We start from the raw sequence: 56561 nt of genomic DNA, 5'->3' as shown, positions 1-56561 counted from the left end.
TGCGAGATTCGGCCGGGGGTGAGGGTGTGGTGCGGACCTGGGGTCCGGTGGCGCTGGCCGCCGCCGCCCTCCTCGCCGTCGGCCTGGCCGCCGGTACGGCAGGCGGCGTCGAGGGCCGCTTCGACCCCGCCGGGCTGAGCTGGGAGCGTCCCACCGGGCTGCCGACGATGCCGCCGCAGACGGCGACGGCCGGGCCGCTGGGCGAGCTGCCGCCGGTCACCGCCGCGCCCTGGGCCTCGGCGGCCGGGTCGGGGCTGCTGGCGCTCTTCGGGCTGCTCCTGCTGGTCCTGGCGGGGTTCGCGCTCCGGGCGCTGCTCTCGCGGCTGCGCCGGCCCTCGTGGGGGCCGGTGGCGGGGCGGGGGCCCGCCGTACGGGACGAGGCCGGGGAGCAGGCGCGGGCCGCGGTCCGGGCCGGGCTGGCCGAACTCGACGCCGAGGGCGATCCCCGGCGGGCGGTGATCGCCTGCTGGCTGCGCCTGGAGCGGGCCGCCGCCGAGGCCGGCGTGCCCCGCCTGGCCACCGACACCCCCGGCGACCTGGTGACCCGCCTCCTGGCCGGCCTGCCCAGCAGCGCAGGCGTGGATGGCGCGGCGCTGGAGCGCCTGTATGACGCCTACCGGCAGGCCCGTTACGCCCCGCACGAGGTGCCCGAGGCCCTGCGCACCACCGCCCGCGCCGCCCTGGCCCAGGTGATGACCCGATGAGAGCCGTCCTGCTGCTGACGGCGGGTGGCGTCACCGCCTGGCTGGGCGGCCCGCCCCTGGCCGCGCTGATCGGCTTCCGGCTGCCCGCCTGGCACGCCGCCCTCCTGGTGGTCGCCGCCCTGGCCGTCACGCTCCTGACCCGCGGCCTGCCCCGTCCCCCGGAAACCGGCCCCGTCCCCGCCGGCCGGGTCCGCCGCGAACCCTCCCCCCGCACCCCGGGCGGCGTGAGCACCTGGGAACGCCGGCTCCGCGCCGGCGCCAAGGACGCCGCCCGCTTCGAACTGACCGTCCGCGACCACCTGCGCCCCCTGGTCGAGTCCAGGCTGCGCCGCCATCGCGAACTCACCCTGGAGCACGCCCGCGACGTGCTCGGCACCGAACTGCACACCCTGCTGACCCGACCGGTCACCGCCGTCCCCGACGAGGCGGCGCTGGCCCGGATGATCACGCGCATCGAGGAGATCTAGATGGAGCTGCCGGAGGTCGGCCGCCTGGCGCGAGCCGTACTCGACCAGGTCGAGACGGTCGTGGTCGGCAAGCGGGAGGCCCTGGAGACAGTCCTCACCGGCGTGCTGGCCGGGGGCCACGTGCTGCTGGAGGACTTCCCGGGGCTGGCCAAGACGCTGACCGCGCGCAGCCTGGCGCAGAGCCTCGGGCTCGGCTTCCGCCGCCTGCAGTTCACCCCCGACCTGCTGCCCGCCGACGTGACCGGCTCCTACCTGTACAACCAGCGCAGCGGTGAGTTCGAGTTCCGGCCCGGACCGGTCTTCACCGAGCTGCTGCTGGCCGACGAGATCAACCGCACCCCGCCCAAGACGCAGGCGGCCCTGCTGGAGGCCATGCAGGAGCGGCAGGTCAGCGTCGAGGGCGTCACGCACCCGCTGGGCTCGCCCTTCCACGTGCTGGCCACCGCCAACCCGGTCGAGTACGAGGGGACCTATCCGCTGCCGGAGGCCCAGCTCGACCGCTTCCTGCTGCGGGTGTCGTTCGGCTACCCGACGCCCGAGCAGGAGTGGGAGGTGCTGAGCCGGCGCATGGCGCGCCGCCGCGAGGACAGCACCCTGGAGCCGGTGGTGGACGCCGCGACCCTGGGGCGGATGCAGCGGGCCCTGGAGGAGGTCGCGGTGGACGACTCGGTCGGGCACTACATGGTCGCCTTGACCGCCGCCACCCGTACGCACCCGCAGCTCCAGATGGGCGCCTCGCCGCGTGGCTCGCTGGCCTTGCTCCTCGCCTCGCGGGCGCGGGCCGTCCTCCAGGGGCGCGACTACGTCATCCCCGAGGACGTCAAGCACCTGGCGGTGGCGGCGCTGGCGCACCGCGTCAGCCTCCGGCCGGAGGTCTGGCTGCGCAAGGTGGACCCGGCCACGGTCATCACCGAGATCTGCGCCCAGGTCCCCGCCCCCGGCTCGGCCCAACTCCCCACCTACAGCGCCCGATGAACGACCTCTGGCAGCCTTTCCACCCACTGCGCGCGATGAGCGGGTCCGGCGGCTTCCCCATCCGCGGTGCGCGATGAGCGGGCTCTGGCGGCCCACGCGGGCACTGCGGCGGGCGCTTGTGCTCGTGGCCGTGGCGCCGCTGGCCGCGCTCCTGCTCGGCCGGCCCGGGCTGCTCGTGCTCGCCGCGCCCTTCGCCCTCGGCACGGTCCTGGCCCTCGCCCGCCGCCCCGCCGGCCCACCGGAGGCGGCCCTGGAGCTGGCCGCGGCCTCCGTCCCCGAGGGCGAGCACGCCGAGGCCACCGTCCGCCTGGCCCTCCCCACCGTGACACCCGCAGGACCGTCCGCCGAGGCGGCCGTCGTCTGCCTGGTCACCCCGCGCGCCACAAGCGCCCTGGAGCCCGCGTACGGCTCGCGCCACCACCTGGTCCAGGTAGGCCCCGGCCGGGCCGTCACCGTCGCCTTCGGCTACACCGCGACCGTCTGGGGCGCCCACGAGGTAGGCCCGGTCGAGGTGGCGGTCTCCGCCAGTGACGGCCTCCTGGAGCACCCGCCCCTCCGCCTCCCGGTGCAGCGCGTGGTGGCCCTGCCCGACGCCGGCGCGTTCACCTCCCGCGCCCAGCTCCCCCACGCCGACGGCCTGTCCGGCGCCCACCGCTCCCGGCGTCCAGGCGAGGGCGGCGAACTGGCCGGGGTGCGGCGCTTCCAGAGCGGCGACCGGTTGCGCCGCATCGACTGGCGCACCACCCTGCGCACCGGCGAGACGCACGTCAACGCCACCTACTCCGAACGCGACGCCGAGGTGCTCATCCTCGTCGACGTCCTGCACGAGGGACCCCTCGACACCGCCGTCCGGGCCGCGGCGGCCCTGGCCGGGCACTACACCAGCCGGGGCGACCGGGTGAGCATCGCCGAGTACGGCTCGCTGCGGCACCGGCTGCGGCCCGGCACCGGGCGGCGCCACTACCTGGCCGCCCTGGAGTGGCTGGCCGCGGTCCGCGTCAACGGCGGCGCCGGGGACGAGCTCGGCCGGCGCCTCCTGGCACCCACGCTGGCCGGGGGTCGGGGGCTGGTGTTCATGCTCACCCCGCTGCTGGACGAGCGCAGTGCCGACGGGCTGGCCCGGCTGGCCCGCTCCCGCCGGCCGCTCGTCGCGGTCGACACCCTGCCCGACCGGCCGGGCACCGGGGTGGCCGAGCGGCTGTGGTGGCTCGACCGCGAGAACCTCATCGGTTCCCTGCGCGAAGCCGGCGTCCCGGTCGAGCCCTGGCGAGGCTCGGGCAGCCTGGACGTCGTCCTGCGCGACGTCACCCGCCTGGAGCACACCCGATGACCACCCCCGCTTCTGGCCCCGACTCCACTCCTGGCTCCGGCCCCACCTCCGGCGCTGGCCCCACCCCGGCTCCGGCCCGAGCCCTGGCCCCCGGTCAGCCGGGCGTGCCTGGGTCGCCGTTCTCCGGGCTGCGTCGGCGGATTTGGTGGGGGCGGCCGGGGGTCGGGTGGGCGCGGGTCTCGGGTGGGGCGTTGCTGGTGCGGGTGCTTGTGGCGGCGACGGGGGTGGCGGCGTTGCTGGTCGCCCTGCCTGCCGGTCTGCTGGCCGTACCGGTCTGGCCGGTGGGGGCGGTCCTGGTGGGGCTGTGTGCGGCGGTCCTGCCGGGGTCGGCGGCGCCCGGTGTGACGGTGGCCGCCGGAGCCGTGGCGTGGACGTTCGGCGGGGGCGGGCTGGGCAGCGCTCTGGCCGTGGGCACGCTCCTGTACCTCCATCACACCAGCGCCGCCCTCGCCGCCCTCACCCCCGTGTCGAGCGCGCTGTCCACGAGCCTCGTCCGGGGCTGGGCGGCCAGGACCGCGCTCGTGCTCGCCGCCTCCGCCCTGCTGAGCGTGGTGATCGGCACGGTGCCGCCGCTCCTGCGTGACCTGCCGGCCGCCGCACTGCTCACCCTGGGCGCCGCCGCGGCCGTCGCCCTGGTGGCGCTGGTCCGCCGCCTCCTGCGCACCGACCAGCCGCCCCCGGCCCCTTAGACCGGCCCGCCGGTCCGCTAGGCCCCGGTCTGGCCCTTCTCCAGGCGTTGCCTGGCCAGGCGTTCCTCTCGGCGGGCGACGTCGAGGCGTTGGCGGGCCTCGGTCTCGCGGCGGCGGGCCTTCTCCAGCTTCTTGGTCAGCCGCGCCACCTTGTCGGCCCGCTCCTGGTGCTCCTGCGCCGCCTGGGCCAGGAGGTCGCGCCACTCGGTGTAGGCCGCCTCGGCCTCCTCCCGCTCGCGGGCCTTCTTGGCCTCGGCCTCCCGCACCTCGTCCTCGGACGCCTCCTTGGGCTTGCGCCCCGGCCGCTCCCGGGGCACGGGCGCGGGGGCGAAGCCGGTGTAGCTGAGCGGCTTGGCCAGGTGGCCCCGCCGTACCTGCTCGGCCGCGTCGGCGTCCACCACCGCGGCGTCGAGCGTCTGGTCCACCTCGGCGGAGGCGGCGGCGGTGAGCCCGGCGAGCTCGCGCGCCTGGCGCGAGAGCCGCCCGGTGAGCCGGGAGCGGCGCTGGGTGAGCTCGGCGAGGGCGTCGGCGTCGTGCGCGCTCCAGGCGGCCCGCAGTTCCTCGCCGAGCGCGAGCAGCTCGCCCAGGGCATCGGGGTGCTCGTGGGCCAGCCGGTTCACCGCCCAGGCCGAGACCGTGGGCTTGCGCAGCGCGCCGATCTCGCGGGCGAGCGCGGCCTCGCCCGCGGCCCGCGCGGCCTGCACCTCCGCCTGGCGCGCGGCGGTGAACTCGGCGGGCGGCAGGGCGTAGAGGCGGCCGGCGACCTCATCAAGATCCACATAACAGGAATACCCCACTTGGCCGGTTTTCTAGCGCATAGTGGAGGCAGGGAGGCCGCCGTGTTTGAACGCTTCACCGACCGTGCCCGCCGGGTCGTGGTTCTCGCGCAGGAGGAGGCGCGGCTGCTGAACCACCCCTACATCGGCACCGAACATCTCCTGCTCGGCCTGATCCACGAGGGCGACGGGGTGGCCGCGACGGTGCTGCGGGGCAAGGAGATCGATCTGGCCTCCGTGCGGGAGCGAGTCGAGGAGATCATCGGCCAGGGCGACGCACCGTCCGAGGGGCACATCCCGTTCACGCCGCGGGCCAAGCGGGTGATGGAGCTGTCCTTCCGCGAGGCGCTGCAGCTCAGCCACAACTACATCGGCACCGAGCACATCCTGCTCGGGCTGATCCGCGAGGGTGAGGGCGTGGCGGCCCAGGTGCTGGTCGCGCAGGGGCTGAGCCTCGCCCGGCTGCGCGAGGCGGTGATCGCCACGCTGCGCGGGCAGACGCGGGCGGCGGAGGAGGACCGGCTGCACGAGCTGCTGCGGCGCGGCGGGCCGCCGCCGGGCGGGTACGAGCTGACCGAGCGGCTGCATCGCATCCAGGAGAGCCTCGACCGGATCGAGAGCCGGCTGCACGAGCTCGACCCCGGCGAACGGGACCCGGGCAAGGGCGAGCGCGACCACGGCTAGGCCCATACCGGGAGCTGCCGCTCAGGCGGGTGCGAGGGCCGCGACGGCCAGGCGGGCCTCGATCACCCCGGGGTCCTCGGTGTAGCCGAGGGTGGCGCCGAGCCGTACCAGCAGCCCGCGCATGCGCGCGTTGTCCGACAACATGCTCGCCCGCACCTCGGCGTAACCCAGGTCGCGGGCCAGCTCGACCAGCATCCGCGCCAGCGCGGTGCCCAGCCCGCGGCCCTGCCAGCGGTCCTCGACCAGGAAGGCCATCTCGGCCGTGCCCGGCTCGGCGCCGAACATCAGGTTGGCCATCGCCACGACCTGCCCGTCGAAGCAGGCCACCAGCGACTGGCCGCGGTCGCGGTCCACCAGGCGCTCGAACACGCGCGGCGGCAGCGCGGGCATGCTGGTGAAGTAGCGGAAGCGGCGGCTCTCCGGCGAGCAGCGGTCGTGCAGGTCGCGCACGGCCTCCCGGTAGATCGCGGTGAGCGGCCGCACGTCCAGCTCGGCGCCGTCGGCGAGGGTGATCGCCCGCTCGGCGCCGCTGCGCGCCGCGGCGGGCTGCGCCAGGCGCACGAACGCCGCCGCCCGCGCCGCCTCGGTCAACGTGAACGGCAGGTCCGTACGGCGGAGCCGTACCGACCGCTCGCCGGTGACGCGGACGATCAACTGGGTCGGGTCGGGCAGCTCGCTCACCGCATCACCATAGATCCACCGCGCGTCGTCGGCGCGCAGCAGCTCCCCCAGCAGCTCGGGCAGCCGCCAGTGCGGCGACCCGCCGGAGCCCGCCTCGTGCTGGAGCGCGGCCAGCCGCGTGGCCAGCAGCAGCGCCCGCGTGGGCTCGTCGGTCAGCTCGTGCGCGGTCGCCGGCACGACCTGCACGCGCCGGCCCCCCGCGGCCTCCAGAGCCTCGCGCACCGCCTCGGGCGCGGCCGGGATCTCGGCCACGAACTCGTCCACCGTGCCGTCGGCGTCCGGCTGCACGCTCAGGCCCAGGATGTTGCCGCCCCGTTCGGCGAGCGCCGCCGCGAGCTGGGCCAGCCGTCCGGGACGCTCGTCCACCGTCGTTCTGATCCGAAGGAATGCCATGTGTCGGATAATGCCTGGTGACTGTTACACCGTGGCTACGTGGGTGTTTCCCTATGCTGTGCTGTCATGAGTACGTATGTCCCCCTTTCGGCCGGATTCACTAACGGCGACGTCTCCTACTGGTACCGCAGCTCCGGCGTGCCCGCGCCCGGCCCACGGCTGGACGGGCCGCTGTCCGCGGACGTGGTGATCGTCGGGGCCGGGTACACGGGACTGTGGACCGCGTACTACCTCAAGAAGGCCGCGCCCGGCCTGCGCGTGGTCGTGCTGGAGCAGGAGTTCGCCGGCTTCGGCGCCTCGGGCCGCAACGGCGGCTGGCTGACCGGCGACATGGCCGGTTCGGCCGAGCGCTACGCCAAGACGCACGGCCGCCCGGCCGCCAGGGCGCTGCAGCGGGAGATGTTCGCCTCCGTCGACGAGGTGATCGCGGTGTGCGAGGCCGAGGGCATCGACGCGGACGTGGTCAAGGGCGGCGTGCTCACCGTCGCGCGCAACACCGCGCAGGCGGCCCGGCTGCGCGAGTCGGTCGAGGAGGCGCGCGCCTGGGGCTTCGACGAGCCGGACCTGCGCCTGCTGGAGCCCGCCGAGCAGCAGCGGAGGCTGCGGGTGGCGGGCACCGTCCAGGCGTCGTGGAGCCCGCACTGCGCGCGCATCCAGCCGGCCAAGCTGATCCGCGGGCTGGCCCGGGTCGTGCGCGACCTCGGGGTGGAGCTGTACGAGGGCACGCCGGTGCTGTCCATCGAGCCCAAGAAGGCGGTCACCCCCTACGGCACGGCGAGCGGGCAGTTCGTGATCCGGGCGACGGAGGGCTTCACCTCGCGGCTGCGCGGCCTGCGCCGGCAGTGGCTGCCGATGAACAGCTCGATGATCGTGACCGAGCCGCTGCCGGACTCCTTCTGGGAGACGGTCGGCTGGGACGACGCCGAGCTGCTCGGCGACATGGCCCACTACTACATGTACGCCCAGCGCACCGCCGACGGCCGCATCGCCTTCGGCGGCCGGGGCCGCCCCTACCTGTACGGCTCGCGCGTGGACGCCCGCGGCCACACCCACGAGTGGACCGTCGAGGCGCTCTGGCAGCTCCTGGTCGACTTCTTCCCCGCCGCCGCCTCCTCCTCGGTCGCGCACGCGTGGTCGGGCGTGCTGGGCGTGCCGCGCGACTGGTGCTCGACGGTGCACATCGACCCGGCCACCGGTCTGGGCTGGGCGGGCGGCTACACCGGCCACGGCGTCACCACGGCCAACCTGGCCGGCCGTACCCTGCGCGACCTGGTCCTGGGCCAGGAGACCGAGCTCACCGCGCTGCCCTGGGTGGGCCGGAAGGTGCGCGCCTGGGAGCCGGAGCCGCTGCGCTGGCTCGGCGTGCACTCGATGTACCGCCTCTACCGGGTGGCCGACTCCCGCGAGCGCTCGATGCGCCGCACGTCCGCCCTGGCCCGCTTCGCCGACCTCATCACGGGTCACTGAGCCGGCCCGGCGGCCCTACGATCTTCGCAGCGATTCAAGGAGACTGAATGGACATCCTCTTCCGCGGCGGGCGCGTCTTCACCGCCCGGGGCGATCTCGGCTTCGCCGAGGCGGTGCTGGTGCGCGACGGCGTGATCGCGGCGGTGGGCACGGAGGCGGACCTGGCCCGGGCGGCCGGGCCGCACGAGACGGTGGACCTCGACGGCGGGCTGCTGACCCCCGGCTTCACCGACGCGCACATCCACCCGGTGCAGGCCGGGCTGGAACGGGCCAAGTGCGACCTGGCCGAGGTCTACGGCCTGGACGCGTACGTGGCCAAGGTCGCCGACTATGCCACGAAAAACCCGGACAAGGAGTGGGTGGACGGCGGCGGCTGGGACATGTCCGCCTTCCCCGGCGGCCTCCCCCACCGCAGCCAGCTCGACTTCGTCACCCGCCCGGTCTACCTGATCCAGCGCGACCACCACGCCGCCTGGGTCAACACCCGCGCGCTGGAGCTGGCCGGGATCACCAAGGACACCCCCGACCCGGCCGACGGCCGCATCGAGCGCGACGCCGACGGAACCCCCAGCGGGGTGCTGCACGAGGGCGCGATGGACCTGGTCGGCCTGCTCACCCCGCGCCCGAGCGCCCAGGACCAGGAGGCGGCGCTGCTGGAGGCGCAGCGCTACCTGTTCGCGCTGGGCATCACCGGCTGGCAGGACGCCATCGTCGGCTCCTACGCCGGCTCCGACGACCAGCTCCCGACCTACGTCGCGGCGGCCGAGGCCGGCACGCTCAAGGCGCGGGTGGTGGGCGCGCTGTGGTGGGACCGCACCCGGGGCGCGGAGCAGATCGAGGACCTGATCGAACGGCGCAAGCGCTCCGTCGGCCGCTTCCAGGCCACCTCGGTCAAGATCATGCAGGACGGCATCACGGAGAACTTCACCGCCGCGGTGCTGGAGCCGTACTGCCGCTGCGGCGGCACGGGCCTGTCCTACATCGAGCCGCGCGCGCTCAACGGCTACGTGGCCGAACTCGACCGGCACGGCTTCCAGGTGCACTTCCACGCCATCGGCGAGCGGGCGGTGCGCGAGGCGCTCGACAGCCTGGAAGGCAGCGACCCGGCCAACCGGCACCACATCGCGCACCTGCAGATCATCGAGCCCTCCGACGTGCCGCGCTTCGCCCGGCTCGGCGTGACGGCCAACCTGCAGCCGCTGTGGGCCACCCACCACGCGCAGATGGACGAGCTGACCATCCCCTTCCTCGGCGAGGAGCGCTCCGCCTGGCAGTACCCCTTCGCCGACCTGCAGCGCAGCGGGGCGCGGTTCTGCGCGGGCAGCGACTGGCCGGTGTCCAACGCCGACCCGCTGCAGGCCATGCACGTCGCGGTCAACCGCACCGAGCCCGGAAGCTCCGTGCACGCCGGCTACCCGACCGCGCAGACGCCGTTCCTGCCCGGCCAGCGGCTCGACCTGGCCACCGCGCTGAGCGCGTACACGGCCGGCTCGGCGTGGATCAACCGCTCGCCGGCCGGGGTGATCGAGCCGGGCCGCCCGGCCGACCTGGTCGTGCTCGACCGCGACCCGTTCGCCCTGCCGCCGCAGGAGATCTGGACGACCAAGGTCCGGATGACCTTCGTGGACGGCGAAGCGGTCCACGGCACGTGACCCGCCGCTGAACGGCCGAGCCCCCGCCGGACGCAGTGTCCGGCGGGGGCTCGGTCGAAAGCCGCGGCAGATCTACCAGGGGCTCTTGTTCGTGCGCAGACGCTCCAGCGCCTCTTCGAGAATGGCCTTGCCGTCGCGGTCGCTCCGGCGCTCCTTCACGTAGGCCAGGTGCGTCTTGTAGGGCTCGTTCCTGGGCGGAGCGGGCGGGTTGGCCTGGTCCTGGCCGGCGGGCAGGCCGCAGCGCGGGCAGTCCCACAGCTCCGGAACGGCGGCGTCGCTGGCGAAGCTGGGACGCGTCTCGTGCATGTTGGCACACCAGAACGCAACGCGGACGCGCGGGGCGGCCTCGCCGCGCTCGGCCTCGCCCATCGGCCCGGCGCCTACCCGGCTGCCACGGATCGCGTTTCCACTACCCACGGATGAACTCCTCGCTCGAACGCCCCGCGAGAGGCGGGGGGTGAATCACTGTCGCACGCAAGCCACTACTGCTTGAGCAGCAGACCCAGAGCGATGATGCAGACGAACCAGACCGTGCCCGTGATGACGGTCAGCCGGTCGAGGTTGCGCTCCACCACCGAGGAACCGCCGAAGTTCGACGAGAAGCCGCCGCCGAACATGTCGCTCAGACCGCCACCCTTGCCCTTGTGGAGCAGAACCAGCAGGATCATGAGGCAGCTCGCCAAGATCAGGGCGATGGAGATTCCGATGACCACGGTAGACCTTGCTTTCAGATGCTCTGTACGCGTGACGACTCAAATGGATCATCCCCGCGCCTGAACGCGGGGTTGACTGTGCTTTCTAGAGGGTACGACCTGGTGTCAAGTCGCGCCCCCGTTATGCCTTAGTTAGCGGCAAAACGGCAGATCTTGACGAACTCGCCCGCATCGATGCTCGCCCCACCCACGAGAGCGCCGTCGACATCGGGCTGCGCCATGATCCCGGCGATGTTGCCGGACTTCACCGAACCTCCGTAAAGGATACGGATGCCGTCGGCCACCTGGGCGTCGTAGAGCTCGGCGAGTCGCTGCCGCAGCGCCGCGCAGACCTCCTGGGCGTCCTCCGGGGTGGCCACCTCGCCGGTGCCGATCGCCCACACCGGTTCGTAGGCCACCACCAACGATTCTGCCTGCTCCCGGGAGACTTTGCGCAGGGCTCCGTCGAGCTGGGACAGCGCGAAGGCCACGTGCCCCCCGGCCTGGCGCACCGGCAGGCCCTCGCCCACGCACAGGATCGGCGTGATCGAGTGGCGCAGCGCCGCGTGCACCTTGGCGTTGACGAGCGCGTCGTCCTCGTTGTGGTACTCGCGGCGCTCGGAGTGCCCGACCGTCGCGAAGGTGCAGCCCAGCTTGGCGAGCATCGCGCCGGAGATCTCCCCGGTGTAGGCGCCCGCCTCGTGCTGCGACAGATCCTGCGCACCGTAGACGATCTTGAGCTTGTCGCCGTCCACCAGCGTCTGCACGCTGCGCAGATCGGTGAAGGGCGGCAGGACGGCGACCTCGACGCGGTCGAAGTCCTTGTCCGACAGGGCGAAAGCGAGCTTCTGGACCAGAGCGATGGCCTCGAGGTGGTTGAGGTTCATCTTCCAGTTGCCCGCCATGAGCGGCTTGCGCACGTCTACTCCTCCAGCGCGGCGAGTCCGGGCAGCGTCTTACCTTCGAGGTACTCCAGGCTGGCACCGCCGCCGGTGGAGATGTGCGAGAACCCGTCCTCCGGAAGACCGAGCTGGCGTACGGCTGCCGCCGAGTCGCCGCCGCCGACCACGGTGTACGCGTCGGAGCCGATCAGCGCCTCGGCGACGGCACGGGTGCCGCCGGAGAAGGCCTCGAACTCGAACACGCCCATCGGGCCGTTCCAGAAGACCGTGCGCGCGTCGGCCAGCTTGGTCGCGAACAGCTCGCGGGTCCTGGGGCCGATGTCGAGCCCCTGCCGGTCGGCGGGGATCGCGGTGGCCTCGACCACCTCGTGCTCGGCGTCCTCGGCGAACTCGGTGGCGGCCAGGACGTCCACCGGCAGCACCAGGTCGACGCCGCGCTTGGCGGCCTCGTTGAGGAAGCCGCGCACCTGGTCGAGCTGGTCCTCCTGCAGCAGCGAGCCGCCGACCTCGTAGCCCTGGGCCTTGAGGAAGGTGTAGGCCATGCCGCCGCCGATGAGCAGCCGGTCGACCTTGGTGAGCAGGTTGGCGATGACGCCCAGCTTGTCGGAGACCTTGGCGCCGCCGAGCACGACCACGTAGGGGCGGTCGGGGTTCTCGGTGAGCTTCTTCAGCACCTCGACCTCGGCCGCGACCAGCCCGCCCATGCGGTGGGGCAGGAGCTTGGGCACGTCGTAGACGCTGGCGTGCTTGCGGTGGACCGCGCCGAAGCCGTCGCCCACGTACAGCTCGGCCAGCGCCGCCAGCTCGCGGGCGAACGCCTGCCGTACGGTGTCGTCCTTGGACTCCTCGCCCGGGTGGTAGCGGAGGTTCTCCAGGAGCGCCACCTGGCCGTCGCCCAGGCCCTCGACGAGGTCGCGGTCGACGACCTCGCCGGAGAAGGCGACCTCCTGGCCCAGTAGCTCGCCCAGGCGGGCGGCGACGGGGCGCAGGGAGTACTTCGGGTTGGCCTCGCCCTTCGGGCGGCCCAGGTGGGCGCAGACGACGACCCGGGCGCCCTGCTCGGCCAGCGCCCTGATGGTCGGGACCGAGGCCCGGATGCGCCCGTCGTCGGTGATGACGTCCCCGTCGAGGGGGACGTTGAGGTCGGCGCGCACCAGGACGCGCCGGCCCTTCACGTCGTCGAAACCGGTCACAGGTCCTTGCCCACCAGCTCGATCAGGTCGACCAGGCGGTTGGAGTAGCCCCACTCGTTGTCGTACCAGCCGATGACCTTGACCTGGTTGCCGATCACCTTGGTCAGGCCGGCGTCGAAGATGCAGGACGCGGGGTCGGTGACGATGTCACTGGAGACGATGTCGTCCTCGGTGTAGGTCAGGATGCCCTTGAGCGGGCCCTCGGCGGCGGCCTTGTAGGCGGCGTTGATCTCCTCGACACCGGCCTCGCGCTTGAGCTCGACGGTCAGGTCGGTGGCCGAGCCGGTGGGGATCGGCACGCGCATCGCGAAGCCGTCCAGCTTGCCCTTGAGCTCGGGCAGGACCAGGCCGATGGCCTTGGCGGCGCCGGTGGAGGTCGGCACCACGTTCAGCGCGGCGGCGCGGGCGCGGCGCAGGTCGGCGTGCGGGCCGTCCTGCAGGTTCTGGTCCTGCGTGTAGGCGTGGATCGTGGTCATGAGGCCCTTGTCGATGCCGAAGGTGTCGTTGAGCACCTTCGCCAGCGGGGCCAGGCAGTTGGTCGTGCAGGAGGCGTTCGAGATGACGGTGTGCGACGCCGGGTCGTACTTGTCATGGTTGACGCCCATCACGATGGTGACGTCTTCGTTCTTCGCCGGGGCGGAGATGATGACCTTCTTCGCGCCGTTCTCGGCGTGCACCTTGGCCTTGGTCGCGTCGGTGAAGAAGCCGGTCGACTCCACCACGACGTCCACGCCCAGGTCGCCCCAGGGCAGCTTGGCCGGGTCGCGCTCGGCGAAAGCCTTGATCGTCTTCCCGTCGACGACGATCTCGTCGGCGGTGGCCTTCACCTCGTACGGCAGGCGGCCCAGGATGCTGTCGTACTTCAGCAGGTGGGCGAGCGTCGCGTTGTCGGTCAGGTCGTTGACGGCGACGATCTCGATGTCCTTGCCGCTGGCGGCGACCGCCCGCCAGAAGTTACGGCCGATGCGGCCGAAGCCGTTGACGCCTACGCGGATGCTCACGGGAACCGATCTCCTTGAACGTGATGCGGGCTGAAACCTCAACCACGAACCCTATCGGACCCGGATTGGTTTAGACCTCTTCAGGGGGCACCCTGTTTTGCCTCGCTTTTTGGACGGACTTTGCAGTGATCGAGTAAAGTGCCCGGACTCGCCGGAGTTAAGCACGGGGGTGCTGATGACAAAGCGAAGATCTGGACTTATCGGGGCATCACTGACGGGTGTGGTGGTCGCGGTGCTCGCCGCGGCGGGCTTCGCCGCGGCTTTGCTGTACCAGGAGCGGCTGCCGCCGGCGGTCCTCGACTACGCGCGGCGGTGGGACGGCCTGCCTCTGCTCGTGGCCCTGTCACTGGGATGTGCCCTGCTCGTGGGGCTGGGCATGCGCCTGGCCCGGCCGCGCAGCCTGCTGGCCCCGTGGGTCGCCCTGCTCCTCGGCGGCGCCGCCGTCGCCGGGGGGATGCTGTCCGCCGCCGCGGTGCAGGCCGGGCACCGGAAGCTCGGTACCGGGCCGGACACCTTCATGCTGGTCTACGACGCCTTCCGGGAAGGGTTGCCGCTCGTGTCGTCGAACTTCGGGACCGTGCTGGCCGGCTCCCGCGAGCTCGTCGCCGCGATCGCGGGCGCCGGGGTGCTGGCGTTGCTGCTCGTCGCGCTCAAGGTCCGCCGGGTGCGCCGCGCCGACCGGACCGTTGCCGCCGAGATCGCACCGAGCGAGCCCGAGGAGGAGGTGGAGTACCGCGGGGCCTTCGAGCCGGTGCAGCCCGCGCAGCCTGCCGCTCCGGCGCCGCTGGTCCCCCCGCTGGAGTCCCTGCCGCTGGCCCCGCAGCCGGTCGAGCCCTTGGCACCGGCCGCCCAGTCCGCCACCGCCGTCTCCGGCGACGACCTGTTCACCCCCCGCGCACGCGACTGACCCGCCGGCTGCCTCGGTGCGGCAGAGCCGTCTCCGGAGTGGGTGGGAAACGCGGACGGGCCGCCCCAGAATGGTGGCGGCCCGTCCGGCGAGCGGCAGTCGGCGGCTAAGCCGGTCACTGAGCCAGCATCTCCGCCGTGAGGTTCGCCTCGGTGTTGGGGATGCCCAGGTCGGAGGCGCGCTTGTCGGCCATGGCGAGCAGCCGCCGGATCCGGCCGGCGATGGCGTCCTTGGTCAGCGGCGGGTCGGCGAGCTGGCCGAGCTCCTCCAGCGACGCCTGCTTGTGCTCCACACGCAGCCGCCCGGCGGTGACCAGGTGCTCGGGCGCGTCGTCGGCGAGGATCTCCAGCGCCCGCTGCACCCGCGCACCGGCGGCCACGGCGGCACGGGCCGAGCGGCGCAGGTTGGCGTCGTCGAAGTTGGCCAGCCGGTTGGCGGTGGCGCGCACCTCGCGGCGCATCCGCCGCTCCTCCCAGGCCAGCACGCTGTCGTGCGCCCCCAGCCGGGTGAGCAGCGCCGAGATGGCGTCGCCGTCCCGGACGACCACCCGGTCGACACCCCGCACCTCACGCGCCTTGGCGTGGATCTTCAGGCGCCGCGCCGCCCCCACGAGCGCGAGCGCCGCCTCGGGACCCGGGCAGGTGACCTCCAGCGACATGGACCGGCCCGGCTCGGTGAGCGAGCCGTGTGCCAGGAAAGCACCCCGCCACGCGGCCTCGGCGTCGCACGAGGCCCCCGACACGACCTGCCGGGGCAGGCCGCGCACCGGCCGCCCGTGGTTGTCGATCAGCCCGGTCTGCCGCGCCAGCGCCTCGCCGTCCTTGTAGACGCGCACCACGTAGCGCGAACCCTTGCGCAATCCGGCGGGCGCGAGCACCATCACCTCGGCCTTGTGCCCGAACACCTCGCCGATGTCCTTGATCAGCCTTCGCGCCGTCGCGTTGGTGTCAAGTTCGGCCTCTATCACGATCCGCCCGCCCACCAGGTGCAGCCCGCTAGCGAACCGCAACAGCGTGGACACCTCCGCCTTGCGGCAGCAAGGCTTCAGCACGGGCAGTCGGCTCAGCTCGTCCTTCACCACACCCGTCATCGCCATAAGCGTAAGTCCTCCCCCATTCAGACCGGCTCTCCAGCAGTCTCTCGCACCTTTGCTGCGCCCACGTCGGATCTCCGGCCAGGATCAACGCTGCTGGAGGAAAATCTCGTCCAGTACGGAGGCAAGGCGGCGTGCGTCGTGACGAGGTGACCCGTCTTCGGCGGCAACGTCTGACATGACCAGGCGTGCCCCCATAGTCGCGGCTGCCTTCTCCAGCGCGTCCTGGTCCTCGACGACGCCCGTGTCGGCCAGGACGACGTCGAGTGCCAGGTCGGGGGCGTGCTGCCGGAGCACGTCGAGGTGCTGCTGGGGGGAGAAGTCGTCGGTCTCGCCCGGCTGCGGCGCCAGGTTGAGCGTCACCAGCCGGCGGGCGGGGGTGTCGTGCAGCGCGCGGGCGAGTTCGGGGACCATCAGGTGCGGCAGGACGCTGGTGAACCAGCTTCCCGGGCCGAACACCACCCAGTCGGCCTCCAGGATCGCCTGGACGGCCTCGGGGCGGGCGGGCGGGTTCTCCGGCACCAGCGAGATCGACCGGACGCGGCCAGGGGTGAGCGCGCAGGCCACCTGGCCCCGGACCGTTCCGATCCGGCCGTCGAGATCGACCTCGGCGACGATGTCGAGCGGCACCGACGCCATCGGCAGCACCCTGCCGTGCGCGCCCAGCAGCCGTCCCACCCAGTCGAGGCCCGCCACCGGGTCGCCGAGCAGCTCCCACAGCGCCACGATCAGCAGGTTGCCGACCGCGTGGCCGTGCAGGCCGCCCTCGCTCCTGAACCGGTGCTGGACCACCTCGCTCCAGGTGGAGCCCCACTCGTCGTCACCGCACAGCGCGGCCAGCGCCATCCGCAGGTCACCCGGGGGCAGCACGCCCAGCTCGCGGCGGAGCCGGCCGCTCGATCCGCCGTCGTCGGCCACGGTCACCACGGCGGTCAGGTCGCCGGTGACGGCTCTCAGCGCCGACAGCGAGGCGTACAGGCCGTGGCCGCCGCCGAGCGCGACCACTTTCGGTCCGCCGCTCATCCGCCCGCGGCCGCCGTCCCAGACCTCCCCCACTTCACCGACCCGTCCCTCCACCGACCTGCGCTGTGCTACCCCGCCTGCCCCGACCGTGCACCGATCAACCGGCCCACCCTCATAAACCTCCCCGGCACCGCCGTACGCCCCTTCTCCGAGGGCAGCAAGCAGCCGTGACGAGGTGACAGGCGACACGCCTGTGAGCGCCCGCGATCCGGTGGTGGGGGGCGGCTCGGCAGAGGGATGCCGCGAGGCGGTGGCAGGCCCAAAGGCGGCGGCAGGCCCAAAGGTGGCCGCGGGCCCCGAGGTGGCCGCGGGTCCCAAGGTGGTCGCGGGTCCCGAGGTGGCGGTGGGCCGTGACGCCGTGACGGGGCGCGAGGGGGCGGGGGTCTCCGATGCGGGGAGAAGCCGTGCGGCGGGTGATGATCCTGTGCGGTCCCGACCACCTGGCAGCCGGTCCCCCGAACCACCCAGATCCCCGGCAAAACCACCGGTCAACAGGTACGGCGAGGCGGCCGGCTCGCCCACGGGGTCAGGGGCAGGCACGGCATGCGGTACGTGAGTCACTCGCGGCCCACATCCCGGTGCCCGACCTGAACCTCCATACCCCGGTCCCGAAGCCGCCCCGCGATCTGCTCGGCCATCGCGACGCTCCGGTGCTTGCCACCGGTACACCCGACCGCGAGGGTGGCGTAGCTCTTGCCCTCCCGCGCATACCCCGCGGCCACCACCCCCAGCACCTCTTCGTAGGCGTCGAGGAACTCCTTGGCCCCCCGCTGGTTGAGCACGTAGTCACGCACCGGCGAGTCGAGCCCGTTCATCGGCCGCAGCTCCGGCACCCAGTGCGGGTTGGGCAGGAACCGGCAGTCGACCACCAGGTCGGCGTCGACCGGCAGGCCGTACTTGAACCCGAAGGACACCACGTTGACCCGGACCCCGGGCTTCTGCTCCCCGCCGAAATAGGCGACGATCTTCCCGCGCAGCTCGTGCACGTTGAGCGCGGAGGTGTCGATGACGAGGTCGGCGTTGGCCCGGACCTCACGCAGGATGCCGCGCTCGCGGGCGATCCCGTCGACCAGCCGCCCCTCCCCCTGCAGGGGATGCGGCCGCCGTACGTTCTCGAACCGGCGCACCAGCTCCTCGTCGCTGGCCTCCAGGAAGACCACGCGGACCGGCACGCCCCGCCCTTCGAGCTCCTCGATGGCGGCGTTGAGGTCGGTGGTGAAGGCGAGGCTGCGCACGTCGACGACGGCGGCCACCTTGTCCGCGGCGAGCTTGACGCGCCCGGCCTCCTCGGCCATGGCGAACAGCAGACCGGGCGGGAGGTTGTCGATGACGAACCAGCCGAGGTCCTCCAGGGCCTTGGCCGCCGTGCTCCGTCCCGCGCCGGACATGCCGGTGACGATGACGAACGCGGATTCGGTCACCGGACCAAGACTGGGCTCGGTCACTGCCTCTCCCCCTTCAGAGTCGACACGATCACCTCGGCGATCGCGGGGCCGATGCCCTGGACCTCGCAGATCTCGCTGACGCTGGCGTCACGCAGGCGCTTCACGGACCCGAAATGCCTGAGCAGTGCCTGCTTACGGGCGGGGCCGAGCCCGGGAACGCTGTCGAGCGCGCTCTCCTTGAGACTCTTGGCCCTCTTGGAACGATGGTATGTGATGGCGAAGCGATGCGCTTCGTCACGGACTCGCTGCAGCAAGTAGAGGCCCTCGCTGGAGCGCGGCATGATGACCGGCTGGTCCTCGCCGGGCAGCCAGACCTCCTCGAGCCGTTTGGCCAGGCCGCAGACGGCCACGTCGTCGATGCCGAGCTCGTCGAGCGCCCGCTGGGCGGCGGTGGCCTGGGCGAGGGCGCCGTCGACGACGACCAGGTTTGGCGGGTAGGCGAACTTGCGCGGCCGGCCGGTCTCGGGATCGATCGGCCCGCTGGGCCCCTCGTCGTCGGCGGCGGTGATCTCGCCGGTCGCCGAGCGTTCCTCCAGGTAGCGCTTGAAGCGGCGCTGGATGACCTCGTAGATCGAGGCGACGTCGCCTTCCTTGGACCGGACCGCGAAGCGCCGGTACTCGCTCTTGCGCGCCAGCCCGTCCTCGAAGACGACCATGGAGGCGACGACGTTCTCGCCCTGCAGGTGGGAGACGTCGTAGCACTCGATGCGCAGCGGCGCCTGGTCGAGCTCGAGCGCCTCGGCGATCTCCTGGAGCGCGACGCTGCGCGTGGTCAGGTCGCTGGCCCTGCGCACCTTGTGCTGGGCGAGCGACTCCTTGGCGTTGCGCTCGACGGTCTCCATGAGCGACTTCTTGTCGCCGCGTTGCGGCACGCGCACCTCGACGCGGCTGCCGCGCTGCTCGGCCAGGAGTTCGGTGACCGCCTCCACGTCGGGCGGCAGCGAGGGCACGAGCACCTCGCGCGGGATCTCGGCCTCGGCGTAGATCTGCAGCAGGAAGTGCTCGACCAGCTCGCCGGGCGTGGTCTCCTCGACCTTGTCGACCACCCATCCCCGCTGCCCGCGGATGCGCCCGCCGCGCACGTAGAAGACCTGGATGGCGGCTTCGAGCTGGTCCTCGGCCAGCGCGATGACATCGGCGTCGGTGGCTTCGGCCAGCACCACGGCCTGCTTCTCCAGCGCGCGCTGGAGCGCCTGGATGTCGTCGCGCAGCCGGGCGGCGCGTTCGTACTCCTGCTCCGCCGCGGCCTCGCGCATCTGCTTCTCCAGCCGCTTGATGAAGCGGCCGGTGTTGCCCGCCATGAAGTCGCAGAACTCGTCGGCCAGCTCGCGGTGCTCGGCCTCGGAGACGCGGCCGACGCACGGCGCCGAGCACTTGTCGATGTAGCCCAGCAGGCACGGCCGCCCGATCTGGCCCGCGCGCTTGAAGACGCCGGAGCTGCAGGTGCGCACCGGGAAGACGCGCAGCAGCAGGTCGACGGTCTCGCGGATGGCCCAGGCGTGGGAGTAGGGGCCGAAGTAGCGGTTGCCCTTGCGCCGGGCGCCGCGCATGACCTGGACGCGCGGATACTCCTCGCTCATCGTGACCGCGAGGTAGGGGTAGGACTTGTCGTCGCGGTACTTCACGTTGAAGCGCGGGTCGAACTCCTTGATCCAGGAGTATTCGAGCTGCAGCGCCTCGACTTCGGTGCCCACCACCGTCCAGTCCACGGAGGCGGCGGTGGTGAGCATCGTCTGCGTGCGCGGGTGGAGCGCCGCGAAGTCGGCGAAGTAGGAGTTGAGCCGCTGGCGCAGGCTCTTGGCCTTGCCGACGTAGATCACACGCGAGCCCGCGTCCCGGAACCGGTAGACCCCCGGCGAGTCGGGAATGGAGCCCGGTTTGGGGCGGAAACTCAAGGTGCTTGCCACGCCCTGAAGCCTAGCGGCCCCCACCGACGGAATCAGGCGAGCGAGATCGTATCCCCCTCGACCTTGATCGCCTGCTCGGGCAGCGGCTTGGTGGCCGGTCCGCCCTTCACCGAGCCGTCGGCGATGCTGAACCTGCTGTTGTGGCACGGGCAGACGATCGTGCCGTCGGTGACGCTGCCGACCGCGCAGCCCTGGTGGGTGCACATGGCGCTGAAGCACTTGAACTCGCCCGCCGTGGGCTGGGTGACGACGACCTTCTTGTCCTTGAAGATCGTGCCGCCGCCGACCGGGACCTCCGCGGTCGTGGTCAGCGCATCGGCCCCGCCGGCCGGCGACGAGGCCGGGGCCGAGGCGGGGGTCGAGGCGGCGGCCGACTCCGGGGTGGAGGCCGGCGCGGACGAGGCCGGGGCCGCGCCCGTCCCGCCGTCGGCTCCGCACGCGGCGAGCGTGACCGCCAGTCCGCCCGCGCCCACGCCCGCGATCAGGGCCCTGCGTGTGTGTAGTTCCTCTCGCATGCGGTCAGCCAACCGCACAGCGATGAGAGATTCATGAAAGCGTGATGGTGTCTCCCTCAACTTTGATCTTCTTTTCCGGCAGCGGCTCGGACGCGGGCCCGTTCGCGACCGAGCCGTCGGCGATGTCGAACTTGCTCCCGTGGCACGGGCAGTTGATCGTGCCGCCGGACACGCTGCCGACCGTGCAGCCCTGGTGGGTGCACACGGCGCTGAAGCACTTGAACTCACCGGCCGTCGGCTGCGTCACGACGACCTTGGCGTCCTTGAAGATCTTTCCCCCGCCCTCGGGGATGTCGCCCGCCGAGGCCAGCGCCTTGCCCTTGGAGCCGCCGCCGCCCTTGCCCTGGGGCTTGGGCGCCTTGGTCTCGCCGGCGCCGCCGTCCTCGACCTGGGCGCTGGTATCGGCCTGCTGGCCGTACCCGGAGCAGGCGGTGAGCACCGCCGCCAGCCCTGCTCCGCTCGCTCCCAGCACCACCGCGCGGCGCGTCTTGTCAGCCATGATCCGGTCCTCCCAGGTTCGCCGTCATCTTCGGGTACGGCTCGCGCCGTCACGCCGGTTCAGCGTGCAGCACCCGGATCGCGGGGAACAGGGAAAAATACCGGCTCGGCGGCGGACCTAGATGATGACGAGGCCGTCGCCCTCGACCTTGAGCGGGAACGTGGCCAGGGGCGCGTCGGCGGGCCCCTTCAGGCAGGCGCCGGTCGTGGCGTCGAACTCGCTGCCGTGGCACGGGCAGGTCATCTTGCCGTCCTTGGGCCGACCCACCGCGCAGCCCTTGTGCGGGCAGGCCGCGCTGAACGCCTTGTAGACCCCCGCCGACGGCTGGGTGATCACGATCTTCCACTTCTGGATGACCATCCCGCCGCCCACCGGCACGTCGGCCGTCTTGGCGATCACCTTGCCCTTGATGCCCGGCGCCGGTCCGGTCGCCCGCGCGTCCCCGCCGCACCCGGCGAGCGCCAGCCCGCAGGCCGCGACGCCGGCTGCTCCCAGCACCTCGCGCCGCCCGACTCCGGGCACGCCGGAACCGCTCTCTGCCATGTCCCCTCCACAGTCCCCGTTGCCTGTTCCAGGCAGGAGCTTTGCCGTGCTTTCAACTGTAGTGAGCCCCCCTGCCGGTCCCCCATCCAGGACCCCGGCGGGCGGGCATGCGAAAGGCGTGGCCCCGGCGCGGGATCACCCCGTGCCGGGCCACGCCCGATCCGCCGCTAGACCGAGAGGATCTTGCGCAGGAACCGCCCGGTGTGGGACTCCTCGACCAGCGCGACCTCCTCCGGTGTGCCGGTCGCCAGGACCGTGCCGCCGCGGGAGCCGCCCTCGGGGCCCATGTCGATCAGCCAGTCGGCCGTCTTGATCACGTCGAGGTTGTGCTCGATGACGATCACCGTGTTGCCGCCGTCGACCAGCCGCCCGAGCACGCCGAGCAGGCGCCGGATGTCCTCGAAGTGCAGGCCGGTGGTCGGCTCGTCGAGCACGTAGATGGTCCGGCCGGTCTGCCGCCGCTGGAGCTCGGAGGCGAGCTTGACGCGCTGCGCCTCGCCGCCGGACAGCGTGGTGGCCGGCTGGCCGAGCCGTACATAGCCCAGGCCCACGTCGTTGAGCGTCTGCAGGTGGCGCTTGATCGCCGGGATGGCGTCGAAGAAGTGCAGCGCCTCCTCGATCGGCATGTCCAGCACCTCGGAGATGGTCTTGCCCTTGTAGTGGACCTCCAGGGTCTCCCGGTTGTACCGGGCGCCGTGGCAGACCTCGCAGGGGACGTAGACGTCCGGCAGGAAGTTCATCTCGATCTTGATGGTGCCGTCACCGGAGCACGCCTCGCAGCGCCCGCCCTTGACGTTGAAGCTGAAGCGCCCGGGCTGGTAGCCGCGGACCTTCGCCTCGGTGGTGGCCGCGAACAGCTTGCGGACGTGGTCGAAGACGCCGGTGTAGGTCGCCGGGTTGGACCGCGGGGTGCGCCCGATCGGCGACTGGTCGACGTGCACGACCTTGTCGACCTGGTCGATGCCGGTCACCCGCGAGTGCCGGCCGGGCACCGTGCGGGCGCCGTTGAGCTCCTTGGCCAGCGCGTTGTAGAGGATGTCGTTGACCAGGGTGGACTTGCCCGACCCGGACACGCCGGTGACGGCGGTGAACACGCCCAGCGGGAAGTCGACGTCGACGCCCTTGAGGTTGTGCTCGCGCGCGCCCTTGACGGTGATCTGCCGCTTCTTGTTGCGCGGACGCCGGATCTGCGGCACCGCGATCTCGCGCCGGCCCGAGAGGTACTGGCCGGTCAGCGACTCCTCGCTGGACAGCAGGTCCTGGACCGTGCCGGAGACGACGACCTGGCCGCCGTGCTCGCCGGCGCCCGGGCCGATGTCCACGACCCAGTCGGCCGCGCCGATGGTGTCCTCGTCGTGCTCGACGACGATGAGCGTGTTGCCCATGTCGCGCAGCCGGATGAGGGTGTCGAGCAGCCGCATGTTGTCGCGCTGGTGCAGCCCGATGGAGGGCTCGTCCAGCACGTACAGCACGCCGACCAGGCCGGAGCCGATCTGCGTGGCCAGCCGGATGCGCTGCGCCTCGCCGCCGGCGAGGGTGCCGGCCGCGCGGTCCATGGTCAGGTAGTCGAGGCCGACGTCGAGCAGGAAGCCCATGCGGGCGTTGATCTCCTTGACCACCCGCTCGGCGATCTGCATGTCACGGTCGGACAGCCGCAGCTCGGCCAGGAAGGTGGCGCACTCGCCGATCGACATGCCGGAGACGTCGGCGATGGACTTGCCGTCGACGGTGACCGCGAGCGAGACCGGCTTGAGGCGCTTGCCCTGGCAGGCCGGGCACGGCACCTCGCGCATGTAGCCCTCGAAGCGCTCGCGCGAGGCGTCGCTCTCGGCCTCGGCGTGGCGGCGCTGGACCCAGGCGATGACGCCCTCGTAGGTCGTGTAGTAGCTGCGCTGCCTGCCGTACCGGTTGGAGTAGCGGACGTGGACCTGCTCGTCGTGCCCGTAGAGCAGCGACTTCTGGGCCTTCTTCGGCAGCTTCTCCCACGGGGTGTCGAGGTTGAAGCCCATGGTCAGGCCGAGCGCCTCGATCAGCCGGCCGAAGTACTCGCTGGTGTGGCCGCCGGCCCACGGGTGCAGCGCGCCGTCGCCGAGCGTCTTCTCCGGGTCGGGCACGACGAGGTCGGGGTCGACCTCCATCTTGGTGCCGAGACCGGTGCACTCCGGGCAGGCGCCGAAGGGCGAGTTGAAGGAGAACGAGCGCGGCTCCAACTCCTCGAACGACAGGTCGTCGTAGGGGCAGTAGAGGTGCTCGGAGTAGAAGCGCTCGCGGCCCGGGTCGTCCTCGGGCAGGTCGACGAACTCCAGCGTGATGGTGCCGCCGGACAGCTGCAGCGCGGTCTCGACCGAGTCGTTGAGCCGCCGCTGCGAGGCCGCCTTGACCGAGAGCCGGTCGACGATCACCTCGATGGTGTGCTTCTCGTACTTCTTCAGCGTGGGCGGCTCCTCCAGCCGCACCACCACGCCGTCGACGCGCGCCCGGGCGAAGCCCTTGGTCTGCAGCTCGCGGAAGAGCTCGCCGTACTCGCCCTTGCGCTCGCGGATGACCGGCGCGAGCACCTGGAAGCGGGTGCCCTCGGGCAGCTCCATCACCCGGTCGACGATCTGCTGCGGCGTCTGCCGCGCGATCGGCCGGTGACAGACCGGGCAGTGCGGCTTGCCGATGCGCGCCCACAGCAGCCGCAGGTAGTCGTAGACCTCGGTGATGGTGCCGACGGTCGAGCGGGGGTTGCGGCTGGTGGACTTCTGGTCGATCGAGACCGCGGGCGACAGGCCCTCGATGAAGTCGACGTCCGGCTTGTCCATCTGGCCCAGGAACTGGCGGGCGTAGGAGGACAACGACTCCACGTAGCGCCGCTGACCCTCGGCGAAGATCGTGTCGAAGGCCAGGCTCGACTTGCCCGAGCCGGACAGGCCGGTGAAAACGATCAGAGAGTCTCGCGGAAGGTCAAGCGAGACGTCTTTGAGGTTGTGCTCTCGTGCACCACGCACGATCAAGCGGTCTGCCACGGCGATCCCGGATCAACTAGAGAGTGGATAGGTCCACGGGGAGCATAGGTGGGGGGTCCGACAATTTTCGGCGGCGCCGGCCGGCGCGGGCTCGGGGACACCGGAAAACAGCCGCCCCTCCAGGTTACGGCCTTCCCGGCGACGACGGCCGCCCTTCCGTTTCACAACCCCGCGAGCTGGGCTTTTATGCCCGAGGCCGGGATGCGGCAGGATCGGCGCATGACCCTCATCGACGACTTCGCCGCCGAGCTGGCGACGGCGACCGGGCGGCTGCTGGACACCGCGGCCCGGCTCACCGACGCCGACCTGGCGGCCGCCTCGCCGCTGCCCGGCTGGACGCGCGGCCACGTGGTGACCCATCTGTCGCGCAACGCCGACAGCCTGGTCCGGCTGCTGACCTGGGCCCGTACCGGCGTCCGCACGCCGCAGTACCCGTCGGTGGCGGCGCGCAACGCCGACATCGAGGCGGGCGCGGTACGGCAGGCGGAGCGGCAACTGCCCGACCTGCGCGACAGTGCCGCCCGGCTGGCCGGGGAGATCGCCGCCCTGCCCGCCGAGGCGTGGTCCCGCCCGGTCGCCGAGCCTTCGCATCCCGCCTGGTACGTCGTGGTGCGCCGGCTGCGCGAGGCGTACGTGCACCATGTGGACCTGGACTTCGGATACGGCCCGGCGGACTGGCCGGAGGTCTTCCTGACGCGGGAACTGCACGACATCCGGGCGGTGTGGCCGGTCGCGGAGAGCACCATCAGCGGCGTGCGCTTCCTCGACGGCGCGGCCCCGGCGGCCTGGACGGGGCTGGGCGAGGGGCCGGTCGTCCAGGGGCGGCGCCACGCCATCCTGGCCTGGCTCATCGGCCGATCCGGGGGCGAAGGCGTTACCGTGGTGGCCGAGCAGGGACCCGGCGAGACCGTGCCGGCCGAGGGACCCGGCGAGCCGCCCGCGGCCCCGCCCTGGCCCAACACGAGCCCGGCCGGACTGCCTGCCGTACCGCCCCGGCACTACCCGTGAAGGAGATCCCATGACTTACACCGGTGACGTCCAGGTCGGCGGCCCCGCCGACGTCCGTGAGCTGCCCGGGCTGACGATCTCCAAGCTGGCGGTCGGCCCCTGGGAGAACAACGCCTACCTGCTCCGCTGTACGGCGAGCGGCGAGCAGTTGCTGATCGACGCCGCCAACGAGGCCGACCGGCTGCTGGCCCTCCTCGGCGACCAGCCGCTGGCCACCATCGTCACCACCCACCAGCACGGCGACCACTGGCAGGCGCTGGAGCAGGTGGCCAAGGTGACCGGCGCGCGCACCGTCGCCCACCCCCTCGACGCCCCCGTCCTGCCCGTCCAGCCCGACGTGCTGGTCGAGCACGGCGACACCGTCAAGGTCGGCGAGGTCGTCCTGGAGGTGATCCACCTGCGCGGCCACACCCCCGGCTCGATCGCCCTGCACCACGACGGGCACCTGTTCACCGGCGACTCGCTCTTCCCCGGCGGCGTCGGCAACACCAACAAGGACCCGGACCGCTTCACCCAGCTCTACACCGACGTCGTCGAGCGCCTCTTCGACCGCCTCCCCGACGACACCTGGTTCTACCCCGGCCACGGCAAGGACTCCACCCTCGGCACCGAACGCCCCAACCTCCCCGAATGGCAGTCCCGCGGCTGGTAACCGTTCATGAAGAAGGGGCTGGGTGTGAACCACCACCCAGCCCCGCAGACCTTCCCCGAACCCCGAGCCCCTTGAACCAATGCGGCGAGCACCCCCGCACCGGGAAATGCCCCTGCACGCCGGCCAACCCCTTACGGCGCCCCCACCCAGTCCTCACCGAAACAACCGCACGATCCGCCCAGCCGCCCCCACCGGATCATCAGCCAGCCCCAGAACCTCCCCCCAAGACCACCGATAGAACCACCCATCCGACAGGGCCACACAATCCACCGTCTCACTCAACACGGCCACCTCAGGGTCCCTGACCCGCAACGCCGGCGGATCGGCTCGCAACGTGGCCTCCAGCCCCCGCGCCCGCACCTCATCAGCCAACCGCCCCAGAAAATACGTCCGGGTGTGCTCACGCATGAGTCCATAAAAGCCGATGGCCGGGGAAATGTCCCCGGCCATCGGCGAAGCAATCAGGCGAGCAACCGCAATCAGGCGAGCGACGTCAGACCCCGACGTTCTCCCGCTTCTTCTCCCGCTTGTAGAACAGCATCCGCAGCGGAATCACCGCCACCAGCGCGATCTGCATCGCTCCACCCACCTTGATCGGCAGGTCGCCGCCCTCCGGGAAGGCCACCCAGAAGGTGAGGAAGGCGACGTTCACCAGGATCCACCCCAGCACCACGGCCAGGAGCTGACCCTTCGGCTTGGGGTACTCGATCCGGCTGACCATCAGCCAAGCCACCCCGAGCAGCGCCGCCAGCACCAGGTAGCTGGGCGTGGTGAAGAGCATGACCAGCGAGATGACCGTCATGGCGCCCATCGGGATGGGCAGGCCCATGAAGTCGCCGCTCTTGGTCTTGACGCAGGCGAAGCGGGCGAGCCGTACGACGCCCGCGAGCAGGACGGCGCCGGCGGTCAGCAGGACCGCCCAGAGGGCGACCTTGTCCGGCCGCGCGCTGCCCCAGATGACGATCATGAATGCCGGCGCGAAGCCGAAGCTGATGACGTCGGCCAGGTTGTCGAGTTCGGCGCCCATGGCCGAGGCGCGGAAGCGCCGCGCGACCAGGCCGTCGAACAGGTCACAGGTGGCGCCGATGAGCAGCAGGACCACCGCGGTCGCGAAGAAGCGCGGCTGGACCTCCAGCTTGCCTCCGCTCGACAGCGACTGGATCACCGCCGTGGCGAGCACGCACACCGACAGGAACCCGCACAGGGCGTTGCCCAGCGAGAGCGAGTCGGCCGCCGACAGCCGGAAGGCCTTGCCGACCGGTCCGCGCTGCTCTTCTTCGGCCTCTTGCCAGCTTCCTGCGTCAGCCGCGGTCAATTCTGGTCACCCCCGCAACCGTCTTCTCTCCGACGGAGACCGCCGGGGAGATGCCTTCGGGAAGGTAGATGTCGACGCGCGAGCCGAACCTGATCAGCCCGATCCGGTCGGCCCTGGCCACCTTGGCGCCTGCCGTCAGGTAGGGCACGATCCTGCGCGCCACCGCGCCCGCGATCTGCACCATCTCGATGTCGCCGAGGGCGGTCTCGAAATGCCACACCACGCGCTCGTTCTGGTCACTGTCCTTGTTGAACGCCGGCAGGAACCCACCCGCCACATGCTCCACGGAAGTGACCGTGCCCGCAAGGGGAGCCCGGTTGACGTGCACGTTCAGCGGGCTCATGAAGATGGCGACGCGGGTGCGGCCGTCCGGCCACGGGTCGATGCTCTGCACGACGCCGTCGGCGGGCGAGAGCACCCGCCCCTCGCCCGGCTCGCGCTCCGGGTCGCGGAAGAACCAGAGCATGCCTCCGGTCAGCGCGGTCAGCGGCACCGCCGCCAGCGCCCAACGCCGGTCACGGCGCGTGAGCAGCGCAGTCGCGGTCGCCGCGGCGACCGTCGGGAGGAACCACGGAGTGACGCCGCGCGCGAGGCGGACGCGGCTGGTCTTGGCAGAATCGACTGACACGGACAACCTTTGGTGGTGACAACGGACTGGCGCTTTGCCGTGATGTTACCTGTGACACGGCAGGACCAGATAAGCAAAGCGCCTCGGAAGCCGTTGCGCTAGATCTGCTTCGCGGGGCTTTCCTTGCCCTTACGCAGATCGCTTCTGGCCTTGAGCAGACTGGCGACAGTGGTGATGACCATCGTGGCGCCGATGACCGACAGCGACACCGAGATCGGGATCTCCGGCGCCCAGGAGACGTGGCTGGCATGCAGCGCCTCCATGACCAGCTTAACCCCGATGAAGGCGAGGATGAACGCGAGACCGTAGCTGATGTAGACCAGCCGCTCCAGCAGCCCGCCCAGCAGGAAGTAGAGCTGACGCAGTCCCATCAGGGCGAACGCGTTGGCGGTGAAGACGATGAACGGGTCCTTCGTCAGCCCGAAGATGGCCGGGATGGAGTCGAGCGCGAACAGCAGGTCGGTGGTGCCGATCGCGACCATCACGATGAGCATCGGGGTGACCATGCGCTTGCCGTCGATCTTGACGGTGATCTTGGTGCCGACGTAGCTGTTCGTGGTGGGGAAGGCCCGGCGCACCCAGCGCAGCAGCGCGTTCTCCTTGAACTCCTCCTCCTCGCCCTTCATGTGCCCGCGCACGATGTTGTAGGCGGTGTAGAGGAGGAAGGCGCCGAAGACGTAGAACAGCCAGCTGAAGCGGGTCAGCGCGGCGGCGCCGAGCGCGATGAAGATGCCGCGCATCACCAGCGCCAGCATGATGCCGACCAGCAGCACCTTGTGCTGGTAGGCGCGGGGGACGGCGAACCTGCTCATGATGATGAAGAAGATGAACAGGTTGTCGACGCTCAGGGAGTATTCGGTGATGTACCCGGCGAAGAACTCACCCGCTTTGGCGCTGCCCTCCGTCACCCAGAGGAGGATGCCGAAGGCGATCGCGAGGACGACGTAGAAGGAGACCCAGAAGCTCGCCTGCTTCATGGAGAACTCTCTGGCCTCACCCCGGTCGACGATCCACAAGTCGACGGCGATGACCACCAGCAATCCCGCGATGACGGCGATCCATGCCCACATAGGTACGACCACGTTCAACAACCTTCCGGCGCGCATGACAGACAGCCGGAGGTCTCTCCCGCCAGCGAAACAGGCGCGGACCGGCAGCCCCGGGGGCCCGGTGTCGCCGGGCTTGACCGTGATGACGAGGCTGCCGCGAAGGGATACTCCCCTCCCTAACCCAAGCAGTATAGAGGAACGCCTGGCCGCCCCCCTCTCTTCCCAGCCCCGGCGACCGCTTCCGGACACCCGCCCGTTCGGTGCGCCGCACCTCCTCTAGACGCCCCTTTTCCCGAGCCCACCTCACCTCCGCCCCGCCCCAGCCTGGCCACACCGGCCTCGGCGCCCTCAGCGGCCACTTGCGTGCCGACCGAACATTCGTCCGCCGATTCCTCTGCACACAAAGTTGGCCACCAGCTCGGGCACCGCCCTGTCGTGCCTTTCGGAGGGGATCCGCCGACCGTGGAAGGGCCCGTGGGTGGCGGGCCGGCAGTGAGCGGCTCACCCGGACGACCCGGCTCGGCCCACCCACACCTCCGGCGCCCTGACCAGCTCACTCGCCGGACACCCGGAGCACCGCCGCAGGGACGCCGGGATCAGGCCACCTCGCCGCACGCATGCCGCGCCGCCTGGGTCAGGCCATCTCGCCGTAAGCCTGCAGCGCCGCGGCCACCGCTGCGGCGTCGTCGGGCAGCTCGCGCCCGCGTGCCGCGGCCGCCGCCGCCAGCCGCTCGCCGTCCTTCAGAGCTTCGAGTACGGCAGTGCGCATCGCCTGGGCGTCGCCGTACGGCACCAGCAGCCCCGCTCCGCCCATCAGCGCCGGGATCCCGCCCACGGCGGTGGCCACCACCGGACGCCCCGCCTTCAGCGCCTCGCTCAGGCTGAGCGGCTGCCCCTCCCACCGGCTGGCCCAGAGCACCACGTCGGCCGCGGCCAGCAGGTCGGGGATGTCCTGGCGCGCACCGATGAGCGAGACGGGCAGCTTCTCCCGGTCGATCCGCTCCTGCAGCACGCCCCGCAACGGCCCCTCCCCGGCGACCACGAAGAGCGGCTCGACCCCTGGCGGCCAGGGGCCTGCGGCTACGTCGAGGAGCAGTTCCAGCCCCTTCTGCTGCGCCAGCCGTCCCACAGTGAGCACCACCGCCCGCCCCCCGGCCCCGCCTTCGCCCTGCCAGGCAGCCACCTCGTCACCCACACCTTCAGGGGCGCCCTCAGCGGTGTACGGCTGAGCCCGGCTGTCCGTCTGAGCCCGCCTGTCCGTGGAGCTCGGCTGAGCCCGGCCGACAGCGGGGTCGCGGCTGTCCGGCAGCGCGTGGCTCGGATCCGGGTGGCTGGGATCCGAGTGGCTGGGATCCGAGTGGCTGAGATCCGGGTGGCTGAGATCCGGGTGGACGGACGGTTCGGCCTCCTCGGCGGACCGGGGAACTGCGGTGGCGCGGGGCAGGGAGGTCGCGGCGGTGGCTTCGAGTTCGGCTCGGACCTCCGCGCGGGGGCGGGTCGGGGGACGGAGGGCGGGGGCCGGGACGACGGCGGCGGCGACCCGGCGGGCGCCCAGGGCGGTCATGCGCGCTTCCAGGTCGGGCGAGACGCCCAGCACCAGGTCCGCCCGGCGGGCCACGACCCGCTCCAGCACGCCGTACACGGCTCCGATCGCGCCCCCGGCAGTGAGGGCGTTGTGGAGGGTGACGACCAGCGGCACCCCGGAGGAACGGGCCAGCCCGGCCAACGCACCGGCACGCAGGCCGTGGGCGTGGACCAGGTCCGCCTCCCGGACGATCCGCCGCAGCGCCGCGAGGGTCCGGAGGTCGTTGACCGGGTGGGGCCGGTCGGAGATGGCGACCTCGGCGAAACGGGCGCCCACCTGGGAGTACCCGTAGGCCTCCTCGGTGCTGCGCGGCCCCGCGACCACCACCTGGATGCCACGCCGTACCAGCCCCTCGGCCAGCATGCGGACGTGCGTGCCGGTGCCACCCGCGCTGGTGCCGACCACGAACACCACCCGCCGGACGTTGGGCGCTCCCCCAGGAACCCCGGCCGCCCTCGTACGGTCACCCGCCTCCGTCGTCCTGCGGTCACCAGCCTCCGTCCTCTGGGGGGAATCAGTCACCGTCGCCGGCGGGTCGCCGGCCGTCCCCTTGAGGTCGCTCGCCACCCCTTGAGGGTCGCCGGCCCCTCTCCGAGAGCCACCCGTTTCCTTCCCCGAGTCGCCCGTCACCGCTTCACCCATCCGTGCCTCCCACTCCACCATCTCCCGTCCCGGCGGCCGGCGGCCGGGCCGCGCTCTGTGCAGCCTCCCGATCCGAGGGCTCGGCAGGTGGGCCGCCGCGGGGCAGGAGGCGGTGGAGGGCGGAGCGGACGTCGGCCCGGTCGAGCAGGAAGGCGACCCCGAGGAAAAGCCCCGCCGACACCACGCCCACCAGCAAGGCGACCGCGACACTCCCCCAAACCCACAGCCCGCCCAACGGCCACGCCACCGCGAACCCCCCGGCGAACCCCACCACCAGCCCGGCCACCGAAGCGGCCAGCGCCCGGCCGAACCCGCCGAGAGCCGCGGGGCCGTGCGCGGACCGGACGGCCAGGCAGATCAAGACCCCGCCCACGGTCATGCCCAGGCTGCTGCCCAGCCCGAGCGCCCCGACCACGTACTCCCGGGAGGCGGCCAGGGCCAGCAGCGGTTGCGCGACGACGGTGACGACCCAGCCGGTCACGGTGGCGGTAGCCGCGGCGCGCCCGTGGCCGGACGAGTACAGGACCCGGCCCAGGTGGTAAAGCAGCCCATACCCCACCAGACCGGGAGCGAAGAGCGCGACCGCCCACGCCATCATCTCCGGCGTCGCCCCACCGCCGTCGGACATGAACACCCGCGACACCGGGATCGCCACCGCCGCCATCACCCCGGCGGCCAGCCCCGACAACAGCAGCACCGCCCGCGTGGTCGTGGCCGCCAGGAGCGAGAAGCCGGGCTTGTCGCCGAGAGCGGCCTTGGTGGAGAGCGTGGGAAAGGCACTGGTGCCGATGGGCACGGCGAGCACCGCGTAAGGCAACTGGAACAACGCCCACGCGTAGTTGTAGACCGGCACCGCACCCTCCCCGGCCTGCTCGTTGGCCAGCCGGATGGCGACGATCAACGCCACCTGCTGCGCGATGAGCACGGCCAGCCCGGCCACGCCGAGCCGCCGGGCCTCGACGGCCACGCCGGGCGGGAAGCGGAAGGTGGGCCGCCAGCGCAGCCCCAGCCGCCGGACCGGCCCGAGCACGGTCACGACCATGGCCGCGGCGGCGATGGTCGCCCCCAGCGACAGGGTGAGCTCGCCCGCCTTGGTCAGCGCCCTCAGGTCCGTCTGGGCACCCGAGGCGACCGGCAGGAAGGCCAGGTAGGAGCCGATGATCAGCAGGCTCGACACCAGCGGCGCGAGCGCGGGCCCGAGGAAGCGCCGGTGCGCCTGGAGCACGCCGTACAACACGACCGCCAGCCCGAAGAAGAGCATGCGCGGTGCGAAGACCCGCAACATCTCCACGCCGACGGCGACCACCACATCGGTCTCGCACTTCGGCACCGAGGGCCCGGTCAGCAGCCGCACGATCGGTTCGGCGAACACCGCGATGAGCACGGTCAGCGGCAGCAGCACCACGGTGACCCAGGTCAGCAGCGCGGACGCGGTCCGCCCGGCCTCCGCGCGCCGGGCGGGGTCAGCCGCGACGGCGGACAGGACGGGCACCACCATGCCCGCCAGCGCCCCGCCCGCGACCAGCTCGAAGACGATGTTGGGGACGTAGTTGGCGGTGCTGTAGGCGGTGTTGAGGCAGCCGTTCTCCAGCGTCACCGACTGCACGAGGTAGCGGCCGAAGCCCACCACCCGCGCGACCATGGTGATCAGCGCGATGAGGACGGCGGCTCCCGCCACCCCTCGCAGCGCCCGCGCCGCCATCACCATCCCCCTCGCCCCGTTCGATCAGGCCGGACAGCATCCTGGCAGAAGCCACCGACAACCCCGGCCTCGCCCGCTCCGGCGGGAGTCAGGCGCGGCGGCCGAGCAGGTCGATCCGGTTGAGCACCCGGTTGCCCGCGATCACCTTGGTGAAGCTGATCTTCTCCGAGGCCGCCGTGAGCGCCACGACCGTCCCGAGCAGCACCAAGCGTCCCGGCCGCCCGAGCTGGGTGGCCGCGGCCAGCCCCAGCAGCGCGCCGAGCGCGTTCGCCCCGCCGTCGCCCAGCATGGCCCGCTCGCCGAGGTCCTCCGGCAGCAGCGCCGCAGCCGCGCCCAGCGGGACCGAGGCCAGCACGGCGGCGGCCGGCCGGTCCCGCAGCACCGAGAGCGCCAGCAGCGGCCCGCCGGTGAGCAGCCCGACCTTGATCGCCCGGCCGGGCCGCAGGTCGAAGAGGTTGGCCAGGTTCGCGCTACCCGCGACGAGCGCCCCGTTGACCAGGCTGTCGACCGGCCCGCGCGAGACCAGCGCGGCGGCGGCCAGTCCGGTGGCCCCGATGCCGAGGATCTTCACCGCTCCGCTGGTGACCTCGCCCTTGGCCAGCGCGCCGAGATGGCCCTTGAAGCCCTTGGAGGCCGTCGTGCCGTACAGGTCGTCGTAGCAGCCCAGCGCCCCGCTGCCGCCCGCGGCCAGCAGGCCGGCCAGCCGTACCCGGCCGGGCAGCCCCGGCGCGGCCAGCACGCCGGTGGCGGCGCCGGCGACCAGAGCGGGGCCTTCGAGCAGCGTGAGCTGCTCGCCGCGGTGGTTGGTGCGGTTCCAGACGCTGTCCTTGCCCTCGCGGCGGGTGGCGAAGGTGTAGGCGGCCCGCGCGGCGGCGGCGCCGATCGCGGCGCCGGCCAGGGCGCACAGCAGTGTGGAGGCTCGGGACACGGTCAGCTCCCTGAGGAGGTGGGGGTCGGGGTGGCGGTCGGGGCGACGACCGGCGGCTGGAAGCCGGAGGCGCCGGTGCCGACGCCGTACTGGCCCGCGCCGCCCGCCTGCTGTTCCTGGAGAGCGTAGACGACCACGATCCGGCCCGCGGGCAGATCGGGGGTGTCCACGGTGGAGACGGTGCGGGCGGCGTCGCCGTCGCGGACCGCGGCCAGCACACCGCCGGTGGCGGTGGCGGTGATCGTCGCGGTGACGACGGTGCCGCGTCCGGCCTGGTCGAGTCCGGCGGCCAGCGCGACCAGGCCGTCGGCCTGGAGTTCGGCGTTGTCGCCCTTGAAGACGGTCTCGGGCGCGAACAGCACGGCGAGGCTCGCGCGGGCGGTGAGGTCCTGCTCGACGGAGATGAGCCCGGCGGTCTCGAAGGCGCTGATCACGGTGTCGCCGACCGGTGCGGGCGGCTCCTCGCCGCCCTGCGTCATCAGCGCGCCGCCGAGCACCGCCGCCGCCTTCTCGTACGGCGTGGCCGTGGCCGGGAAGGTGGTGGCGACCGGCTTGAGCTGCGCGGAGAGCTGGTCGAGCAACGTCGACTTGGGGTCGAGGTAGCGCTCGGCGATCGAGATGCGCCCCACGACCTTGGCCCCGGCCTCCTCCAGCACCGCCTGCTGCTGCTCACGCAGGGACGCGGTGGACCCGGGCGTCTCGACCAGCACCACGTTCTGCCCGGTCAGCCCGCCGGCGACGAGCTGCCCGGTCATGGCGGTGACGAAGGAGTCGTTGCCGGTCTCGCGGCGGCGCAGCTCGTCGAGCTGGGTGCGCAGCTCCTGCTTCTCGGTCGTCAGTTGCTCGCTCAGCTTCTCGGCGGCGTCGAGCGCCGGATCCTGGAGCAGCGTGGTGCCCAGCAGGATGCCGGTCGCCAGGGCCAGGAAGATGGCGACGATGGAGACGAGGTGATAGCGGAAATCGATCACGAGAAGAGTCCGACCAGCCAGAAGATGAAGCCGTTCCAGAAGTCCTGCAGGCCGTTCAGCCACGTCTGGCCCAGCGGGGAGACGCCCAGGGAGACCCCCATGGTGACCAGTGCGGCCAGGACCAGGAGGATCAGGGACGACCAGGAGATCCTGCTGCGGTACAGCAGGCTGACGCCCTTGGGCTCGATGAGTTTGCTGCCCACCCGCAGGCGGGTGAGCCAGGTGCTGGCCATGCCGGAGCGCCCCTTGTCGAGGAACTCCTCCAGCGTCCAGTGGGTGCCGACCGCGACCATCAGCTCGGCGCCCTTGTCGTCGGCCAGCAGCATCGCGATGTCCTCGCTGGTGCCGATGGCCGGGAAGATGATCGCCTCGCGGCCGAGCTGGTGCACGCGCTCCAGGCCGGGCGCGCGCCCGTCGCGGTAGGCGTGCACGATGAGCTCGGCGCCGCTGGTCAGCGCCTTGGTGGAGACCGAGTCGAAGTCGCCGATGATGATGTCGGGCAGGTAGCCCGCCTCCAGCAGCGCGTCGGCGCCGCCGTCGACGCCGATGAGCACCGGCCGGAACTCGCGGATGTAGGGGCGCAGCATCGCCAGGTCTTCGCGGTAGTGGTGCCCGCGGACCACGATCAGGACGTGCCGGCCCTCGACGGGCGTCCTGATCGCGGGCACGCTGACGCCGTCGATGAGGAGCTTGCCCTCACCCCGGACGAACTCCATGGTGTTGACGGCGAAGGCCTCGATCTGCACCGACAGCCCGGCGCGGGCCTCGGCCATGGCGGCCTCGACGCTCTCGCCGGTCTGGACGTCGCCCTTGCCGAGCAGGTCGTCCTCGCGGTAGAGCACGCCCTCGTGCAGGCGGACGACGTCACCGTCCTTCACCCGCTCGAACAGCTCGGGGGTGGCGTTGTCGACGAACGGCACGCCCGCCTCGAGCAGGATCTGGGGGCCTTGGTTCGGGTATCGGCCACTGATGCCGGAGGCCACGTTCACCACGGCCGCCGCGCCACACGCCACCAGGGCCTCCGCGCTGACCCGGTCGACGTCGACGTGATCAATGATCGCGATCTCGCCGGACTTGAGGCGCTTGGTCAGCCTCTTGGTCCGGCGATCGACTCTCGCCACTGCCGTCAGCCCAGGAAGGTCGCCGACCTTCCTGCCGCGGAGGCCCGGAAATCTGTTCCCGGGTACCTTCATCAATGTCCATCCTGCCAGAGCTCAGCAGCCCGGGGGCCATGCACTGCGCGGCGTGTCTGTTATGTAACCCAGTGAAGCCGGCGGGCGAAAGGTCATCGGTCGGCTGCGGCCAATGCGAGCAATTCCTCGGCGTGCGCTCTGCCCAGCTCGGAATCTTCCAGTCCTGCCAGCATCCGGGACAGTTCGCGCACGCGGCTCTCGTGGTCGAGGGCGAGCACGCCGCTGCGCACCACGCTGCCGTCGCTCGACTTCTCGACGACGAGGTGCTGATCGGCGAAGGCGGCCACCTGCGGCAGGTGGGTGACGACGATCACCTGGGCGGTGCGGGCCAGCCGGGCCAGGCGGCGGCCGATCTCGACCGCGGCCTTGCCGCCGACGCCCGCGTCGACCTCGTCGAAGACGAAGGTGGGCACCGGGTCGGCGCCGGCGAAGACCACCTCGATGGCCAGCATGACGCGCGACAGCTCGCCGCCGGAGGCGCCCTTGTGCAGGGGCAGCGGCGGCGCGGCGGGGTGGGCGGCCATGCGCAGCTCGACCTCGTCGACGCCGTCGGGGCCGAACTCCTCGCTCCGGGTGAGCACGACGACGACCCGGGCGTGCGGCATGGCCAGCGCGGTCAGCTCGGCGGTGACCGCGGCGCCGAAGCGCTCGGCGGCGGAGGTGCGGATGCGGGTGAGCTCGGCGGCCAGCTCGCCCAGCTTGGCGAGCAGGTCGGCGTGCTCGCGGGCCAGTTCCTCGATGCGGGTGTCGTCGCCCTCCAGTTCGGCCAGGCGCTGGGCGGCCTGCTCGGACCAGGCCAGCACACCTTCCGCGGAGTCGCCGTACTTCCGGATCAGGCCGGTCAGCAAGGCGCGGCGCTCCTGCACGACGGCCAGCCGTACCGGATCGGCTTCGATCGACTCGGAGTAGGCGGCCAGGTCGGTGGCCACGTCGGAGATCAGGTAACCGGCCTCGGCCAGCCGTTCGGCCACGCCGGCGAGCGAGGGGTCGTAGTCGCGCACGGCCTCGATCGCCGCCCGCGCCTGGCCCAGCAGGGCGCTGACGTCGTGGGTGCCGCCGGAGGGGTCCATCGGGTCGCCGAGCAGCGCGCTGTGCGCGGTGGTGGCCGCGCTGCGCAAGGTGTCGGCGTGGGACAGGCGCTCCTCCTCCTCACGCAGCTCCACGTCCTCGCCCGGGCGGGGCGCGGCCTTCTCGATCTCGTCGAGGGAGAAGCGCAGCAGGTCGGCCTCCTGAGCGCGCTCGCGCGCCCGCGTGGTCAGCTCGTCGAGCTGCGCGGCGACCTGCTTGTGCCGCTTGTAGGCCTGGGTGTAGGCGCGCAGCGGCTTGACCAGGTCCTCCCCGGCGTAGCGGTCGAGCGCGGCGCGCTGGCGGGCGGCCTGGAGCAGGCGCTGCTGGTCCATCTGGCCGTGCACGGCGACCAGGTCGTCGGCCAGGTAGGTGAGCGTGCCGACCGGGACGGTGCGCCCGCCGAGCCAGGCGCGCGAGCGGCCCTCGGCGCTGACCGTGCGGGAGATGATCAGCTCGCCGTCCTCGATCGCGCCGCCGATATCCTCGACCTGCTGGGCGACGCGGCCGCCGGCCTCGACGACCAGCGTGCCCTCCACGCTCGCGCGGTCGGCGCCCGGACGGATGCGCGAGGGATCGGCCCGGCCGCCGAACAGCAGCCCGAGGCCGGTCACGACCATCGTCTTGCCCGCACCCGTCTCACCGGTGACGACGTTGAAACCCGGCGAAAGCTGGAGCACGGCCTCGTCGATGACGCCGAGCCCCCGGATGCGGACTTCCTCGACCCTGGGTCGCACGCCCACTCCTGTCACTCCGAACACCTGTGCGCATGTGATCCTACGCGCACCAGCCTGTCAAGGTCGCACCCTTCCACGCCAACCCTGCACCGGGAGCTCGAATTTCGCTACGAGCCGGTCGGTGAAGGGAGCGCCCGTGTTCTCCAGCCCGCGGATGCGGGCCAGCCGTACCGGCGTGTCGGACCGGCGCACCTCGACGCGGGTGCCGGCGGGCAGGTCGTAGCGGCGGCGGCCGTCGCACCACAGCACCCCGCCGGGCGTGTCGGGCAGCACCTCCACGGCCAGCGTGGAGCGCGGCGAGACGACCAGCGGCTTGGCGAACAACGCGTGCGCGGCCACCGGCACCATCAGCAGCGCCTCCACCTCCGGCCAGACGACGGGCCCGCCCGCGGAGAAGGCGTAGGCGGTCGAACCGGTCGGGGTGGCGCAGATCACCCCGTCACAGCCCCAGCGCGACAGCGGCGCGCCGTCGATCTCGGCGACGACCTCCAGCATGCGCTCGCTCTTCTCGACGCTCGCCTCGTTGAGCGCCCAGGTGTCGGCGATGAGCGTGCCGTTCTGCCTGGCCACCACGTCGATGGTCATGCGCTCCTCGACGTCGTAGCGACCGGCCACGAGCTGGTCGACCGCCTCTTCGAGGTTCTCGACCTCGGCCTCGGCCAGGAAGCCGACGTGCCCGAGGTTCACCGCGAACAGCGGCGTGCCGGTGGGCCTGGCCACCTCGGCCGAGCGCAGCAGCGAGCCGTCGCCGCCGAGCACGATCATCATCTCGGCGTCCTTGGCCGCGTCCGGCTCGCAGCAGACCACCTCGACGCCCGGGGAGGCCACCTCGCGCGCCTCGTCCTCCAGCACGCGGACGGTGAATCCGGCGCCGAGCAGCCGGTCGATGACCAGCCGCGCGCTGTCGATCGCCGCCTCGCGTCCGGTGTGCACCGAGACCAGCACTGTTCGCCTCATTGCGGTCCCTCCGCGACGGCTCGGCGTACCTCGGCCTCGATGTCGGCGACCGGCGGTTCGCCCTCACCCTTGCCCAGCCACAGCAGGTACTCGACATTGCCCGACGGCCCCGGCAGCGGGCTGTAGGTCACTCCTCGTACGGCGAGGCCGAGCCCTCCGGCCGCCGCGGCCGCCTGCCGTACCGAGTCGGCGCGCAGCTCCGGGTCGCGCACGACGCCGCCCGCGCCCACCCGTTCCTTACCCACCTCGAACTGAGGCTTGACCAGCATGACGAAGTCGGCCTCCGGCGCCGCGACCGCGACCAGGGCGGGCAGCACCAGTTTGAGCGAGATGAACGACAGGTCGCCGACGATCAGCGTGGGCGGCTCGCCGACCAGCTCGGGGGTCAGGTCGCGGACGTTGACCCGCTCCATGACCGTCACCCGCGCGTCGGTGCGCAACGACCAGGCGAGCTGGCCGTAGCCGACGTCCACCGCGAGCACGTGGGCGGCACCGTGGCGCAGCAGCACGTCGGTGAACCCGCCGGTCGAGGCGCCCGCGTCGAGGCAGCGGCGCCCCTCGACGGTCAGCGCCTTGAAGGTCTCGAGCGCGCCGAGCAGCTTGTGGGCGCCGCGCGAGACGTAGTCGGGGCCCTCCTCGGCGCTGACCACGACCGCCGCGTCCGTGCCGACCTGCGTGGCGGGCTTGGTCTTGACCTGCCCGCCGACGCTCACCCGCCCGTCCTCGATCAGTTGCGCGGCCTGCTCCCGCGAGCGCGCCAGACCCCTGCGGACCAGCTCACTGTCGAGCCTGACCCGCCGGCTCATGCATCCACCGAGGCCAGCGCCTCCTCCAAGGCGGCGTAGGCCTCCTCGAACACCCTGACGTGCTCCCCCACCGGCAGCTCGGCCACCCGGTCGAGCCCTCGCACGACCGCGTCGACCCGCTCTTCACTCATGACATGACCGTAACGCACCCGGCACCAGGACCGGTCTGTCGCACGTTGAAATCAAGCGGGTAACGCTACCTTCCGTACAAGCCTTCCAGGCGTACATCCGGGCACACTTCCGGGCAGACCTTCGGGCCGCCGGGGGATCCGGGCACAGGGGAAAGGACACAGCACCATGGCAAGCGTCGAGGAGTGCCGGGCGGCTCTGACCAAGCTCGTCTCGCAGTTCGACGAGATCGACGAGGCCGACCGTGCCAAGCACGTCGTCGACCGCACGGTCGCCTGCCGGATCACCGACCTCGACGTGACCTTCCACGGGCGGCTGCACGGCGGGCGGCTGGAGATCACCGACGAGCCGGCGGGCAAGCCGGCCGACATCCGGCTGTCGATGGCGAGCGACGACCTGATCAGGCTCGTCGACGGTGAGCTCGACATGGCCCGTGCCCTGCTCGGCGGGCGGGTGAAGATCGACGCCAGCTTCGGGGACCTGCTGCGGCTGCGCCGCCTGCTATAGTTAACGTATCCGTTAACTATTAGCGGAGGACTTCACGATTGCGAGGTCTTCATGAAGGCGATCGTCGAGGCCGAGCGGCTCAGCCGCGCCTTCGGCCGGCGCACCGCAGTGGACCAGCTCACCTTCCACGTCGCCCCCGGCGAGATCTTCGGCCTGCTCGGCCCCAACGGGGCCGGCAAGACCACCACCATCCGCATGCTGGCCACCCTCCTCCCCGCCACTTCCGGCGCCGCCCGCGTCTGCGGCTTCGACGTGGCCTCCCGTCCCGCCGAGGTACGGCGGCGCATCGGCTACGTCCAGCAGGCGGTCTCCCCGATGGGCTTCTACCTGCTGACCGGCCGGGAGAAGGCCGAGATCGAGGCGAGCCTCTACCACGTTCCGCGCCGCCGGGTCCGCGACCGGGTCGCCGAGGTGCTCGACCTGGTCGGCCTCAGCGACAGCGCCGACCGGCTGGTCCAGGAGTACTCCGGCGGCATGCAGAAACGCCTCGAACTCGCCTGCGGCCTGCTGCACCGGCCCGACCTGCTCATCCTGGACGAACCCACCCTCGGCCTCGACGTGCAGTCGCGCCACCACCTGTGGGACCACATCCGCGGCCTGGGCGTCGCCGTCCTGCTGGCCACCAACTACCTGGACGAGGCCGACCGGCTCTGCGACCGGCTGACCATCCTCGACCACGGCTCCGAGGTCGTCACCGGCACACCCGCCGCGTTGAAGGCCGACCTCGGCGCGGCCTCGCTCGACGAGGTGTTCCTCTCCTACACCGGGCACGCGCTGCGCGAGGAGGTGGCCTGATGCAGGAGATCCTGGCCCTGACCCGCCGCTGGACGATCATCGTCCTGCGCGAGCGGCTCAACCTGCTCTTCAGCATCCTGCAGCCCGCCGTGTGGCTGGTGTTCTTCGCCGGCGGGCTCAGCGGGGCGGTGCGCATCGACGACTACATCGCCTTCGCCCTGCCCGGCGTCATCGCCTTCACCGTCGTCGGCAACGGGGTCAGCGCGGCGATGCCGCTGCTGTTCGACAAGGAGACCGGTTACCTCGACAAGCTGCTGTCCATGCCGATCCGGCGTAGCTCGATCATCCTGTCGCGGTTCCTGTTCCAGCTCGGGATGAACTCCGTCCAGGTCCTCGTCATCCTGCTCGTCGCCCTGCCCCTGGGCGTGCGGCCGGCCGCCGGGCCGCTCGGGGTGCTGGCCATCCTGGTCACGGCCGGGCTGCTCACCCTTGCCGTCACCGCCGCCGCGCTGGCCCTGGCCTGTGCGGTGCCCTCGCACGGCACCTTCTTCGCGATCACCGGGTTCGCCACGTTGCCGTTGCTGTTCATGAGCAACGCCTTCGTGCCGTTGTCGGCCATGCCCGGGTGGATGGAGCCCATCGCCCGGGCGAACCCGCTGACGTACGCGATCGAGGCCATGCGGTTGCTCACCCTGGATGGGTGGGGCTTCGGGGTGCCGGTTGCCTTGGGGGTGCTGGTGGTGGCTTCCGGGGGGTTGCTGTGGCTGGGCTCCTGGGCCTTCGCCCGCCAAACCGCCCAACGCGTCACCTAACCCACCCACTGGTCTGACCCGGAACCGTGGGACTCCAGTCCCAGGGGCGCGCCCCCGACACCCTCGGCCCCGAACCCCGGGGTGCGGGGTCCGGGGCTTCGGGGCTCAGAAGCCGGAGGTCCGGGATTCGCGGTCGCAGGTGTGGGAGCAGGGCTCTGGAGCTCGCGGCATGGGGGCGCTCGGGGGCGGGGTCGTCGGGGTCCGGAGGTTCGGGGTCACGAGGGGCCGTTCGAGGCCTAAGGGCGGTTGAGCCGGGCGAGGGCGGGCTCAACCGCTCCCGGGTCGGCGTTGTCCACGGTCCATGCCGCCCGGCATGCCTCCCGCAGCCCGTCGATCCAGGCCCCATCCCCCTCCAGCCACAGACTCCCATCCCGCCAGAACGCCCGCCACCCACCCGCCCCCTGGCCGAGCGAGCGAGCAGACGCCTCGGGGTACGGCTCATGCAACCCGCCCAGATCCTCAGCCACGTACGTCGGCCGATGCTCAGGAACAGCCGTCAGCAGGTCGAGCGGCGTCGCCACCCCGGTCAGCACCAGCAGGCTGTCCACTTTCGCATTGCTCGCCCCCTCGATATCGGTGTCCAGCCGATCGCCCACCACCAGCGGCCGACTCGCCCCAGTCCTGATCATCGACTCCCGATGCAGCGGCGGATCCGGCTTGCCCGCGTACACCGGCTCCACCCCGGTAGCCGTCGCGATCACCCGCACCATCGACCCGTTCCCCGGCAGTTCGCCCCGGTTGGTGGGCATCGTCGAGTCCCGGTTGGACGCCACGAACATCGCCCCCTCCCGCACCGCCAGCGTCCCCTCGGCCAGCAGCCCGTACCCCAGCCCGGGCGCGATCCCCTGCACCACGGCCACCGGCTTCTCCGCCGCCGTGCTCACCGGCCGCAACCCCTGGTCCCGTACGGCATGCCGCAACCCCGTGCCGCCCACCACCAGCACCTTCGACCCCGCCGGGACCTGCTCGGCGATCAGCCTGGCCGCCGCCTGCGCCGACGTGACCACGTCCTCCTTGGCCGCGGGAACTCCGATATCGGTCAAGTGCTGGGCGATCGCCGACGGAGTCCGAGACGCATTGTTAGTCACATACGCCAGCCGTACCCCCTTTGCGCGCGCCCGCTCCAACGCCTCGGGCGCCCCGGCCACCGGGTGTGCCCCCAGGTACACCACCCCGTCCAGGTCCAGCAACAGCGTGTCGTACCCGTCGATCAGCACCGATTCCTCCGATTTGACTCTCACGCTGCGTGAGACTCTAGCGTCGCTCCCATGACACCCGAGGAACGCGCCGACCTCTTCGGCGATTTCAACCCCGACGCCTACGCCGCCGAAGCCGAGCAGCGCTGGGGCGGCACCCCCGCCTGGGAGCAGTCCCAGCGCCGTATGGCCTCCTATGGCAAGCAGGACTGGCAGCAGTTCATGTCCTCCTTCGGCGACCTCTCCGCGCGCATCGCCACCCTCATGCACGCCGGCGTCCCCGCCACCAGCGCTGAGGCCATGGACCTGGCCGAGGAGCACCGATTGCTCCTCACCCGCTGGTGTTACGACTGCACGTACGAGATCCACCTTGGACTGGGCGAGCTCTACGTGTCCGACCCCCGATTCACCGCCTCCATCGACGCCACCGCCCCCGGCCTGGCGCTCTACCTCCGCGACGCCATCACCGCCAACGCCACCCGCGCCACCACCTCCTGACACCAAGGCCTGGCAGGGTCCCACCGCCTCAAGGCCCTTCCAGCCGCCACATCCCGACCCGCAATCCACCCCGGAACCACCACAGCTCAAGCCGCCACACGGTGAACCCCCAGCACGGTGAACCCCCAGCACGGTGAACCGGCTGCACGGGGAAACCTCCGCACAGGGATCCTCCGCACACGGTGAACCCGCCGCATGGTGAACCCGGCAGCGCCCCTGAACCTCCTCCTGGTGGGGTCGGGACGCAGAGGTCGCCGGACTCGCTAGGCGGCCCACCAGGAGCGGAGTCCAAAGCCCGCGCCCCGTGGCGAAAAGCCGACACCCACGGTCCGCGGTCCGAGGGCCGAGTCCGAAGGACGAAGGCCAGGGAGCGGGGCCGAGGTGCGACTGCGCCACGGGGCTACGCGCCCCGGGGAGCGCCCTGGTACGGAAGGCCCTGCTACGGAGCGCCTTGGTACGGAGCACAGGTTCAGGCTCCGGGCTCCAGGGGCGGGGCGGACTCCAAGGAACCGACCCGGCGTCCCGCACCCCTAGGTGGGACGCCAGGAGCCAGGGACCGCCCGAGGCTAGGGGTCGGGTCCCGGGATCGAGGGCTCGCCCAGAGGTTCAGGACTGGCCGCAGAAGCCAGGGTTGACCCAGGAGCCGGGGTTGACCCAGGAGCCGGGGTTGACCCAGGAGCCGGGGTTGACCCAGGAGCCGGGGTTGACCCAGGAGCCGGGGTTGACCCAGGAGCCGGGGCACGGGGTCCAGGGGCAGGGGTCCAGGGGCCGGACTCCGTGGTACGTCTGCGGAGTCCGGCGTCTGGAGTCCGGGGGTCCGAGGGTCCGCGGGCCGGGGTCCGAGGGTCCGCGGGCCGGGGTCCGAGGGTCCGAGGGCCGGGGCTCCGAGGGCCGGGGGCCGAGGGCCGGGGTCCGGGCCGGGCCCGAGGCGGGGTCCGAGGGTCCGGGGTCCGAGGGTCCGGGGTTCGGAGGCCGGGGTCGGGGCTATGGGGAGGGGCTTGGGGTTAGGCGGATTCCTTTCGGGCGCGGAGGGTGGCGCGGACGTTGCGGAGGGCGTTGGTGTAGTTGCGGTCCTCTGGGCGCATGGCGACGGCGATGGCCAGGGGTTCCTGGGCCGCCTCCATGTGGCCGGCCCGCCACAAAGACAGGCCGAGGCCGAAGTAGGCGTAGTCCTCGGTGGGGTTGGAGGTGATGATCTGCCGGAAGCTCTCCGCCGCCTCCGTGTACTGCCGGGAGTTGAACTGCGCTCGTGCCAGCGCCTCCCGGATGCTGCGCGAGTGTGGTTCGAGGAGGGCGGCGCGTTCGAGAAGGGCCGCGGCGGCGGCAGGGCTGCCCTCGTCCAGCAACCGCACGCCACGCTGGTACCAGTCGTAAACGTCACCTTCAGGGCTGGTCATGAGTTCTCCTCCGGGGTGCTCATGACCATGGTGTCGTGTCTATGGATGACCTCACTTCGATCTGCCATGGCGGGCCTCCTCACACCAACTTCCGGCTATGTGGGAACATGCCCGATATGGCGACTCCCGAACTGCCGGTGCCCGATGGGCTGGTGCTACGTCCGTTCCGCGGAGTCCGGTTCGCGGTCGATGATCCGGCCCAGGTCACGTCGCCTCCGTATGACCTGATCTCGGAGGCCGACGTCGAGGTGCTCCTGAGCCAGCACCCTTACAACGTCGTCCGGCTGATCCTGCCGAGCGGTGATCGTTACGACACCGCTCGCGACACGCTGCGTGAGTGGCTCGACTCCGGTGTGCTGGTGGCGGATCCGGAGCCGGCCTTGTACGTGTACGAGCAGCAGGGGCCTGGCGTGCTGCAGCGCGGCCTGATCGGCGACATCGGACTGGCGCCCGGAGCGGTGTTGCCGCACGAGGACGTCATGCCGGGGCCGGTGGCCGACCGGCTGGCGCTGATGAGCACGACCCAGGCCAATCTCGAGCCCATCTTCCTGCTGCACTCGGGCGGGCCTGAGCTGGACCTGTCCCGTCCTCCGCTGGTGGACGCGCTCACCTCCGACGGGGTGCGGCATCGGCTGTGGGCGATCACGGACCCCGCCGAGATCGAGGCGATCAACGCCGGGCTGCGCGGGAAGCGGGCGCTCATCGCGGACGGGCATCACCGGTATGCCACCTACCGTGAGCTGCAGAGCCGCGAGCGGGCGGCCGGACGTGGGGACGGGCCCTGGGATTTCGGGCTCGCCCTTCTCGTCGACTCCGCTGTCTATCCGCCGGATCTCAAGGCCATTCACCGGGTCATTCCCGGGCTGGCCCTGGGTGAGGCGGCGGCTCGGGCCAAGGGGGCTTGGCGAGTACAGGACATCGGATCCCTTTCCGAGGGCCTCGCGGCGCTCGACTCGGCGGTTGGGCCGGCGTTCTTGCTGGGGGGTGCGGAGGGGTTCCACCTCATGAGCGATCCCGATCCCATGCAGTTGGCCAACGGCATGCGGGCTGACCGGTCTGAGCGGTGGAACTCGTTGAACACGGCCGTGCTGGATGAGTTCGTGTTGCCCAAGGTCTGGGGGATGCGGGACGACGAGGAGTCTGTGCGGATCGTGCATCACGATGCCGAGGCGGCGGTGCGGCAGGCGGCTGAGGCGGGTGGGACCGCGGTCATTCTCAAGGCGCTGGATGTGGCGGATGTGATGGCTGTGGCTGAGGCTGGGGAACGGGTGCCGCGTAAGTCGACCTCGTTCGGGCCCAAGCCTCGGACTGGGTTGGTTCTTCGGACCTTTGCCACCGGGTAGGTAGCTCGCCTCTGCGGCCGGGTGGCCGGCCGAACTAGCTGGGTGGCTGGGGTCCGCCTTCGCCGCGTGGATCCGCCTTGGGGGGTGGATTGTCCGGCTTTGTCGTGGTCGCTTTTGGCTCCCGCGGGGGCGGGAGGGGGCCGAAGACGAGGTGGCGTAGCTGCATGACCAGGCCGATCATGCGGCGGCTGACAGGTAGGTGACCGGGCGGGGTGGCAGCAGGGCCGGGCTGGGGGTTGGTTCGGCCGGAGTTTCGTGGCAGCGAGTCTCGGTTTCTGGGCCTGAGCAGGCCGCTGTGCCCGAGTCTGGGTGAGGCAGGGTGTCGCGCTCGGCGGGATTCGGGAGGACGGTCACATCTCTGTGTCCGCGAGGCCCGGGAAGAGTGTCGCGCCCTGGGCGGGCGGTGCCGGCGTGTCGGGCGGGCCTTGAAAGGACAGCGGGCCCCTTAGGAGTGGCGGCCCCCTTCGGAGCGGCGGACCACTCAGAGGCGGTGGCCCCCTCAGAGGCGGTGGCCCCCTCAGAGGCGGTGGCCCCCTCAGAGGCGGTGGCCCCCTCAGAGGCGGCGGGTCCCTCAGAGCTGGCGGGTGCCTTAGAGGTAGCGCGCACCTCAGAGGCGGAGGACTTCTCGGGAGTGGCGGGAGCCTCGGAGGTGGCGAATTCCGCGGGAACCGCGGGTTGCGGGTGGGAGGGGGACGAGGCTGGGGTGGGGAGGGGCGTGGTGGGGACGGGGATGGGGCGGACGGTGTGGGCTTCGACCTGGTAGTCCCAGGTCTTGGCACGGGACGGGCCCCAGATGCGGCAGCGGAGGGAGCCGTCGACCTCGACGGCGTCGCCGCGCGAGAGGCCGCGGATGATGGCGGCGACGGCCGGGTCGAAGCTGACGCAGGGGACGACGTCGACCGGTTGGCCACGGCGGGGGCGGCGGCGGACGCTGAGGCGCCACTTCACCATGACGTCCCCGCTCGGCATGGGGCGCTCCTCGGGGTCGCTGGAGAGGCGGCCGGAGATGTGTACGTCGTTGCGGTCCATGTGACCTCCCTGTCGAGTCGAACAGGAGATCACTCTTTACGATGAGAGCAAGCCCGGAGTGCGCCCGAGCGGCGTTCTGGGGATACCCGTCCTTGTCGGGAGACGCTTGTGGACAACATCACCGCCCTCGGCGGAGACGTGTACGAGATCGACACGAAGATGGCCGGATACGCGGGGATCACCGCGGGCTACCTGATCCTGGGCGACCGCCCGTGCCTGGTGGAGACGGGCACCGCGACCTCGTCCGAGACGGTACGGGACGCGATCACGGCGCTGGGGGTGGGCCCGGAGGATCTGGCCACCGTGGTGGTCACGCACATCCACCTCGACCACGCCGGTGGCGTGGGGGACATCGCGCGGTATTTCCCTAACGCCCAGGTCGTCGTCCACGAGAAGGGCGCCCGGCACCTGGTCGATCCGGAGCGGTTGATGAAGAGCGCCCGGATGGTCTGGGGTGACCGGCTGGACACGCTGTTCGGGGAGATGTCACCCACCGAGGCCGAGCGGGTGGTCGCCCTAGGCGACACCGGCGCGATCGACCTGGGCAACGGCAGGAAGCTGGCCAGCCACTACTCCCCCGGCCACGCCAAGCACCACGTCGGCCTGATCGACTCCTTCACCGGCGACCTGTACGTCGGCGACGCGGCCGGGGTGTACATCCCGGAAACGAACGACGTGCGCCCGGCGACCCCTCCGCCGGACTTCGACCTCCAGACGGCACTCGACTCGATCACCCTGTTCCGCGACCTGCAGCCGCAAAGACTCCTTTTCAGCCACTACGGCCCGGTCAACGCGGTGCAGGAGACTTTGGAGCGATCGGCGGAGGAGCTCAACATCTGGGTGGATCTGACCAAGCGCGCCCACGACGAGGGCATGGACCTCGACCACGCCGTCGCCATGGTCCGCGACCGCACCCGCGAGCGCTACGCCGCCCTGGACTCCGAAGAGCTGGCCGAACGGTTCGAGCTGCTCAGCCCCGCGGCGTCCAACGTGGCGGGCATCATGCACTGGCTGGGCAAGGCGACTCCCTGACGGCCCCGGACATGCGTACGGCTCCGCCGTACCGGATCAGCGTCCGGTACGGCGGAGCCGTACGACACGAGGTCAGGCCTCGTTGTTACAAGGTCAGTCCTTGTCGTTCTTCTCCGCATCGGCGGAGTCGTCACGCGAGTCGTCGAAGACGGGCTCGATGAAGGCCGGAGTCACGCCCGACTTGGCGTGGTCGTCCTGGGCGTCATCGGAGGCGTTCCTGACGTCCGAGCCGGAGTCCTCCGAGAGGTCGTCGTCCTCATCGTCCTCGTCCTCGAAGTCGTCTTCGTCGTCCAGGATGTCCTCGGCTTCGCGCAGGGACTCCTCGTCGTCTTCGAAGTCGTCGTCGTCCTCGTCGTCCTCGTCGTCCTCGTCGTCCTCGTCCGAGTCCTCAGGGTCGTCGGAGTCGTCCGAGTCGAAGTCGGCCTCGATGTCGCGGTCCTCGTCCACCGCGTCCGCCGGCTCGACGAGCTCGTCCTCCTCGCCGCGCCCGGCGTCGGGGTCCTCGTCGACCGCCTCGGGCCGCTCGGGGGTGTCGAGCACGTCGCCGAGGTCGACGTCGAAGTCCTCACCGAGGTCCTCTTCGTAGTCCTCCTCGATGTCCTCGATCACCGCGCCGGTCAGCTCGGCGTAGCGGTCGGCGGCGTCGGTCTCGCCGTCCTCGTCGAAGGCCATCGCCCGGGCGAACCAGTCGACCGCCGCCTGCTGGTGCCCGGCCTCGGCCAGGGCGTCGGCGTAGGCGAAGGCCAGCCGGGCCGACCACGGCCGGGGCTGTGCGTCGCGCAGCTCGGGGAGCCGCTGCAGGGTGATCACGGCCGCGTCGTTCTGGCCGAGGTCACGCCGGGCGCCGGACTCGACGATGGCCAGCTCGATGCGGCCGGCGCGGTCGAGCCGCTCGGCCTCCCGGGACTTGACCAGGTCGAGCGCCCGCTCGGGACGGCCCAGGCCGCGCTCGCAGTCGGCCATGACCGGCAGGTAGGCGTCAGAACCGTTCAGGCGACGCGCGGCGCGCAGGTCGCTGAGCGCCTCGGCGTAGTGACCGGCACGGTAGGCGACCACACCCGCGGCCTCGCGCACCACGCCGAGCCGCGCGGCGAAGCGCCGGGCGACCTTGACGTGCTCGTGCGCCTGCTCGGCGTCGTCCTCGGCGAGGGCGCGCTCGGCGGCCACGAGGTGGCGGCCGACGAGTTCGGCCAGGTCAGTGGGGAGCGAGCGGAGCTCGTCGCGCACGTCGCGGTCGAGGTCCTCGATCGTGATGTCCGGCGCCACCTGGGGCATCGGCTCGCGCTGGGGCGCGTCCTCGCGGTCGGAGCGACCGAAACGGGCGCGGCCTTCGCTCTGCTCGCCGTCACGGTTGTACGGCCGGCGGTCGTCGCGGCGCTCGAAGGGGCGGCCTTCGCGGCGCGGGCCACGGTCACCGAAGTCACGACGCGGGCCGCGGTCGCCGAAGTCCCTTCGCGGGCCGCGGTCGCCGAAGTCACGGCGGGGACCACGGTCGCCGCCGCTCTCCGGACGCGGGGGGCGGTCACCGTACTCGCGGCGGGGGCCACGGTCATCGCGGTCACGGTACCCGCCACCGCCACCCTCGGGGCGGGGGCCACGGTCACCGAAGTCCCTGCGCGGGCCGCGGTCACCGAAGTCCCTGCGCGGGCCACGGTCACCGAAGTCACGACGGGGACCACGGTCGCCACCGCCCTCGGGACGGGGGCCACGGTCACCGAAATCACGGCGCGGACCACGGTCGCCACCGCTCTCCGGACGGGGGCCACGGTCACCGAAATCACGGCGCGGACCACGGTCGCCAAAGTCCCTGCGCGGGCCGCGGTCACCGAAGTCACGACGGGGACCACGGTCGTCGCGGTCACGGAACCCGCCACCCTCAGGACGAGGGCGGTCACCAAACTCACGACGCGGACCACGATCACCGAACTCGCGGCGCGGACCACGATCACCAAAGTCCCGGCGCGGGCCGCGGTCGCCGAAGTCACGACGGGGACCACGGTCACCACCGCCCTCCGGACGCGGACCACGATCACCGAACTCACGACGGGGACCACGGTCGTCGCGGTCACGGAACCCGCCACCCTCAGGACGAGGGCGGTCACCATACTCACGACGCGGACCACGATCACCGAAGTCACGACGGGGACCACGGTCACCACCGCCCTCCGGACGCGGACCACGGTCACCAAACTCCCGACGCGGCCCACGGTCGTCACGGCCACGGAACCCGCCACCAGACCCCTGCGGACGCGCCCCCCGGTCACCGAAGTCCCGGCGCGGCCCCCGGTCCCCGCCACCCTCGGGACGCGGACCACGGTCACCGAACTCCCGACGCGGCCCCCGGTCGCCATACTCCCGCCGAGGCCCGCGGTCGCCGGAGTCACGGCGAGGCGGAGTGCTGTCATCCCGGTCGCGGAACCCGGTCCCGCCGCCCTCAGGGCGCGGCCCGCGGTCGCCATACTCGCGGCGAGGTCCGCGGTCGTCCCGATCACGGAACCCGCCACCTTCTCGCCGAGGCCCGCGGTCGTCACGCGAGCGGTCGTCGGAACGGAACGGACGCCCACCCCGAGAGTCGCGCCCCCGGTCTCCCCCGTAGGAACGCCTCTCCCCGTCACGAGGCCCGTCACCGCGCCGGCGGTCGTCGTCCGATCCGTTGTCTCTGTTCACTTCTAGGTCCATTCACGTGGCTGACGCTTTACGCGACGAAGGCCACCCGTGGTGGGGTGGCCCGGTCTCTCCAGCCTAGCAAGGCTGTGATGCGCACGTGACCCAGGGCGAGCCCGATGCCGGGGACCTGCCAGGAATCCGTTCGCCACTCGCCGGGTGATGCCGAACAATACCCTGCATGTCCCTCCGCTTTCATGAGATCGCCGAAGCCGGCCACCGCATCCTGAATCCCTTCTCCGCCGAGAAGCTCCGCCTGCTGGGCGAGATCTGCCGGATCGCCCCCGGCACCCGCCAGCTCGACCTGGCGTGCGGCAAGGGCGAGCTGCTGAGCTCGTGGTCCTCGGCGTACGGCCTGCGCGGCGTGGGCGTCGACATCAGCCACGTCTTCCTGGACGCCGCCCGGGAGCGGGCTGCGGAGCTGGGCGTGGCGGAGGACGTCGAGTTCGTCCAGGGCGACGCCGGCGCCTACGACGCCGGCGCGGGGACCTTCGACATCGTCTCCTGCATCGGTGCGACGTGGATCGGCGGCGGCCTCGCGGGCACCCTCGGCCTGATGCGCCGCCCGCTCAAGGCGGACGGCCTGGTCCTGGTCGGCGAGCCGTACTGGTCGTCGGAGCCTCCGCCCGGCTACGGCGAGGACCTGAAATTGACGTCGCTGGCCGGCATCGGCGAGGTGATCGAGCGGGCCGGGTTCGAGCTGGTCGAGATGGTGCTCGGGAACCAGGACGACTGGGACCGCTACGCGGCCTCGCAGTGGCTGACGCTGAGCGACTGGATCCGGGCCAACCCGGCCGACCCCGAGATCGAGCAGGTCAAGGCGTTCCTGGGCAGCGCCCGCCGCTCGTACCTGGAGTGGCAGCGCCCCCACCTGGGCTGGGGCGTCTTCGTCCTGCGCCCGGCCGCGGCCTGACCGGCGCGGCCTCGCCCTGTGGCATTCGGGCGAGGCCGCGTTCAGCGGGCCTTCGCCGCCTTGAGGTACTCGCGCACGTACAGGTGCCCGGGGTCGAGCGCGAGCACGCGGCGGAACTTCGCCAGCGCCGCCTGGTGCCGCCCGGCGAAGTAGTCGCCGAGCCCCGCCCGGTAGACGCGCGAGGTCTCCGACCACACCGGCCGCACCCCGGCCGCGCCGAGCCGCTGCTTGATCAGGCTCGCGGGCAGCACCATGCCGAGCGTCTCCGTCTGCTCGCCGAGCAGCGGGTCGCTCAGCACCGCGACGGTCATGCCCGCCGCCCTGCCGTCCGCGGTCAGCACCGGCCCGCCGGTGTTGCCCGCGTAACTGGGTGCCTGTGTCTGCAGGTACGGCACGCCGGACGCGGTCACCCGGCGCCCGTTCATCGGCCCCTCGGTCAGCAGCGGCCGCATCCGCGACCGGTCGCTGAAGGTCGCCGAGTCGACCAGCGTGCGCGGGTAGCCGTTGACGTAGAGCCGGTCGCCGATCCGCACGCCGGCGTCGTCGCCGAGCCGGATCGTCGGCAGGTTCCGCGCCCCCTTCAGCTTCAGCAGCGCGAAGTCCACGCCGGGGAACTCCTCGCCCCGCGCCAGCACGGAAAGGGGCTTCAGATCCGGACGGGCCTTGCCGGTCGGCTGCTCCAGCAACATCGTGCTCCGGACGCCGGAGACCTTCAGGTGCTGAGCGTTGAAGGCCTGGAACAGCCCTTGCGCCAGCTTCGCCAGCCCCTCGTCGGGCTTGCTGATCTTCGCCGCCTTGAGGAAGGCCTGGCCGTCCCCGCGCGAGACGATCGGCGCCAGCACCTCGGCGACGGCGAAGGCCCGCAACGTGGCCCCGTCGTAACCCAGGCACGAGGCCGCGGTGACCATGTGCCCCTGCGGCGTCACCCACCAGCCGGTGCAGGAGTTGACCGCGGTCATCGGCTGCTTCCGGTACGGCTTCGCCGGCCGCACGTAGCGTTCGACGTCGCCCAGGGCGGTGCGGAGCACCCACTTGAGCTTGCTCGTCCGGTCCGCCGGGATGCGCCCGGCCGCGGCCTGCTGGTCCGCTCTGCCGTACAGCTTGGCGAAGGCCTTGGTCAACCGTGGCGCCGGGACGGTCACGGCGGCGGTCTGGACCGAGTAGATGTGCCGGACCGCGGGGTCGCTCGCGGCGGCGACCAGGGTGCCGGTCTCCGGCGGCTGCGCCGAGCCGGCGGCCAGGCTCACCGCCAGCACGAGTGTCTTAAGCATCGTTGCCCCTCTTGGCGGTGATCTGCCGGATGTAGTCGCGGGCGTAGGGGTGCGCGGGATAGAGCGCGAGCGCCTTGCGGAACTTCGGCAACGCCGCCTGGTACCGCCCGGCGAAGAAGTCGGCGAGCGCCTCGTCGTACACGCGCGTGGTCTCCGACGTGACCGGCCGCACCCCGGCCTTGGCGAGGTAGGCGCGGATCACGCCGACCGGCAGCACGGTGCTGCTCTGCTCGGCCTCGCCGCCGATGGAGCCGGTGCGGAGCCCGGCCGACAGCAGCCCGGCCACCCGGCCGTGCCGGTCGAACACCGGCCCGCCGGAGTTCCCGCCGTAGCTGGGGGCCTGCGCGTGGATGTACGGCACGCCCTTGGGCGTGGTGATGAGCCCGTTGTGGATCCCGGCCGTGAAGATCGGCTTGAACGCCGACTTCGGGTCGATCGGGTTGGTGCTGAGCGTCGTCCCGATGGTGTTGCCGGGGAACCCGCTGACGTACAGCGGGTCGCCCACGCGCACGTCACCGGCCCGGCCGAGCGGCACCGTCGGCAGGTTCCGCACGCCTCGGATCTTCAGCACCGCCACATCAGGCCCCGGGTACGGCGAGCCGTCGGTCAGCAGATCGACCGGCAGCCGCCTGATCTTGCCCTTCTCCAGCCGCACCAGCGAGTAGGCCGCGTGAGCGCTCTTGACCCGCATGGTCTTGACGTGGAACCCCTGCAGCAGCTCGGCGGCGAGCTGGCGCAGCCCGCGGTCGGGCGCGGCCAGCTCGCGGTGCGCCTTCAGGAACGCGTCGGTCTCGCCCTCGATGCGCTTGAGCAGCGCGATCGTCAGGTGCTGGGCGGTCAGATCGGACTTGGTCATCTCCACGCAGTGAGCCGCGGTGACCAGGTGCCCCTGCGGGGTGATCACCCAGGCGGTGCACGAACCGGGTCCGAGGTCCGTCTTCACCTTGCGCGTCTTGCCCGGCCGCACATAGCGCGCCGGGTCGGCCGCCGCGGTGCGGAGCACCCACTTCAGCCGGCTCTGCCCGTCGGCGCCGATCCGGCCGGCCCGGGCCTCCTTCTTGGCCTGGTCGAAGAGCTTGGCGTAGGCCTTGGTCGGCTGTGGCTGCGCGACGAGCAGTTCGGCGGTGAACCGGGCGGCCAGTTGGTGGACGGCCGGCTCGGTCCGGGCCGCCACCAGCGTGGCGGTCGTCGGCGGCCGCTCGTTGACCTCGGCGTGCACGGTCGCGGGCAGGTAGGCGGTGGTTCCGGCCAGGCTCACCGCCACCGCGATCGTCCTAAGCATCGCTCCCCCTCTTGCTCTTGGCGGTGGCCTGCTGGATGTAGTCGCGCACGTAGGGGTGCGCCGGGTGCAGCGCGAGCACCTTGCGGAACTTGGGCAACGCCGCCCGGTACCGCCCCGCGTAGAAGTCGGCGAGCGCCCGCTCGTAGACGCGCGTGGTCTCCGCGGTGACCGGTCGCACCGCGGCCGCGGCCAGGTGCTCGCGGACGAGCCCGACCGGCAACGCCAGCGTGGTGATCTCGCTCCGGGCCCCGATCCGCGCGTCCTGGACCACCGTCGCCACCAGCCCGACGACCCGTCCCCGCTCGTCCAGCACCGGCGCCCCCTCGCTGCCCCGGTAGGCCGGGATCTGTGTCACGAGGTACGGCACGCCGGCCGTGGACACCCGACGCGAGGTGTAACCGCCCTCGGTCAGCAGCGGTCGCCGGCGGGAGGCGGCGTCGAGCAGCGCGCTGTCGCTCAACGGACGCGGGTGGCTGCTGGCGAACAGCAGGTCGCCGGTCCGGACGTCGCCGTCCAGGCCGAGCGGCAGCGTCGGCAGGTTGCGCGCCCCCTTCAGCTTCAGCACCGCGACGTCCCGGCCGGGCCACTCCTGACCTCGCGCGACCAGCGACAACCTCGCCGCGTCCCCCTTCAGGAACTCCTCGAAGGTGCCCAGGTAGCTGGCCTCGGCCCGGCGCTTCACCTGGAGGTGCCGGGTGTGGAAGAGGGTGAACACCTCCTCGGCGAGCTTGGCCATGCCGTCGTCGACCTGGGCGTGCTTGGCGAACGCGGCCAGCATCTCCTTGGTGTCCGCGCGGACGAACGGGGCCAGGTCCTTGCCGGAGAACGCCGGCTTCACCGCTGCCTCGCTCTTGCCCGCCGCGCAGCGGGCCGCGGTCACCAGGTGCCCCTGTGGGGTCAGCCACCAGCCGGTGCACGTCTCGTGGGTGAGCGCCTGCCGCAGCCTGGGCTGGTTGCCCGGCTTCAGGTAGCGGTTCACGTTCTGGGCGACTTCCTGCAGGACCCACTTCAGCCGGCTCTGCCGGTCCTTCGGGATGCGTCCGGCCGCGGCGTGCGCGTCGGCCTGCTTCACCAGCTTGTTCAGGGCCCGGGGCTGGACCACGGGGGCCGGGACGACCAGGGTCGCCTTGTAGGCCCAGGTCACCTGGCGTACGGCCGGCTCCGCCTTCGCGGCCACCATCGTCGCCGCCGGGACCTTCCCGTGCCGCGCCTGCTCCCTTGCTGACGGCGTCGTTGTGAGGACCGTCGCCTGAGTCGTTGTAGACGTCGTCGTATTGGTTGTCGTGTCTGCTGCTGTGCTTCCCGCCTGAGCCGGCCCTGGCGCTACGGCCATGCCCAGCAGGCTCAGACTCGCCACCGCCAGTGCCTTCCCCTTCACCGCTCCACCCGTTTCTGTGGTCCGTGTCTGGGGGGAGCTTGCGCTCGGCTGGTGGCGGGCGGCTAACAGGGCGCCAACGTCTGCTTGCGACGAACTTGCAGGTTCCTGGGGCCGTGGTCGATGTTCCATCCCGTTCCACCCGGCTCCCGAGGCGGGCCGTTGAGTTCCGTCCGGCAGTTGAGTTCCGTCCGGCGGTGCGGACAGGCCGGAAAACGCAGAAAGGGCCACCCCGTGACGGGATGGCCCTTTCTGATCAATATTTGTGCGGCGGCGACCTACTCTCCCACACCCTGGCGAGTGCAGTACCATCGGCGCTGAGAAGCTTAACTTCCGGGTTCGGAATGTAACCGGGTGTTTCCTTCTCGCTATAGCCACCGCAACCCCTTGAGACATGTTTGCTGTCTCAGAATTGCGTAGTGGACGCGAGCACGATCCTTGGTTTCGCGCTGCTCCGGACCCGGCGAAGAGTTACAGAGCTGCTGCAGAAACCAAGCATGTTGCTTTGTGGTCAAGTCCTCGGCCTATTAGTACCGGTCAGCTCCACACCTTACAGTGCTTCCACCTCCGGCCTATCAACCCAGTAGTCTGCTGGGG

General features: G+C 71.8%; 52 protein-coding genes, 2 rRNA genes and 1 pseudogene. 19 read left to right on the top strand and 36 right to left on the bottom strand.

Annotated features, from left to right (window positions below; all coding sequences use genetic code 11):
* Positions 1-26 precede the first annotated feature (26 nt).
* The 5 genes from AB0I67_RS32605 to AB0I67_RS32585 all read left to right on the top strand — a co-directional run bounded on the left by AB0I67_RS32605 (position 27) and on the right by AB0I67_RS32585 (position 4165).
* Entirely contained in the window at positions 27-704 is a 678-nt protein-coding gene (locus AB0I67_RS32605; RefSeq protein ID WP_357931392.1) for a DUF4129 domain-containing protein, read from the top strand.
* A complete protein-coding gene (locus tag AB0I67_RS32600) occupies positions 701-1171 on the top strand; it encodes a hypothetical protein (RefSeq protein WP_357931389.1) in 471 nt (156 codons plus the stop codon). Before AB0I67_RS32605 ends, AB0I67_RS32600 begins: the two co-directional genes overlap by 4 nt.
* Positions 1172-2146: a MoxR family ATPase gene (locus tag AB0I67_RS32595; RefSeq protein ID WP_357931386.1), complete on the top strand. Its 975-nt coding sequence runs from the start codon at positions 1172-1174 to the stop codon at positions 2144-2146.
* A gap of 73 nt (positions 2147-2219) precedes the next feature.
* Positions 2220-3476, top strand: a complete 1257-nt coding sequence (locus AB0I67_RS32590) for a DUF58 domain-containing protein (RefSeq protein WP_357931383.1) — start codon at positions 2220-2222, stop codon at positions 3474-3476.
* Between the two features lie 197 nt (positions 3477-3673).
* Entirely contained in the window at positions 3674-4165 is a 492-nt protein-coding gene (locus AB0I67_RS32585) for a hypothetical protein (RefSeq protein WP_357931380.1), read from the top strand.
* Between the two features lie 17 nt (positions 4166-4182).
* Here AB0I67_RS32585 and AB0I67_RS32580 read toward each other — a convergent pair whose 3' ends face one another.
* Positions 4183-4944 (bottom strand): hypothetical protein, encoded by a 762-nt coding sequence (locus AB0I67_RS32580; RefSeq protein ID WP_357931377.1) that lies wholly within the window; start codon positions 4942-4944, stop codon positions 4183-4185.
* A 60-nt stretch (positions 4945-5004) separates the two neighbouring features.
* On the opposite strand from AB0I67_RS32580, the pseudogene AB0I67_RS32575 reads away from it, so the two are divergent.
* Positions 5005-5421: pseudogene (locus tag AB0I67_RS32575) on the top strand (Clp protease N-terminal domain-containing protein); the annotation flags it as partial.
* A gap of 225 nt (positions 5422-5646) precedes the next feature.
* On the opposite strand, the gene AB0I67_RS32570 reads toward AB0I67_RS32575, so the two are convergent.
* Entirely contained in the window at positions 5647-6699 is a 1053-nt protein-coding gene (locus AB0I67_RS32570) for a GNAT family N-acetyltransferase (protein ID WP_357931374.1), read from the bottom strand.
* Between the two features lie 66 nt (positions 6700-6765).
* Between AB0I67_RS32570 and AB0I67_RS32565 the strand changes: the two genes are divergently transcribed.
* Entirely contained in the window at positions 6766-8166 is a 1401-nt protein-coding gene (locus AB0I67_RS32565) for an FAD-binding oxidoreductase (RefSeq protein WP_357931372.1), read from the top strand.
* Between the two features lie 47 nt (positions 8167-8213).
* Positions 8214-9818 (top strand): amidohydrolase, encoded by a 1605-nt coding sequence (locus AB0I67_RS32560; RefSeq protein WP_357931369.1) that lies wholly within the window; start codon positions 8214-8216, stop codon positions 9816-9818.
* Positions 9819-9890: 72 nt separating this feature from the next.
* On the opposite strand, the gene AB0I67_RS32555 is transcribed toward AB0I67_RS32560, so the two are convergent.
* The 5 genes from AB0I67_RS32555 to gap all read right to left on the bottom strand — a co-directional run bounded on the left by AB0I67_RS32555 (position 9891) and on the right by gap (position 13606).
* A complete protein-coding gene (locus AB0I67_RS32555; protein ID WP_357931366.1) occupies positions 9891-10235 on the bottom strand; it encodes an RNA polymerase-binding protein RbpA in 345 nt (114 codons plus the stop codon).
* Between the two features lie 65 nt (positions 10236-10300).
* Positions 10301-10531 (bottom strand): preprotein translocase subunit SecG, encoded by a 231-nt coding sequence (gene secG / locus AB0I67_RS32550; RefSeq protein WP_357931363.1) that lies wholly within the window; start codon positions 10529-10531, stop codon positions 10301-10303.
* A 128-nt stretch (positions 10532-10659) separates the two neighbouring features.
* Positions 10660-11415 (bottom strand): triose-phosphate isomerase, encoded by a 756-nt coding sequence (tpiA, locus tag AB0I67_RS32545; RefSeq protein ID WP_357931711.1) that lies wholly within the window; start codon positions 11413-11415, stop codon positions 10660-10662.
* Between the two features lie 17 nt (positions 11416-11432).
* Positions 11433-12605, bottom strand: coding sequence for a phosphoglycerate kinase (locus tag AB0I67_RS32540; RefSeq protein WP_357931360.1), 1173 nt, complete (start codon positions 12603-12605; stop codon positions 11433-11435).
* Positions 12602-13606, bottom strand: coding sequence for a type I glyceraldehyde-3-phosphate dehydrogenase (gene gap, locus AB0I67_RS32535; RefSeq protein ID WP_357931358.1), 1005 nt, complete (start codon positions 13604-13606; stop codon positions 12602-12604). Before gap ends, AB0I67_RS32540 begins: the two co-directional genes overlap by 4 nt.
* Positions 13607-13826: 220 nt before the next feature.
* On the opposite strand from gap, the gene AB0I67_RS32530 reads away from it, so the two are divergent.
* Positions 13827-14513 carry a hypothetical protein gene (locus AB0I67_RS32530; protein ID WP_357931356.1) on the top strand — a complete coding sequence of 229 codons (687 nt, stop codon included), beginning with the start codon at positions 13827-13829 and terminating at the stop codon, positions 14511-14513.
* 115 nt (positions 14514-14628) lie between these two features.
* On the opposite strand, the gene whiA is transcribed toward AB0I67_RS32530, so the two are convergent.
* From whiA to uvrA, 8 genes are all read right to left on the bottom strand, one after another.
* On the bottom strand, positions 14629-15609 hold the full coding sequence (whiA, locus tag AB0I67_RS32525; RefSeq protein WP_357931354.1) for a DNA-binding protein WhiA: 981 nt from the start codon (positions 15607-15609) through the stop codon (positions 14629-14631).
* 84 nt (positions 15610-15693) lie between these two features.
* A complete protein-coding gene (gene yvcK, locus AB0I67_RS32520) occupies positions 15694-16629 on the bottom strand; it encodes a uridine diphosphate-N-acetylglucosamine-binding protein YvcK (RefSeq protein WP_357931708.1) in 936 nt (311 codons plus the stop codon).
* A gap of 557 nt (positions 16630-17186) precedes the next feature.
* Positions 17187-18050: an RNase adapter RapZ gene (rapZ, locus tag AB0I67_RS32515; protein ID WP_357931353.1), complete on the bottom strand. Its 864-nt coding sequence runs from the start codon at positions 18048-18050 to the stop codon at positions 17187-17189.
* Between the two features lie 20 nt (positions 18051-18070).
* Complete coding sequence (uvrC, locus tag AB0I67_RS32510; protein WP_357931350.1) at positions 18071-19981, bottom strand: excinuclease ABC subunit UvrC; 1911 nt, start codon at positions 19979-19981, stop codon at positions 18071-18073.
* Positions 19982-20013: 32 nt separating this feature from the next.
* On the bottom strand, positions 20014-20496 hold the full coding sequence (locus AB0I67_RS32505; RefSeq protein WP_357931348.1) for a Rieske (2Fe-2S) protein: 483 nt from the start codon (positions 20494-20496) through the stop codon (positions 20014-20016).
* A 31-nt stretch (positions 20497-20527) separates the two neighbouring features.
* Complete coding sequence (locus AB0I67_RS32500; RefSeq protein WP_357931346.1) at positions 20528-20995, bottom strand: Rieske (2Fe-2S) protein; 468 nt, start codon at positions 20993-20995, stop codon at positions 20528-20530.
* A gap of 117 nt (positions 20996-21112) precedes the next feature.
* Positions 21113-21538, bottom strand: a complete 426-nt coding sequence (locus AB0I67_RS32495; protein WP_357931343.1) for a Rieske (2Fe-2S) protein — start codon at positions 21536-21538, stop codon at positions 21113-21115.
* A 167-nt stretch (positions 21539-21705) separates the two neighbouring features.
* On the bottom strand, positions 21706-24546 hold the full coding sequence (uvrA, locus tag AB0I67_RS32490; protein WP_357931340.1) for an excinuclease ABC subunit UvrA: 2841 nt from the start codon (positions 24544-24546) through the stop codon (positions 21706-21708).
* A 219-nt stretch (positions 24547-24765) separates the two neighbouring features.
* Here uvrA and AB0I67_RS32485 point away from each other — a divergent pair, with 219 nt between their 5' ends.
* On the top strand, positions 24766-25554 hold the full coding sequence (locus AB0I67_RS32485; protein WP_357931337.1) for a maleylpyruvate isomerase family mycothiol-dependent enzyme: 789 nt from the start codon (positions 24766-24768) through the stop codon (positions 25552-25554).
* 10 nt (positions 25555-25564) lie between these two features.
* Positions 25565-26206 carry an MBL fold metallo-hydrolase gene (locus AB0I67_RS32480; protein WP_357931336.1) on the top strand — a complete coding sequence of 214 codons (642 nt, stop codon included), beginning with the start codon at positions 25565-25567 and terminating at the stop codon, positions 26204-26206.
* A gap of 493 nt (positions 26207-26699) precedes the next feature.
* Here AB0I67_RS32480 and AB0I67_RS32475 read toward each other — a convergent pair whose 3' ends face one another.
* The 12 genes from AB0I67_RS32475 to AB0I67_RS32420 all read right to left on the bottom strand — a co-directional run bounded on the left by AB0I67_RS32475 (position 26700) and on the right by AB0I67_RS32420 (position 39912).
* Positions 26700-27521 carry a CDP-alcohol phosphatidyltransferase family protein gene (locus AB0I67_RS32475; RefSeq protein WP_357931334.1) on the bottom strand — a complete coding sequence of 274 codons (822 nt, stop codon included), beginning with the start codon at positions 27519-27521 and terminating at the stop codon, positions 26700-26702.
* A complete protein-coding gene (locus AB0I67_RS32470) occupies positions 27508-28149 on the bottom strand; it encodes a phosphatidylserine decarboxylase (RefSeq protein ID WP_357931331.1) in 642 nt (213 codons plus the stop codon). The genes AB0I67_RS32475 and AB0I67_RS32470 overlap by 14 nt, the downstream gene beginning before the upstream one ends.
* A gap of 98 nt (positions 28150-28247) precedes the next feature.
* A complete protein-coding gene (locus AB0I67_RS32465) occupies positions 28248-29231 on the bottom strand; it encodes a TerC family protein (RefSeq protein WP_357931328.1) in 984 nt (327 codons plus the stop codon).
* Between the two features lie 601 nt (positions 29232-29832).
* Positions 29833-31197: a glycosyltransferase family 4 protein gene (locus AB0I67_RS32460; RefSeq protein WP_357931325.1), complete on the bottom strand. Its 1365-nt coding sequence runs from the start codon at positions 31195-31197 to the stop codon at positions 29833-29835.
* Between the two features lie 220 nt (positions 31198-31417).
* Entirely contained in the window at positions 31418-33127 is a 1710-nt protein-coding gene (locus tag AB0I67_RS32455; RefSeq protein ID WP_357931322.1) for a lipid II flippase MurJ, read from the bottom strand.
* A gap of 88 nt (positions 33128-33215) precedes the next feature.
* A complete protein-coding gene (locus tag AB0I67_RS32450) occupies positions 33216-34055 on the bottom strand; it encodes a hypothetical protein (protein WP_357931319.1) in 840 nt (279 codons plus the stop codon).
* Positions 34056-34057: 2 nt separating this feature from the next.
* Entirely contained in the window at positions 34058-35023 is a 966-nt protein-coding gene (locus AB0I67_RS32445) for a copper transporter (RefSeq protein ID WP_357931317.1), read from the bottom strand.
* On the bottom strand, positions 35020-36216 hold the full coding sequence (gene steA, locus AB0I67_RS32440; protein ID WP_357931314.1) for a putative cytokinetic ring protein SteA: 1197 nt from the start codon (positions 36214-36216) through the stop codon (positions 35020-35022). Before steA ends, AB0I67_RS32445 begins: the two co-directional genes overlap by 4 nt.
* Positions 36217-36308: 92 nt before the next feature.
* Positions 36309-38018 carry a DNA repair protein RecN gene (recN, locus tag AB0I67_RS32435; protein ID WP_357931311.1) on the bottom strand — a complete coding sequence of 570 codons (1710 nt, stop codon included), beginning with the start codon at positions 38016-38018 and terminating at the stop codon, positions 36309-36311.
* Positions 38019-38075: 57 nt separating this feature from the next.
* Positions 38076-38975 carry an NAD kinase gene (locus AB0I67_RS32430; RefSeq protein ID WP_357931309.1) on the bottom strand — a complete coding sequence of 300 codons (900 nt, stop codon included), beginning with the start codon at positions 38973-38975 and terminating at the stop codon, positions 38076-38078.
* Positions 38972-39781, bottom strand: a complete 810-nt coding sequence (locus AB0I67_RS32425; protein WP_357931306.1) for a TlyA family RNA methyltransferase — start codon at positions 39779-39781, stop codon at positions 38972-38974. Before AB0I67_RS32425 ends, AB0I67_RS32430 begins: the two co-directional genes overlap by 4 nt.
* Complete coding sequence (locus AB0I67_RS32420) at positions 39778-39912, bottom strand: hypothetical protein (RefSeq protein WP_357931305.1); 135 nt, start codon at positions 39910-39912, stop codon at positions 39778-39780. Before AB0I67_RS32420 ends, AB0I67_RS32425 begins: the two co-directional genes overlap by 4 nt.
* A 166-nt stretch (positions 39913-40078) precedes the next feature.
* On the opposite strand from AB0I67_RS32420, the gene AB0I67_RS32415 reads away from it, so the two are divergent.
* The 3 genes from AB0I67_RS32415 to AB0I67_RS32405 are packed head-to-tail and all read left to right on the top strand — an operon-like array spanning position 40079 to position 41964.
* Positions 40079-40417, top strand: a complete 339-nt coding sequence (locus AB0I67_RS32415; RefSeq protein ID WP_357931302.1) for an SCP2 sterol-binding domain-containing protein — start codon at positions 40079-40081, stop codon at positions 40415-40417.
* A gap of 51 nt (positions 40418-40468) precedes the next feature.
* Positions 40469-41212 carry an ATP-binding cassette domain-containing protein gene (locus AB0I67_RS32410; RefSeq protein WP_357931300.1) on the top strand — a complete coding sequence of 248 codons (744 nt, stop codon included), beginning with the start codon at positions 40469-40471 and terminating at the stop codon, positions 41210-41212.
* A complete protein-coding gene (locus AB0I67_RS32405; RefSeq protein ID WP_357931297.1) occupies positions 41212-41964 on the top strand; it encodes an ABC transporter permease in 753 nt (250 codons plus the stop codon). Before AB0I67_RS32410 ends, AB0I67_RS32405 begins: the two co-directional genes overlap by 1 nt.
* Before the next feature lie 236 nt (positions 41965-42200).
* On the opposite strand, the gene AB0I67_RS32400 is transcribed toward AB0I67_RS32405, so the two are convergent.
* On the bottom strand, positions 42201-43205 hold the full coding sequence (locus AB0I67_RS32400; RefSeq protein ID WP_357931295.1) for an HAD-IIA family hydrolase: 1005 nt from the start codon (positions 43203-43205) through the stop codon (positions 42201-42203).
* Positions 43206-43232: 27 nt separating this feature from the next.
* On the opposite strand from AB0I67_RS32400, the gene AB0I67_RS32395 reads away from it, so the two are divergent.
* Positions 43233-43658, top strand: coding sequence for a TipAS antibiotic-recognition domain-containing protein (locus AB0I67_RS32395; RefSeq protein WP_357931293.1), 426 nt, complete (start codon positions 43233-43235; stop codon positions 43656-43658).
* Between the two features lie 1004 nt (positions 43659-44662).
* Here the strand turns inward: AB0I67_RS32395 and AB0I67_RS32390 are convergent.
* Positions 44663-45055, bottom strand: coding sequence for a tetratricopeptide repeat protein (locus AB0I67_RS32390; RefSeq protein ID WP_357931291.1), 393 nt, complete (start codon positions 45053-45055; stop codon positions 44663-44665).
* A gap of 41 nt (positions 45056-45096) precedes the next feature.
* On the opposite strand from AB0I67_RS32390, the gene AB0I67_RS32385 reads away from it, so the two are divergent.
* Positions 45097-46398, top strand: a complete 1302-nt coding sequence (locus tag AB0I67_RS32385; RefSeq protein WP_357931290.1) for a DUF1015 domain-containing protein — start codon at positions 45097-45099, stop codon at positions 46396-46398.
* A gap of 177 nt (positions 46399-46575) precedes the next feature.
* On the opposite strand, the gene AB0I67_RS32380 is transcribed toward AB0I67_RS32385, so the two are convergent.
* A complete protein-coding gene (locus AB0I67_RS32380) occupies positions 46576-47427 on the bottom strand; it encodes a single-stranded DNA-binding protein (protein ID WP_357931287.1) in 852 nt (283 codons plus the stop codon).
* 108 nt (positions 47428-47535) lie between these two features.
* On the opposite strand from AB0I67_RS32380, the gene AB0I67_RS32375 reads away from it, so the two are divergent.
* Positions 47536-48459: an MBL fold metallo-hydrolase gene (locus AB0I67_RS32375; protein WP_357931284.1), complete on the top strand. Its 924-nt coding sequence runs from the start codon at positions 47536-47538 to the stop codon at positions 48457-48459.
* 93 nt (positions 48460-48552) lie between these two features.
* Here the strand turns inward: AB0I67_RS32375 and AB0I67_RS32370 are convergent, their stop codons facing one another.
* The gene (locus tag AB0I67_RS32370) at positions 48553-49686 is read right to left on the bottom strand and encodes a hypothetical protein (RefSeq protein WP_357931281.1); all 1134 of its coding nucleotides are present in this window, start codon (positions 49684-49686) and stop codon (positions 48553-48555) included.
* Between AB0I67_RS32370 and AB0I67_RS32365 the strand changes: the two genes are divergently transcribed.
* Positions 49630-51132 (top strand): hypothetical protein, encoded by a 1503-nt coding sequence (locus AB0I67_RS32365; protein ID WP_357931279.1) that lies wholly within the window; start codon positions 49630-49632, stop codon positions 51130-51132. The genes AB0I67_RS32370 and AB0I67_RS32365 overlap by 57 nt on opposite strands.
* A 172-nt stretch (positions 51133-51304) precedes the next feature.
* Positions 51305-52036 (top strand): methyltransferase domain-containing protein, encoded by a 732-nt coding sequence (locus AB0I67_RS32360; RefSeq protein ID WP_357931276.1) that lies wholly within the window; start codon positions 51305-51307, stop codon positions 52034-52036.
* A gap of 41 nt (positions 52037-52077) precedes the next feature.
* Here AB0I67_RS32360 and AB0I67_RS32355 read toward each other — a convergent pair whose 3' ends face one another.
* The 5 genes from AB0I67_RS32355 to AB0I67_RS32335 all read right to left on the bottom strand — a co-directional run.
* The gene (locus AB0I67_RS32355; protein ID WP_357931273.1) at positions 52078-53307 is read right to left on the bottom strand and encodes a serine protease; all 1230 of its coding nucleotides are present in this window, start codon (positions 53305-53307) and stop codon (positions 52078-52080) included.
* The gene (locus AB0I67_RS32350) at positions 53300-54589 is read right to left on the bottom strand and encodes a serine protease (protein ID WP_357931271.1); all 1290 of its coding nucleotides are present in this window, start codon (positions 54587-54589) and stop codon (positions 53300-53302) included. The genes AB0I67_RS32355 and AB0I67_RS32350 overlap by 8 nt, the downstream gene beginning before the upstream one ends.
* On the bottom strand, positions 54582-55769 hold the full coding sequence (locus AB0I67_RS32345) for a serine protease (protein WP_357931269.1): 1188 nt from the start codon (positions 55767-55769) through the stop codon (positions 54582-54584). Before AB0I67_RS32345 ends, AB0I67_RS32350 begins: the two co-directional genes overlap by 8 nt.
* Before the next feature lie 460 nt (positions 55770-56229).
* A 5S ribosomal RNA gene (gene rrf, locus AB0I67_RS32340) occupies positions 56230-56346 on the bottom strand.
* A gap of 125 nt (positions 56347-56471) precedes the next feature.
* Positions 56472-56561, bottom strand: a 23S ribosomal RNA gene (locus AB0I67_RS32335); the annotation flags it as partial.

This window comes from Nonomuraea sp. NPDC050310 (assembly GCF_040655795.1).
In the GTDB taxonomy this organism is placed as follows: Bacteria; Actinomycetota; Actinomycetes; order Streptosporangiales; family Streptosporangiaceae; genus Nonomuraea.
The sequence above is the reverse complement of the archived record's forward strand: the minus strand, read 5'-3'. Positions and strand labels throughout refer to the sequence as shown.

Bases quoted from the DNA above. Each gene is read 5' to 3' on its own strand.
- AB0I67_RS32405 (WP_357931297.1), top strand. From the start codon at position 41,212: ATGCAGGAGATCCTGGCCCTGACCCGCCGCTGGACGATCATCGTCCTG.
- AB0I67_RS32455 (WP_357931322.1), bottom strand. From the start codon at position 33,127: ATGGCGGCGCGGGCGCTGCGAGGGGTGGCGGGAGCCGCCGTCCTCATC.
- AB0I67_RS32355 (WP_357931273.1), bottom strand. From the start codon at position 53,307: ATGCTTAAGACACTCGTGCTGGCGGTGAGCCTGGCCGCCGGCTCGGCG.
- AB0I67_RS32480 (WP_357931336.1), top strand. From the start codon at position 25,565: ATGACTTACACCGGTGACGTCCAGGTCGGCGGCCCCGCCGACGTCCGT.
- AB0I67_RS32495 (WP_357931343.1), bottom strand. From the start codon at position 21,538: ATGGCAGAGAGCGGTTCCGGCGTGCCCGGAGTCGGGCGGCGCGAGGTG.
- AB0I67_RS32565 (WP_357931372.1), top strand. From the start codon at position 6,766: ATGAGTACGTATGTCCCCCTTTCGGCCGGATTCACTAACGGCGACGTC.
- AB0I67_RS32395 (WP_357931293.1), top strand. From the start codon at position 43,233: ATGACACCCGAGGAACGCGCCGACCTCTTCGGCGATTTCAACCCCGAC.
- AB0I67_RS32425 (WP_357931306.1), bottom strand. From the start codon at position 39,781: ATGAGCCGGCGGGTCAGGCTCGACAGTGAGCTGGTCCGCAGGGGTCTG.
- AB0I67_RS32415 (WP_357931302.1), top strand. From the start codon at position 40,079: ATGGCAAGCGTCGAGGAGTGCCGGGCGGCTCTGACCAAGCTCGTCTCG.
- AB0I67_RS32360 (WP_357931276.1), top strand. From the start codon at position 51,305: ATGTCCCTCCGCTTTCATGAGATCGCCGAAGCCGGCCACCGCATCCTG.
- AB0I67_RS32485 (WP_357931337.1), top strand. From the start codon at position 24,766: ATGACCCTCATCGACGACTTCGCCGCCGAGCTGGCGACGGCGACCGGG.
- AB0I67_RS32500 (WP_357931346.1), bottom strand. From the start codon at position 20,995: ATGGCTGACAAGACGCGCCGCGCGGTGGTGCTGGGAGCGAGCGGAGCA.
- AB0I67_RS32420 (WP_357931305.1), bottom strand. From the start codon at position 39,912: ATGAGTGAAGAGCGGGTCGACGCGGTCGTGCGAGGGCTCGACCGGGTG.
- AB0I67_RS32385 (WP_357931290.1), top strand. From the start codon at position 45,097: ATGGATGACCTCACTTCGATCTGCCATGGCGGGCCTCCTCACACCAAC.
- whiA (WP_357931354.1), bottom strand. From the start codon at position 15,609: ATGGCGATGACGGGTGTGGTGAAGGACGAGCTGAGCCGACTGCCCGTG.
- AB0I67_RS32430 (WP_357931309.1), bottom strand. From the start codon at position 38,975: ATGAGGCGAACAGTGCTGGTCTCGGTGCACACCGGACGCGAGGCGGCG.
- AB0I67_RS32590 (WP_357931383.1), top strand. From the start codon at position 2,220: ATGAGCGGGCTCTGGCGGCCCACGCGGGCACTGCGGCGGGCGCTTGTG.
- AB0I67_RS32570 (WP_357931374.1), bottom strand. From the start codon at position 6,699: ATGGCATTCCTTCGGATCAGAACGACGGTGGACGAGCGTCCCGGACGG.
- tpiA (WP_357931711.1), bottom strand. From the start codon at position 11,415: ATGGCGGGCAACTGGAAGATGAACCTCAACCACCTCGAGGCCATCGCT.
- AB0I67_RS32350 (WP_357931271.1), bottom strand. From the start codon at position 54,589: ATGCTTAGGACGATCGCGGTGGCGGTGAGCCTGGCCGGAACCACCGCC.
- AB0I67_RS32595 (WP_357931386.1), top strand. From the start codon at position 1,172: ATGGAGCTGCCGGAGGTCGGCCGCCTGGCGCGAGCCGTACTCGACCAG.
- AB0I67_RS32600 (WP_357931389.1), top strand. From the start codon at position 701: ATGAGAGCCGTCCTGCTGCTGACGGCGGGTGGCGTCACCGCCTGGCTG.
- AB0I67_RS32380 (WP_357931287.1), bottom strand. From the start codon at position 47,427: ATGGACCGCAACGACGTACACATCTCCGGCCGCCTCTCCAGCGACCCC.
- steA (WP_357931314.1), bottom strand. From the start codon at position 36,216: ATGAAGGTACCCGGGAACAGATTTCCGGGCCTCCGCGGCAGGAAGGTC.
- AB0I67_RS32410 (WP_357931300.1), top strand. From the start codon at position 40,469: ATGAAGGCGATCGTCGAGGCCGAGCGGCTCAGCCGCGCCTTCGGCCGG.
- AB0I67_RS32560 (WP_357931369.1), top strand. From the start codon at position 8,214: ATGGACATCCTCTTCCGCGGCGGGCGCGTCTTCACCGCCCGGGGCGAT.
- AB0I67_RS32345 (WP_357931269.1), bottom strand. From the start codon at position 55,769: ATGGTGGCCGCGAAGGCGGAGCCGGCCGTACGCCAGGTGACCTGGGCC.
- yvcK (WP_357931708.1), bottom strand. From the start codon at position 16,629: ATGAGCGGCGGACCGAAAGTGGTCGCGCTCGGCGGCGGCCACGGCCTG.
- AB0I67_RS32505 (WP_357931348.1), bottom strand. From the start codon at position 20,496: ATGCGAGAGGAACTACACACACGCAGGGCCCTGATCGCGGGCGTGGGC.
- AB0I67_RS32390 (WP_357931291.1), bottom strand. From the start codon at position 45,055: ATGACCAGCCCTGAAGGTGACGTTTACGACTGGTACCAGCGTGGCGTG.